This window comes from Nocardioides palaemonis, from assembly GCF_018275325.1.
In the GTDB taxonomy this organism is placed as follows: domain Bacteria; phylum Actinomycetota; class Actinomycetes; order Propionibacteriales; family Nocardioidaceae; genus Nocardioides; species Nocardioides palaemonis.
Genome location: NZ_JAGVQR010000001.1, coordinates 1573250 through 1629644 on the forward strand (window position 1 = coordinate 1573250; position 56395 = coordinate 1629644).

56 protein-coding genes and 1 tRNA gene (1 of these 57 only partly in view) are annotated in these 56395 nt (G+C 71.6%); 46 read left to right on the forward strand and 11 right to left on the reverse strand.

Annotated features, from left to right (window positions below; all coding sequences use genetic code 11):
- Window positions 1-96 precede the first annotated feature (96 nt).
- The 4 genes from KDN32_RS07695 (at window position 97) to KDN32_RS07710 (ending at window position 7150) form a co-directional block, all read left to right on the forward strand.
- On the forward strand, window positions 97-1062 hold the full coding sequence (locus tag KDN32_RS07695) for a DUF2332 domain-containing protein (protein WP_211731435.1): 966 nt from the start codon (window positions 97-99) through the stop codon (window positions 1060-1062).
- A gap of 162 nt (window positions 1063-1224) precedes the next feature.
- Window positions 1225-4785, forward strand: a complete 3561-nt coding sequence (dnaE, locus tag KDN32_RS07700; protein ID WP_211731436.1) for a DNA polymerase III subunit alpha — start codon at window positions 1225-1227, stop codon at window positions 4783-4785.
- Entirely contained in the window at window positions 4782-5345 is a 564-nt protein-coding gene (locus tag KDN32_RS07705; protein ID WP_211731437.1) for a hypothetical protein, read from the forward strand. The genes dnaE and KDN32_RS07705 overlap by 4 nt, the downstream gene beginning before the upstream one ends.
- 65 nt (window positions 5346-5410) lie before the next feature.
- The gene (locus KDN32_RS07710; RefSeq protein WP_211731438.1) at window positions 5411-7150 is read left to right on the forward strand and encodes a DUF3352 domain-containing protein; all 1740 of its coding nucleotides are present in this window, start codon (window positions 5411-5413) and stop codon (window positions 7148-7150) included.
- A 12-nt stretch (window positions 7151-7162) separates the two neighbouring features.
- Here KDN32_RS07710 and ybaK read toward each other — a convergent pair whose 3' ends face one another.
- Both ybaK and KDN32_RS07720 read right to left on the reverse strand, forming a co-directional pair.
- The gene (gene ybaK / locus KDN32_RS07715) at window positions 7163-7651 is read right to left on the reverse strand and encodes a Cys-tRNA(Pro) deacylase (protein WP_211731439.1); all 489 of its coding nucleotides are present in this window, start codon (window positions 7649-7651) and stop codon (window positions 7163-7165) included.
- A 128-nt stretch (window positions 7652-7779) separates the two neighbouring features.
- Entirely contained in the window at window positions 7780-8445 is a 666-nt protein-coding gene (locus KDN32_RS07720) for an LON peptidase substrate-binding domain-containing protein (protein WP_211731440.1), read from the reverse strand.
- An 83-nt stretch (window positions 8446-8528) separates the two neighbouring features.
- Between KDN32_RS07720 and hisD the strand changes: the two genes are divergently transcribed.
- Genes hisD through hisH form a run of 4 tightly spaced genes read left to right on the forward strand, consistent with a single transcriptional unit; the run spans window position 8529 to window position 12212 of the window.
- Window positions 8529-9836 (forward strand): histidinol dehydrogenase, encoded by a 1308-nt coding sequence (hisD, locus tag KDN32_RS07725; RefSeq protein ID WP_307853997.1) that lies wholly within the window; start codon window positions 8529-8531, stop codon window positions 9834-9836.
- Entirely contained in the window at window positions 9833-10942 is a 1110-nt protein-coding gene (locus KDN32_RS07730) for a histidinol-phosphate transaminase (RefSeq protein WP_211731442.1), read from the forward strand. The genes hisD and KDN32_RS07730 overlap by 4 nt, the downstream gene beginning before the upstream one ends.
- A complete protein-coding gene (gene hisB / locus KDN32_RS07735) occupies window positions 10939-11547 on the forward strand; it encodes an imidazoleglycerol-phosphate dehydratase HisB (protein ID WP_211731443.1) in 609 nt (202 codons plus the stop codon). The genes KDN32_RS07730 and hisB overlap by 4 nt, the downstream gene beginning before the upstream one ends.
- A complete protein-coding gene (gene hisH / locus KDN32_RS07740) occupies window positions 11544-12212 on the forward strand; it encodes an imidazole glycerol phosphate synthase subunit HisH (RefSeq protein ID WP_372446485.1) in 669 nt (222 codons plus the stop codon). The genes hisB and hisH overlap by 4 nt, the downstream gene beginning before the upstream one ends.
- Here the strand turns inward: hisH and KDN32_RS07745 are convergent.
- Window positions 12209-12382, reverse strand: a complete 174-nt coding sequence (locus KDN32_RS07745) for a hypothetical protein (RefSeq protein ID WP_211731444.1) — start codon at window positions 12380-12382, stop codon at window positions 12209-12211. The genes hisH and KDN32_RS07745 overlap by 4 nt on opposite strands.
- A gap of 22 nt (window positions 12383-12404) precedes the next feature.
- On the opposite strand from KDN32_RS07745, the gene KDN32_RS07750 reads away from it, so the two are divergent.
- The gene (locus tag KDN32_RS07750; RefSeq protein WP_211731445.1) at window positions 12405-13037 is read left to right on the forward strand and encodes a hemerythrin domain-containing protein; all 633 of its coding nucleotides are present in this window, start codon (window positions 12405-12407) and stop codon (window positions 13035-13037) included.
- Here KDN32_RS07750 and KDN32_RS07755 read toward each other — a convergent pair.
- Entirely contained in the window at window positions 13034-13534 is a 501-nt protein-coding gene (locus KDN32_RS07755) for a hypothetical protein (RefSeq protein WP_211731446.1), read from the reverse strand. The two genes, KDN32_RS07750 and KDN32_RS07755, sit on opposite strands and share 4 nt — an antisense overlap.
- A gap of 229 nt (window positions 13535-13763) precedes the next feature.
- On the opposite strand from KDN32_RS07755, the gene KDN32_RS07760 reads away from it, so the two are divergent.
- The 9 genes from KDN32_RS07760 (at window position 13764) to KDN32_RS07800 (ending at window position 23819) form a co-directional block, all read left to right on the forward strand.
- Window positions 13764-15470, forward strand: coding sequence for an alkaline phosphatase family protein (locus KDN32_RS07760; RefSeq protein WP_211731447.1), 1707 nt, complete (start codon window positions 13764-13766; stop codon window positions 15468-15470).
- A gap of 148 nt (window positions 15471-15618) precedes the next feature.
- Complete coding sequence (priA, locus tag KDN32_RS07765; RefSeq protein WP_211731448.1) at window positions 15619-16365, forward strand: bifunctional 1-(5-phosphoribosyl)-5-((5-phosphoribosylamino)methylideneamino)imidazole-4-carboxamide isomerase/phosphoribosylanthranilate isomerase PriA; 747 nt, start codon at window positions 15619-15621, stop codon at window positions 16363-16365.
- A gap of 2 nt (window positions 16366-16367) precedes the next feature.
- Complete coding sequence (locus tag KDN32_RS07770; protein ID WP_211731449.1) at window positions 16368-16814, forward strand: NUDIX domain-containing protein; 447 nt, start codon at window positions 16368-16370, stop codon at window positions 16812-16814.
- Window positions 16811-17581 (forward strand): imidazole glycerol phosphate synthase subunit HisF, encoded by a 771-nt coding sequence (gene hisF / locus KDN32_RS07775; protein ID WP_211731450.1) that lies wholly within the window; start codon window positions 16811-16813, stop codon window positions 17579-17581. Before KDN32_RS07770 ends, hisF begins: the two co-directional genes overlap by 4 nt.
- A gap of 27 nt (window positions 17582-17608) precedes the next feature.
- Window positions 17609-18493, forward strand: a complete 885-nt coding sequence (locus KDN32_RS07780) for an ABC transporter substrate-binding protein (RefSeq protein WP_211731451.1) — start codon at window positions 17609-17611, stop codon at window positions 18491-18493.
- Window positions 18493-19356, forward strand: coding sequence for an amino acid ABC transporter permease (locus tag KDN32_RS07785; protein ID WP_211731452.1), 864 nt, complete (start codon window positions 18493-18495; stop codon window positions 19354-19356). Before KDN32_RS07780 ends, KDN32_RS07785 begins: the two co-directional genes overlap by 1 nt.
- A 14-nt stretch (window positions 19357-19370) precedes the next feature.
- Window positions 19371-20087, forward strand: coding sequence for an amino acid ABC transporter ATP-binding protein (locus tag KDN32_RS07790; protein ID WP_283093375.1), 717 nt, complete (start codon window positions 19371-19373; stop codon window positions 20085-20087).
- A 127-nt stretch (window positions 20088-20214) separates the two neighbouring features.
- Window positions 20215-22011 (forward strand): ABC transporter ATP-binding protein, encoded by a 1797-nt coding sequence (locus KDN32_RS07795; RefSeq protein ID WP_307853831.1) that lies wholly within the window; start codon window positions 20215-20217, stop codon window positions 22009-22011.
- On the forward strand, window positions 22008-23819 hold the full coding sequence (locus KDN32_RS07800) for an ABC transporter ATP-binding protein (RefSeq protein ID WP_211731453.1): 1812 nt from the start codon (window positions 22008-22010) through the stop codon (window positions 23817-23819). Before KDN32_RS07795 ends, KDN32_RS07800 begins: the two co-directional genes overlap by 4 nt.
- Before the next feature lie 89 nt (window positions 23820-23908).
- Here KDN32_RS07800 and KDN32_RS07805 read toward each other — a convergent pair whose 3' ends face one another.
- A complete protein-coding gene (locus tag KDN32_RS07805; protein ID WP_211731454.1) occupies window positions 23909-24316 on the reverse strand; it encodes an SsgA family sporulation/cell division regulator in 408 nt (135 codons plus the stop codon).
- A gap of 183 nt (window positions 24317-24499) precedes the next feature.
- Between KDN32_RS07805 and KDN32_RS07810 the strand changes: the two genes are divergently transcribed.
- The 7 genes from KDN32_RS07810 (at window position 24500) to KDN32_RS07840 (ending at window position 28917) form a co-directional block, all read left to right on the forward strand.
- Entirely contained in the window at window positions 24500-25009 is a 510-nt protein-coding gene (locus tag KDN32_RS07810) for a PGPGW domain-containing protein (RefSeq protein WP_211731455.1), read from the forward strand.
- Window positions 25010-25080: 71 nt separating this feature from the next.
- Window positions 25081-25152 (forward strand) — tRNA-Val (locus tag KDN32_RS07815).
- A gap of 215 nt (window positions 25153-25367) precedes the next feature.
- On the forward strand, window positions 25368-26015 hold the full coding sequence (locus KDN32_RS07820; RefSeq protein WP_307853832.1) for an ArsR/SmtB family transcription factor: 648 nt from the start codon (window positions 25368-25370) through the stop codon (window positions 26013-26015).
- Window positions 26012-26488 (forward strand): hypothetical protein, encoded by a 477-nt coding sequence (locus tag KDN32_RS07825; RefSeq protein ID WP_211731457.1) that lies wholly within the window; start codon window positions 26012-26014, stop codon window positions 26486-26488. Before KDN32_RS07820 ends, KDN32_RS07825 begins: the two co-directional genes overlap by 4 nt.
- Window positions 26472-27200, forward strand: a complete 729-nt coding sequence (locus KDN32_RS07830) for a DsbA family protein (protein WP_211731458.1) — start codon at window positions 26472-26474, stop codon at window positions 27198-27200. Before KDN32_RS07825 ends, KDN32_RS07830 begins: the two co-directional genes overlap by 17 nt.
- Window positions 27197-28069 (forward strand): cytochrome c biogenesis CcdA family protein, encoded by an 873-nt coding sequence (locus KDN32_RS07835; protein WP_211731459.1) that lies wholly within the window; start codon window positions 27197-27199, stop codon window positions 28067-28069. The genes KDN32_RS07830 and KDN32_RS07835 overlap by 4 nt, the downstream gene beginning before the upstream one ends.
- 272 nt (window positions 28070-28341) lie before the next feature.
- On the forward strand, window positions 28342-28917 hold the full coding sequence (locus tag KDN32_RS07840) for a rhodanese-like domain-containing protein (protein ID WP_211731460.1): 576 nt from the start codon (window positions 28342-28344) through the stop codon (window positions 28915-28917).
- A 220-nt stretch (window positions 28918-29137) separates the two neighbouring features.
- On the opposite strand, the gene ctaD is transcribed toward KDN32_RS07840, so the two are convergent.
- The 4 genes from ctaD to KDN32_RS07860 form a co-directional block, all read right to left on the reverse strand.
- Window positions 29138-30898: an aa3-type cytochrome oxidase subunit I gene (ctaD, locus tag KDN32_RS07845; RefSeq protein ID WP_211731461.1), complete on the reverse strand. Its 1761-nt coding sequence runs from the start codon at window positions 30896-30898 to the stop codon at window positions 29138-29140.
- A gap of 62 nt (window positions 30899-30960) precedes the next feature.
- Entirely contained in the window at window positions 30961-32196 is a 1236-nt protein-coding gene (locus KDN32_RS07850) for a TSUP family transporter (protein WP_211731462.1), read from the reverse strand.
- Window positions 32193-32537: a rhodanese-like domain-containing protein gene (locus KDN32_RS07855; RefSeq protein WP_211731463.1), complete on the reverse strand. Its 345-nt coding sequence runs from the start codon at window positions 32535-32537 to the stop codon at window positions 32193-32195. The genes KDN32_RS07850 and KDN32_RS07855 overlap by 4 nt, the downstream gene beginning before the upstream one ends.
- Window positions 32534-33427 (reverse strand): GntR family transcriptional regulator, encoded by an 894-nt coding sequence (locus KDN32_RS07860; protein ID WP_249216381.1) that lies wholly within the window; start codon window positions 33425-33427, stop codon window positions 32534-32536. Before KDN32_RS07860 ends, KDN32_RS07855 begins: the two co-directional genes overlap by 4 nt.
- A 39-nt stretch (window positions 33428-33466) precedes the next feature.
- Here KDN32_RS07860 and KDN32_RS07865 point away from each other — a divergent pair, with 39 nt between their 5' ends.
- From KDN32_RS07865 to KDN32_RS07890, 6 genes are all read left to right on the forward strand, one after another.
- Window positions 33467-34819 (forward strand): MBL fold metallo-hydrolase, encoded by a 1353-nt coding sequence (locus KDN32_RS07865; RefSeq protein ID WP_211731464.1) that lies wholly within the window; start codon window positions 33467-33469, stop codon window positions 34817-34819.
- 67 nt (window positions 34820-34886) lie between these two features.
- The gene (locus KDN32_RS07870; RefSeq protein WP_211731465.1) at window positions 34887-36089 is read left to right on the forward strand and encodes an NAD(P)/FAD-dependent oxidoreductase; all 1203 of its coding nucleotides are present in this window, start codon (window positions 34887-34889) and stop codon (window positions 36087-36089) included.
- A gap of 247 nt (window positions 36090-36336) precedes the next feature.
- Window positions 36337-36945, forward strand: a complete 609-nt coding sequence (locus tag KDN32_RS07875) for an HAD-IA family hydrolase (RefSeq protein WP_211731466.1) — start codon at window positions 36337-36339, stop codon at window positions 36943-36945.
- A gap of 84 nt (window positions 36946-37029) precedes the next feature.
- A complete protein-coding gene (gene thrS / locus KDN32_RS07880; RefSeq protein ID WP_211731467.1) occupies window positions 37030-39015 on the forward strand; it encodes a threonine--tRNA ligase in 1986 nt (661 codons plus the stop codon).
- Between the two features lie 17 nt (window positions 39016-39032).
- Window positions 39033-40202: a MalY/PatB family protein gene (locus KDN32_RS07885; RefSeq protein WP_211731468.1), complete on the forward strand. Its 1170-nt coding sequence runs from the start codon at window positions 39033-39035 to the stop codon at window positions 40200-40202.
- A 16-nt stretch (window positions 40203-40218) separates the two neighbouring features.
- A complete protein-coding gene (locus KDN32_RS07890; RefSeq protein WP_211731469.1) occupies window positions 40219-41085 on the forward strand; it encodes an LLM class F420-dependent oxidoreductase in 867 nt (288 codons plus the stop codon).
- 19 nt (window positions 41086-41104) lie between these two features.
- Here KDN32_RS07890 and KDN32_RS07895 read toward each other — a convergent pair whose 3' ends face one another.
- A complete protein-coding gene (locus tag KDN32_RS07895; RefSeq protein WP_211731470.1) occupies window positions 41105-41581 on the reverse strand; it encodes a GNAT family N-acetyltransferase in 477 nt (158 codons plus the stop codon).
- A 22-nt stretch (window positions 41582-41603) separates the two neighbouring features.
- On the opposite strand from KDN32_RS07895, the gene KDN32_RS07900 reads away from it, so the two are divergent.
- The 12 genes from KDN32_RS07900 to KDN32_RS07955 all read left to right on the forward strand — a co-directional run bounded on the left by KDN32_RS07900 (window position 41604) and on the right by KDN32_RS07955 (window position 51592).
- On the forward strand, window positions 41604-42119 hold the full coding sequence (locus KDN32_RS07900) for an HIT family protein (protein WP_211731471.1): 516 nt from the start codon (window positions 41604-41606) through the stop codon (window positions 42117-42119).
- The gene (locus tag KDN32_RS07905; RefSeq protein ID WP_211731472.1) at window positions 42116-42889 is read left to right on the forward strand and encodes an inositol monophosphatase family protein; all 774 of its coding nucleotides are present in this window, start codon (window positions 42116-42118) and stop codon (window positions 42887-42889) included. The genes KDN32_RS07900 and KDN32_RS07905 overlap by 4 nt, the downstream gene beginning before the upstream one ends.
- 9 nt (window positions 42890-42898) lie before the next feature.
- Complete coding sequence (pgsA, locus tag KDN32_RS07910; RefSeq protein WP_211731473.1) at window positions 42899-43522, forward strand: phosphatidylinositol phosphate synthase; 624 nt, start codon at window positions 42899-42901, stop codon at window positions 43520-43522.
- A gap of 42 nt (window positions 43523-43564) precedes the next feature.
- Complete coding sequence (gene pdxS / locus KDN32_RS07915; protein ID WP_211731474.1) at window positions 43565-44485, forward strand: pyridoxal 5'-phosphate synthase lyase subunit PdxS; 921 nt, start codon at window positions 43565-43567, stop codon at window positions 44483-44485.
- Window positions 44479-45081 (forward strand): pyridoxal 5'-phosphate synthase glutaminase subunit PdxT, encoded by a 603-nt coding sequence (pdxT, locus tag KDN32_RS07920; RefSeq protein ID WP_211731475.1) that lies wholly within the window; start codon window positions 44479-44481, stop codon window positions 45079-45081. Before pdxS ends, pdxT begins: the two co-directional genes overlap by 7 nt.
- A 36-nt stretch (window positions 45082-45117) precedes the next feature.
- Window positions 45118-45891 carry a YebC/PmpR family DNA-binding transcriptional regulator gene (locus KDN32_RS07925; RefSeq protein WP_211731476.1) on the forward strand — a complete coding sequence of 258 codons (774 nt, stop codon included), beginning with the start codon at window positions 45118-45120 and terminating at the stop codon, window positions 45889-45891.
- Between the two features lie 164 nt (window positions 45892-46055).
- On the forward strand, window positions 46056-46643 hold the full coding sequence (gene ruvC / locus KDN32_RS07930; RefSeq protein WP_211731477.1) for a crossover junction endodeoxyribonuclease RuvC: 588 nt from the start codon (window positions 46056-46058) through the stop codon (window positions 46641-46643).
- Window positions 46640-47239 (forward strand): Holliday junction branch migration protein RuvA, encoded by a 600-nt coding sequence (gene ruvA, locus KDN32_RS07935; protein WP_211731478.1) that lies wholly within the window; start codon window positions 46640-46642, stop codon window positions 47237-47239. Before ruvC ends, ruvA begins: the two co-directional genes overlap by 4 nt.
- A 58-nt stretch (window positions 47240-47297) precedes the next feature.
- Window positions 47298-48329 carry a Holliday junction branch migration DNA helicase RuvB gene (gene ruvB / locus KDN32_RS07940; protein WP_211732432.1) on the forward strand — a complete coding sequence of 344 codons (1032 nt, stop codon included), beginning with the start codon at window positions 47298-47300 and terminating at the stop codon, window positions 48327-48329.
- An 80-nt stretch (window positions 48330-48409) separates the two neighbouring features.
- Window positions 48410-48703 (forward strand): preprotein translocase subunit YajC, encoded by a 294-nt coding sequence (gene yajC / locus KDN32_RS07945; RefSeq protein ID WP_211731479.1) that lies wholly within the window; start codon window positions 48410-48412, stop codon window positions 48701-48703.
- Window positions 48696-49244: an adenine phosphoribosyltransferase gene (locus tag KDN32_RS07950; protein ID WP_211731480.1), complete on the forward strand. Its 549-nt coding sequence runs from the start codon at window positions 48696-48698 to the stop codon at window positions 49242-49244. Before yajC ends, KDN32_RS07950 begins: the two co-directional genes overlap by 8 nt.
- Before the next feature lie 59 nt (window positions 49245-49303).
- Window positions 49304-51592, forward strand: a complete 2289-nt coding sequence (locus KDN32_RS07955; protein WP_249216382.1) for a RelA/SpoT family protein — start codon at window positions 49304-49306, stop codon at window positions 51590-51592.
- 184 nt (window positions 51593-51776) lie between these two features.
- On the opposite strand, the gene KDN32_RS07960 is transcribed toward KDN32_RS07955, so the two are convergent.
- Window positions 51777-53039 carry a DUF349 domain-containing protein gene (locus KDN32_RS07960; protein WP_211731481.1) on the reverse strand — a complete coding sequence of 421 codons (1263 nt, stop codon included), beginning with the start codon at window positions 53037-53039 and terminating at the stop codon, window positions 51777-51779.
- A gap of 109 nt (window positions 53040-53148) precedes the next feature.
- On the opposite strand from KDN32_RS07960, the gene KDN32_RS07965 reads away from it, so the two are divergent.
- The 3 genes in view from KDN32_RS07965 to aspS are tightly spaced (each overlapping or abutting the next) and all read left to right on the forward strand, a layout consistent with a single transcriptional unit that may run on beyond the window.
- On the forward strand, window positions 53149-53841 hold the full coding sequence (locus KDN32_RS07965; RefSeq protein WP_211731482.1) for an MBL fold metallo-hydrolase: 693 nt from the start codon (window positions 53149-53151) through the stop codon (window positions 53839-53841).
- Entirely contained in the window at window positions 53838-55241 is a 1404-nt protein-coding gene (gene hisS, locus KDN32_RS07970) for a histidine--tRNA ligase (RefSeq protein WP_211731483.1), read from the forward strand. Before KDN32_RS07965 ends, hisS begins: the two co-directional genes overlap by 4 nt.
- Window positions 55238-56395, forward strand: partial view of an aspartate--tRNA ligase gene (aspS, locus tag KDN32_RS07975; protein WP_211731484.1) — the 5' portion only. It continues 645 nt past the right edge of the window; 1158 of the gene's 1803 nt are visible here — the first part of the coding sequence; the start codon lies at window positions 55238-55240; its stop codon lies off the right edge, out of view. The genes hisS and aspS overlap by 4 nt, the downstream gene beginning before the upstream one ends.

Genomic DNA, 56395 nt, shown 5'->3' on the forward strand with positions numbered 1-56395 from the left:
ACTTGTCGGCCCGTGCACGGCCTGACATGTTCAGCGATCCCCGGTCAGCCGGGGATCGCTGAACGACACGACGGCCCGGTCCGGCACGATGGCCGCATGCTGCTGCACGACGACGTGAGCGAGGAGTACCGGGACTTCGCCACCTACGCGGCCGGCGACTCGCCGTGCTTCGAGGAGTGGGCGCTCGGTGTGGTCGAGGACGCGGAGGTGCTGGCCTGGCTGGGCACGCTGCCGCCGGTGAAGCGGCAGCCCAACCTCGTCTTCGCCGCCGCGCGCTGGCACGGTGCGCCCGCGCCGGGCCCGTACGCCGGGCTGCGCCGCGTGCTCGTGGAGCAGGAGGCCGAGGTCCGCAGCACGGTGATGGGCCGCGCCACCCAGACCAACGAGGTCGGCCGCCTCGCGACCCTCACCCCGGTGCTGGCGCTGGTGGAGGGCCCGCTGGCGCTGGTCGAGGTCGGCGCCAGCGCCGGGCTCTGCCAGTTCCCGGACCGCTACGACTACGACTGGGCGCCGGTCGGTTCGCTGCGGGGGAGCGGCGGGCCGCTGCTCACCGCCAGCGCCACCGGGCCGGTGCCGGTCCCGCAGCGGCACCCGGAGGTGGCGTGGCGCGGCGGCGTCGACCTCAACCCGCTCGACGTCACGGACCCCGACGCCATGGCGTGGCTGGAGAACCTGGTGTGGCCCGAGCAGGACGTACGCCGCGAGCGGCTGCGCGCCGCGATCGACGTCGCCCGGCGCGAGCCCCCGCGGCTGCGCCGCGGCGACCTGTTCGACCACCTCCCCGGCCTGCTGGACGAGGCCGCACCCCACGGGACGCCCGTGGTGTTCCACTCGGCCGTGATCGCCTACCTCGAGGAGCCCGACCGCCGGCGCTTCCACGACCTGATGACCGGGCTGGTGGCCGAGGGCCGCTGCCGGTGGGTGAGCAACGAGGGTCCGCGGGTGCTGCCGGGGGTCACCGGGGGCCGCGCGGTGCCCACCGGGCGCTTCGTGACGGCGCTCGACGGCGTGCCGCTCGCGTGGAGCCACGGTCACGGGCACTCCCTCGCGTGGGTCGGCTGAGGTCCCGGCGTGCCCTGTCGGTGGGGCCCGGCAGACTGACGTAGGCTGGCGTCCTTCCCCTCTGAGTGCCTCGCCGGGCTCCCGGTGCGGTGCTGCTGACTCGTCAGCCTCCTGTCCTCGTGACACCGTCAGCGACCCCCGAAAGGTGCGGAAGTCTCCTCCATGTCGGCCGGCTCCACCGTCAACTCAGCGGGCAACTTCGTGCACCTGCACGTGCACACCGAGTACTCCATGCTCGACGGGGCCTCGCTCCTCGACGGGCTCTTCACCCGCACCAGCGAGCTCGGCATGCCGGCGATCGCGATGACCGACCACGGCAACCTGCACGGCGCCTACGACTTCTACAGCAAGGCCAAGAAGCACGGCGTCAAGCCCATCATCGGCATCGAGGCCTACCTCACCCCCGGCACGCCGCGCGGCGAGCGCAAGCGGATCCGCTGGGGCAAGGGCGACGCGGCCGAGGAGGGCGGCAAGGACGTCGCCGGCGGCGGGGCCTACACCCACATGACGATGTGGGCCGAGACGACCGAGGGCATGCACAACCTGTTCCGCCTCGCGAGCCTGGCGAGCATCGAGGGCTACTACTACAAGCCGCGCATGGACCGCGAGCTGCTCCAGCAGTACTCGAAGGGCATCATCGCCAGCACCGGCTGCCTGTCCGGGGAGATCCAGACCCGGCTGACCCTCGGCCAGTACGACGAGGCGCTGCGGGCGGCCGGCGAGTTCCAGGACATCTTCGGCAAGGACAACTTCTACCTCGAGCTGATGGACCACGGCATCGCCGCCGAGCGGGCCACCCGCGAGGACCTGGTCCGGATCGCCAAGACCCTCGGCCTGCCGACGATCGTCACCAACGACACCCACTACACCAACCCGGAGGACGCCGACGGCCAGGACGCGCTCATCTGCGTCGCCTCCGGCAAGCGGCTCGCCGACACCAACCGCCTGAAGTTCGACGGCGGCGGCTACTACATCAAGTCCGCCGCCGAGATGCGCGAGCTCTGGTCGGAGTTCCCCGACGGCTGCGACAACACCCTCGAGATCGCCGAGCGGTGCAACGTCGAGTTCACCGAGTCGACCGGCGGCTACATGGCCCGCGCCGACGTCCCGGCGGGGGAGACCGAGGAGTCCTGGTTCCGCAAGGAGGTCTGGCGCGGCATCGAGGCCCGCTACCCCGGCGACCGGCTGACCCAGGAGGTCAAGGACCGCGTCGAGATGGAGCTCGCGGTCATCTCGCAGAAGGGCTACTGCGGCTACTACCTCGTGGTCGCCGACTTCATCCAGTGGTCCAAGCGCAACGGCATCCGCGTCGGGCCGGGCCGCGGCTCGGGTGCGGGCTCGATCGCGGCGTACGCGCTGAGCATCACCGACCTCTGCCCCCTCGAGCACGGCCTGTTCTTCGAGCGGTTCCTCAACCCCGAGCGTCCCTCGATGCCCGACTTCGACATCGACTTCGACGACGCCCGCCGCGGCGAGGTGATCAAGTACGTCACCGAGAAGTACGGCACCGAGCGGGTCGCGCAGATCGCGACCTTCGGCCGGCTCAAGGCCAAGGCGGCGATCAAGGACGCCGCGCGCGTGCTCGACCACGGCTTCGCGATCTCCGACCGGATCACCAAGGCGCTCCCCGCCGACGTGATGGGCAAGGGCGTCGCGCTCAAGGACATCTTCAACACCGACCACAAGCGCTACGGCGAGGGCGGCGAGTTCCGCGCCCTGCACGACTCCGACCCCGACGTGCGCACGATCTTCCACACCGCGCTCGGCCTCGAGGGCCAGATCCGCAACTGGGGCGTGCACGCGGCCGGCGTCATCATGTCGAGCGAGCCGATCATCGACGTGGTCCCGATCATGGCCCGCCCGCAGGACGGCGCGATCATCACCCAGTTCGACTACCCGATGTGCGAGTCGCTCGGCCTGGTCAAGATGGACTTCCTCGGCCTGTCCAACCTCCGCATCCTCGAGGACGCGCTGGCCAACATCACGATCAACCGCGACCTCGAGGTCGTCCTCGAGGACCTGCCCTTCGACGACCGGCCCACCTACGAGCTGATGGGCCGCGGCGACACGCTCGGCGTCTTCCAGCTCGACGGCTCGGGCATGCGCGCGCTGCTGCGCTCGATGCAGCCCGACGTCTTCGCCGACATCACCGCCGTCTCCGCGCTCTACCGCCCCGGCCCGATGGGCGCGGACTCCCACAACAAGTACGCCCGCCGCAAGAACGGGCGCGAGGCGATCGAGCCGATCCACCCGGCGCTGGCCGAGGCGCTGGAGCCGGTGCTGGGCGAGACCTACGGCCTGATCGTCTACCAGGAGCAGGTGATGGCGATCGCCCAGGTCCTGGCCGGCTTCACCCTGGGCGCCGCCGACAACCTCCGCCGCGCGATGGGCAAGAAGAAGAAGGAGGAGCTCGACAAGCAGTACGCCGGCTTCCAGGCCGGCATGCTCGAGCGCGGCTTCCCCCAGCAGGCGATCGACAAGCTGTGGGAGATCCTCCTCCCGTTCTCCGACTACGCCTTCAACAAGTCGCACTCCGCCGCCTACGGCGTCATCACCTACTGGACCGCCTACCTCAAGGCCAACTACCCGACTGAATACATGGCTGCCCTCCTGACGTCCGTCAAGGACGACAAGGACAAGATGGCGATCTACCTCAACGAGTGCCGCCGGATGAAGATCCAGGTGCTGCCGCCCGACGTCAACGAGTCGCAGGCCAACTTCACCCCGGTCGGCCAGGACATCCGCTTCGGCCTCACCGCCGTGCGCAACGTCGGCCACAACGTCGTCGCCGGCATCGTGGCCGCGCGCGAGGAGAAGGGCCGCTACACCGACTTCAACGACTTCATGGAGAAGGTCCCGGCGCTCGTGTGCAACAAGCGCGTCGTCGAGTCGCTGATCAAGGCCGGTGCCTTCGACGACATGAAGCACCGCCGTCGCGCCCTCGTGGCCGTCCACGAGACGGCCGTCGACCAGTTCGTCGACCTGAAGAAGAACGAGGCGATCGGCCAGGACTCGCTGTTCGGCGGCCTCAGCGAGGACGAGGGCGGCTTCGGGGTGAGCGTCACCATCCCCGACATCGACGACTGGGACAAGATGACCCTGCTCGGCCACGAGCGGGAGATGCTGGGCCTCTACGTCTCCGACCACCCGCTGCTCGGCCTCGAGCACGTCCTGTCCCAGGGCACCGACTGCACCATCGGCCAGCTCATGCTCGACGAGGACCGGGCCCACGGCTCGATGCTCACCGTCAGCGGCCTGATCACCTCGGTGAGCCGCAAGATCACCAAGCGGGGCGACCCGTGGGCGACGATCACCCTCGAGGACCTCGACGGGGCCATCGAGGTGCTGCTGTTCCCGAGCGCCTACACGCTCGCCTCGACGCTGCTGGTCGAGGACCAGATCGTCCGGATCAAGGGCAGCCTCTCGCGCGACAAGGACCAGCCCGAGCTCCGCGGCCAGGAGGTCACGGCGCCCGACCTCACGCAGGGCCCGGCCGGGCCGGTGGTGATCAGCCTGCCCTCGACCCGGTGCACGCCGCCCGTCGTCGCCCAGCTGCGCGACGTCCTCGGCACCCACCCCGGCATGACCGAGGTCCAGCTGCGCCTGCTCACCCGCGCCTCGACCAAGGTGCTCCGGCTCGACGACAACCTGCGGGTGACCCCGAGCCCGGCGCTGTTCGCCGACCTCAAGCAGCTGCTCGGTCCCGGGTGCCTGGCCGGATGAGCGCGAGCCCCGTCGAGCCCACCGTCGACCCGACCGCCCGACGAGGGCCGGTCCGGCGCCTGGTCGCGGTCGTGGTCGCGTTCCTCGTCGCCGGCGCAGTGGCGGGGGTGGTGTGGGAGCGGCTGTGGGACGCGCCCGACGGCCTGACCTACCAGGGTGCCTGGTACCTCGAGCCGGCCGGGCCGGACGTCGCGTTCCAGGGCATCTGGCTCTTCGTCCTGATCGCCTTCCCGCTCGGCCTGGTCCTCGCCGCGGTCGCTGGGCTCTGGCGCGACCACGAGACCGCGACCGTGGTCACCGTGCTGCTCGCCGCCTGCCTCGCCGCCGTCGTGATGTACGCCGTCGGCAGCGGGCTCGGGCCCGCCGACCCGCAGGTGCTGGCGGCCGGGAGCCCCGACTACACGCCCCTGCCCGGGGACCTCGGCCTCACCGCCCCCGACGACGGTGCGACCCCGTGGCGCTCCAGCGCGCTGCTCGCGCTCCCGGCCGGTGCGATGGCCGGTCTGGTCGGGACGTACCTGTTGGCCGGTAGAGGATTCAGCAGGCGCGTCCGCGGGTAGGCTCAGCCCCGACGTATTGGGGCGGTCCCGACTGGTCGGGACCCCGTGAGTGGGGGCAGCAGCAGATGAGCATGACACCGGGTGGTCCGGAGTTCCTCGACACCTCCGGACCGGCTGACGCCGCTCCGGACAACGACAACCGCAAGCGCCTGGTCGTCCTGGGCGCCCTCGGCGCCGGCGCGCTGGTGGTGGCCGGTGGCGCCTGGGCCGCGACCAGCTTCTTCGCGACCGGCGCGCAGCCGGCCGAGGCGCTGCCCGGCTCGACCATCGCCTACGCCAGCGTCGACCTCGACCCGAGCGGCGGGCAGAAGATCGAGGCGATCAAGACGCTGCGCAAGTTCCCCGGCTTCACCGACCAGGTCGACCTCAAGAGCGACGAGGACCTGCGCGAGCGGCTGTTCGAGGAGATCACCTCCTCCGGCGGCTGCGAGGGCCTCAGCTACGCCGACGACGTGAAGCCGTGGCTCGGCTCCCGCGCCGCGATGGCGGCCGTCGAGATCGGTGAGGACCAGCCCGCGCCCGTCGCCGTCGTGCAGGTGACCGACGCCGGCAAGGCTGAGGAGGGCGTGCAGAAGCTCATCGACACCTGCGGTGGTGGCGAGGGCTCCGACAGCGACCCGGGGAGCGATGTCGGCGGCTGGGTCGTCGACGGCGACTGGCTCGTGATGGCCGAGACGAAGGAGACCGCCCAGAAGGTCGTCGACGACGCCGGCGAGGGCAGCCTCGCCGACGACGACGCGTTCGGGAAGTGGACCGGCGAGGCCGGCGACGACGGCTTCATGCAGTTCTACGTCGCCAAGGGCGCTGCCCAGTACCTCGGTGACGCCGCCGGGATGGGATCCTCGCTCGGTGGGCCGCTGCTCGGCGACCTGAGCGGGTCCTCGTCCAGCGACATGTCCGGCGGCTTCGACCAGGAGTGCCTCGACGCGGCCACCACGGCCGAGGAGCTGGACGCCTGCTTCACCGAGTCGTCCGACGACTCCTCCGACACCGGCTCCGAGGAGGTCCCGCCGGAGCTCCAGCAGATGATCGACGACTTCGACGGCATGGCCGCCACCGTCCGCTTCGACGACGGCTCAGTCGAGGTCGAGTACGCCGTGTCGAACTACCAGCCCGACATGACCAAGTACCTCGACTCCGACGAGGGCGTCTCCCTCGTCGACGGCCTCCCGGACGACACCGTCGCCGCACTGGGCTTCTCGCTCGAGAAGGGCTGGGCGCAGGCGTTCGTCGACTACCTCAAGTCCACGCTGCCCGAGGACTCCTCCTCGATCGACGACGGCATCGCCCAGATGGAGAGCGAGACCGGGCTGTCGTTCCCCGAGGACCTCGAGACGCTCCTCGGCGAGGGCGTCACCATCTCCGTCGGCAGCGGCATCGACCCCGACGCGATCGCCAACGGCGGCCCCGGCGAGCTCCCGGTCGGCATCACCGTCAAGGGCGACGCCGGCGACATCCAGGCGGTCCTCGACAAGATCAAGGCGCAGGTGCCGGCGGAGGCCGCGGAGTTCATGGAGGTCACCGAGGGCGACGGCTACGCCGTCATCGCCCTGAAGGACGACTACCGCTCCGCCCTGGAGTCCGGCGGCGACCTCGGCGGCAGCGACGACTACTCCGACGTCGTCGACGGCGACGCCCAGTCGGTGATGTTCGTCAACTTCGACGCCGACGACAACTGGCTGGCCCGGATGACCGAGGACATGCCCGAGGTCAGCGAGAACCTCGAGCCGCTGTCGTCGTTCGGCATCAGCAGCTGGATCGACGGTGACGTCGTGCACGGCCAGCTGAAGCTGACCACCGACTGACGTCGCGACGTCTCAGCGCCCGATGGTGGCGGTCACCGCTCCGGTGGCCGCCACCACGTCGTCCGGGGCAACCTCGAGGTCGAGGCCGCGCCGGCCCCCGGAGACGAAGATGGTCGGGTGCTGCAGCGCCGAGGCGTCGAGCACGGTGCGCAGCGCCCGCTTCTGGCCGAACGGCGAGATCCCGCCCGCGACGTAGCCGGTGCTCCGCTCGGCCGCCGCGACGTCGGCCATCACGGCCTTCGAGCCGCCCAGCGCCCGGGCGAGCGCCTTGAGGTCGAGGTGTCCCGCGACCGGGACGATGCCCACCACGAGCGAGCCGTCGAGCGAGGCCAGCAGCGTCTTGTACACCCGCGCCGGGTCGAGGCCGAGCGCCTCCGCGGCCTCCGCCCCGTAGGAGGTCGCGCGGGGGTCGTGGACGTAGGAGTGCACCTCGTACGCGATGCCCGCGGCGGTCAGGGCCACGGTGGCGGGGGTGCCGCCGGGCGGCCGTCGTTTTGTCACGGCATGTTTCTAGCAGCCCGTTGGGTGGATCTCGACGCGCTCGTGCGGCTTCGTCCCTCAGCCGCGTCGCTTGCTCGATCTGGCCGCGCCCACGCGCCGCGCTCGTGCCTCGCGCGCCGCTGCGCGTCTCAATTCGGCGACCACGCGGTGCGGGCCACCTGGGTCGCGGGCAGCGACGGGATGACGTTGATGGCGCGGAGCTCGTCGGTGAGGAGTCGGGTGACCAGCCGCAGCCGCTCGGTGGCGTCGTGCGCCTCGAGCAGCGACTGCCGCTCGGCCATCGGCAGCGGTGCCAGCGCCGAGAGCGTCCAGGCCAGGTAGTCGGGATCGCGGGGGAGGGTGCCGCTGAAGGGGTCGCCCTGCAGCTCGGTCATCGCCGCCCGGAAGGCGGTGAAGGTGGCCCGGGCGCGCTCCAGCACGTCCTCGGGCACCTCGACGCGCGGCTCGACGAGCACCGCCGCGACGCCTTGCGGGAACTCCTCGCCGCGCTGCATCTCCTCGAGCTGGAGCCGGTCGCGCGCGACCGCGACGATGTCGAACGTGCCGTCGTCGTTGCGGTCCACCTCGGTGAGCTGCAGCACGCACCCGACCCGGTAGACCGACTGCGCGCCGTGGTCGCCCACCTCGTAGCCCTCGCGGATCGCGACGGTGCCGAACACCCGGTCGGCCGGGTCCTCGACGGTCATCAGGTGGCGGACGAGCATCCGGTAGCGGTCCTCGAACACGTGGAGGGGCACGCTCATGCCCGGGAACACGACGGTGCTCAGCGGGAACATCGGCAGCGTGTCGCTCACGTCCCCAACCTAGCCGCCCGTGTCCACCCCGCACCGCCGACTTCGGGCCGACCCGCCGCGGAACCTAGAATCGGGGCATGTCCCTGATCCGCCGCATCGACCTGAGGGGCGCCGACCGGGCGTCCGTCGACTACCGCGCGAGCGTGCCCCGCGCCGAGTTCGACGTCGAGGCCGCGACGCATCAGGTGCAGCCGATCATCGACGCCGTCCGCACCCGCGGTGTCGAGGCGATCGTGGAGCTGTCGGCGCGCTTCGACGGCGTCGACCGCGACGACATCACGGTCCCGCGCGAGGCGCTCGAGACCGCCCTGGCCGAGCTCGACCCCGACGTGCGCGCCGCGCTGGAGGAGTCCGTGCGCCGCCTGCGCGCCACCTGCGAGGCCGAGCTCGAGCACGACGTGACGACCGAGGTGGCTCCGGGCGCCGTCGTGACCCACCGCAAGGTGCCCATCGACCGCGTCGGCCTCTACGTCCCCGGCGGCCTCGCGCCCCTGGTCAGCAGCGTCGTGATGAATGTCGTGCCCGCCCAGGTCGCAGGCGTCCGGTCGATCGCGCTGGCCAGCCCGCCGCAGAAGAACCGCGAGGGCCTGCCCGAGCCGACGATCCTCGCCGCGTGCGCGCTGCTGGGCGTCGACGAGGTCTACGCCGTCGGCGGCGCCCAGGCGATCGCGATGTTCGCCCACGGCGCCGGCCCGTGCCGGCCGGTCGACCTGGTCACCGGCCCCGGCAACATCTACGTCGCGGCCGCCAAGCGCCTGGTGCGCGGGGTGGTCGGCATCGACTCCGAGGCCGGGACCACCGAGATCGCGATCCTCGCCGACGACTCCGCGGACCCCGCCTTCGTCGCCGCCGACCTGATCAGCCAGGCCGAGCACGACCCGATGGCCGCCTCGGTGCTGGTGACCGACTCCGTCGCCCTGGCCGACGCCGTCGACGTCGAGCTCGACAAGCAGGTCTTCGCGACCCGCCACACCGAGCGGATCAGCACCGCGCTCGGCGGCTCGCAGTCGGCGATCGTGCTGGTCGACGACGTCGACCAGGGCGTGCAGGTGGTCGACGCCTACGCCGCCGAGCACCTCGAGATCCAGACGCGTGACGCCGCGGCCGTCGCCGCGCGGATCCGCAACGCCGGCGCGGTCTTCGTCGGACCGTGGGCCCCGGTGTCGCTGGGCGACTACGCCGCCGGCTCCAACCACGTCCTGCCGACCGCGGGCTGCGCCTGCCACTCCAGCGGGCTGTCGGTGCGCGCGTTCACCCGGTCGATGCACGTCGTCGACTACTCGCAGGCCGCGCTCGCCGGGGTCGCCGACCACGTGGTCACCCTCGCCGAGGCCGAGGACCTGCCCGGTCACGGCCAGGCGGTCTCCGTGCGCTTCGAGTCCGGGCGATGAGCGCCGCGTTCCCACCCCTGCGCGAGGAGCTGCAGGGGATCGAGCCCTACGGTGCGCCCCAGCTCGACCTGCCGGTCCAGCTCAACGTCAACGAGAACCCCTACGGCCCGTCGCCGGAGGCCGCCGCCGACATCGCGCGCGCCGTCGGCGAGGCCGCGGCGTCGCTCAACCGCTACCCCGACCGCGAGTTCACCGCGCTGCGCGAAGGACTGGCGGCCTACCTCAACACCTCGGGCGGGTCGGGGATCACCGCCGACATGGTGTGGGCCGCCAACGGCTCCAACGAGGTGATGCTCCAGCTGCTGCAGGCCTTCGGCGGTCCCGGCCGGTGCGCGCTGTCGTTCGCGCCGACGTACTCGATGTATCCCGAGTACGCCCGGGACGCGGTCACCGAGTGGGTCACCGGCCACCGCGCCGAGGACTTCTCCCTCGACCTCGACGCCGCGCGGGCGCTGGTCCTCGAGCGGCGGCCCGCGGTCGTCCTGCTGCCCAGCCCCAACAACCCCACCGGCACGGCGCTGCCGCCCGAGGCCGTCACGATGCTCTGCGAGGCGGCGGCCTCCTACGAGCCCGGCGGCATCGTGGTGGTCGACGAGGCCTACGGCGAGTTCCGCCGGGCCGGCACCCCGAGCGCACTCGAGCTGCTGCCTGCCCACCGCAACCTCGTGGTCAGCCGCACCATGAGCAAGGCGTTCGCGCTGGCCGGCGCGCGCGTCGGCTACCTCGCGGCCGACCCGGCGATCTGCGACGCGATCCGCGTCGTACGCCTGCCCTACCACCTCTCGGCCGTGACCCAGGCGACCGCGCTCGCCGCGCTGCGCCACGCCCCCGAGCTGCTCGGCCGCGTCGAGGAGCTGCGGGCCGAGCGGGACCGGACCGTCGCGTGGCTGCGCGAGCAGGGCCACGACGTCGCGGACTCCGACGCCAACTTCGCGCTCTTCGGCCGGTTCGCCGACCGCCACGCGGTCTGGCAGGGGCTGGTCGACCGCGGCGTGCTGATCCGCGAGACCGGCCCCGACGGCTGGCTGCGGGTGTCGATCGGCACCGCCGAGGAGATGGCAGCATTCAGGACCGCACTGACCGACGTGACCGAGGAGAACGCATGAGCCGCACGGCGAGGATCGAGCGCACCACCCAGGAGTCGAGCGTCCTGGTCGAGGTGGACCTCGACGGCACCGGCCGTTCCGAGGTGTCGACGGGTGTCGGGTTCTACGACCACATGCTCACCGCGTTCGCGCGCCACTCGCTGGTCGACCTCACGGTGCGCACCACCGGCGACGTCCACATCGACGCCCACCATTCGGTCGAGGACACCGCGATCGTGCTCGGGCAGGCGCTGCGTCAGGCCCTCGGCGACAAGGTGGGCATCCGCCGCTTCGGCGACGCCACCGTGCCGCTCGACGAGGCGCTCGTGCAGGCCGTCGTCGACGTGTCGGGTCGGCCCTACTGCGTGCACACCGGCGAGCCCGACGGCCAGATCTACGCGCTCATCGGCGGCTCGGGGGTGCCCTACGCGGGGTCGCTGACCCAGCACGTCTTCGAGTCCATCGCCCACCACGCCCACTTCGGCCTGCACGTGCGGGTGCTCGCCGGCCGCGACCCGCACCACGTCGTCGAGACGCAGTTCAAGGCGTTCGCCCGGGCGTTGCGTGACGCCGTGGCGATCGACCAGCGCGAGCAGGGCGTGCCGTCGACCAAGGGCACCCTGTGACAGCGCTGGTCGAGGAGGGACGAAGTCCCGTCACGAGACCCCACGTCGTCGTCCTCGACTACGGCTCGGGCAACCTGCGCTCCGCCGTCCGAGCGGTCGAGCGCGCGGGCGCCGAGGTGACGCTGACCGGTGACTTCGACACCGCGCTCGCCGCCGACGGCCTGCTCGTGCCGGGCGTCGGCGCCTACGCCGCCTGCATGGCGGGCCTGCGCGCGATCAAGGGTGAGCGGATCATCGGGCGCCGCCTCGCCGGCGGCCGCCCTGTGCTCGGCATCTGCGTGGGCATGCAGATCCTCTTCGCGGGCGGTGTCGAGCACGACGTGGAGACCGACGGCTGCGACGAGTGGCCGGGCCTGGTGACCCGGCTGCAGGCCGACGTCGTCCCGCACATGGGCTGGAACACCGTCGAGGCGCCCGCAGGCACCCGGCTGTTCGCCGGGGTCGAGGAGGAGCGGTTCTACTTCGTCCACTCCTACGCCGCCCGCACGTGGGACCTCGTCACCAACGACCGCACGGCCGCGCCCCTGGTGACCTGGGCCGAGCACGGCGGTGACCGCTTCGTCGCCGCTGTCGAGAACGGTCCGCTGACCGCGACGCAGTTCCACCCCGAGAAGTCGGGCGACGCCGGCGCGGCCCTGCTGCGCAACTGGGTCGGGTCGCTCTAGCGGCGGTGGCTGACGCGCGGCCCGAGCGGACCGTCGGGCGAGTCGGCGTCGCGCGCTCCCCACGTGTCCCCGCGCAGGCTCCCGCGCTCGTCGCGCTCGGTCAGCGTCCCGCACGGCTCGGGGTCGGCGCGGGATCGAACCTCGCCGATCTGGGGGTCGCGGACCTGCACGGCCCGGGGTTACCGTCCCGGGATGGGGGAGACGCTGAGCATGAACCAGGTGATCCACGCGGCCGTCCGCCGCGACGTCAGCCGCACCGAGCAGGCGCTGCGGGCCCTGCGGGAGGGGGACGGAGACCGCGCCCGCGAGGTCCGCACCGCCTGGCAGAACCTGGTGCACGAGCTCACGCACCACCACGAGGCCGAGGACTCCATCGCGTGGCCCTTCCTCGCCTCCCGCGGCTTCGACAGCCAGCTGCTCGCACAGATGGAGGACGAGCACGTCGCCATGAAGCAGGCGCTGGCCGCCTCGTCCGCCGCGATCGACGCCGTGGTCGCGACGCCGACGACCGCCACGGCGCGGGCGGCCGCCGACGAGGTGGCCGCCGCACGCGAGGTGATCGACGGACACCTCGCCCACGAGGAGGCCGACGTCGAGGGGATCATGGGCGACCTCGAGGACGACCCCGAGTGGAAGAAGGCGGCGTCCCGGATGCGCCCGGCGTCGATCGTCGACGCGGCCAACGCGCTGGCGTGGATGCAGGACGGGGCGGGGGAGCGGGAGCGGGCCTCGCTGCGGGCGACGATCCCCGGCCCGGTCGTCACGGTCCTGACGCTGCTGCTCGCGCGGCGCTACCGCCGCGAGGTCGCGCCCGTCTGGCGCTAGCGTGCGGCGTCGCCCTCCGCGAGCGCCTTCAGCGTGAGCAGCTGCTTGCGGGCCATCACCAGGTCGCCGAGCGCCAGCGCCGGCGTGACCACCCGGCCGGTGCGTGCCACGACCTTGAGCAGCAGCCGGCAGGTGTCGCCCTCCGCCACCACGGCGTACGACATGTGCGCCCCCATGATCCGCGCGGTCAGCTCGCGACCGGGCTCGACGGCGACGACCCGGCCCTGGTCGCGACCGAGGGCCCGGGTGAACGGGTCACCGACCTCGGGCTCCGGCAGCTCGCGCAGGCCGCGCGGCGAGCGCCGCCCGAGGTTGTCGACGAGGTCGTAGGAGTACGGCGCGAGCCGCACCATCCGCATCCGCGCCCACACCGTCGGCGCGTCGGCGGACACGGTGACGCCCCGCCACGCCTGCAACGTCGGCGCGGGCTCGAAGGCGTCGCAGCCGTAGGTCCGCGCGACCTCCGCCTCCGTCACGCCCCACCGGTCCCCGATCACGACCCCGACGCTAGCGCGGCCGAGGGTGGCGGCAGACGACAGACGTCCGTCGAGGGTGGCGGCACACGGCATCCGATCTGCCGCCATCATTGTCGTGTGCCGCCACAGTGGCGCGGCAGGTGTCGTGTGCCGCCACCCTCCCCAGACGAGGGGATTGCCGGTGGTCGGCCGCGGGTCTACGTTCGGCTCACGGTCCGCGGCAGCGTCGCCGCGCCGGGAGGGAGTCGTCATGGCTCAGCGCCGCGTCCGTCTGCTCGCCGCCGCCACCGCCGCCGCGGTCGCGCTCACCGTCGCCGGCACCCAGTCGGGCGCCGAGGCCGGGGGACGCGGGGGCCACGGCCCCCAGCCCGCCGCGCGGCCGACGAAGGTGGTGGTGATCGTCGTCGACGCGTTGAGCAGGGAGATCGTCGACCGCTACGACATGCGCAACGTCGAGGCATTGATGAAGGACGGCGTGGACACGCCGAACGGCTTCCTCGGGCACACCGGGTCGGTCACGGTCGTCACCCACAACGTGATCACCACCGGAGCGTCGCCGAAGCACATGGGCTGGACGACCGAGGGCTACCGCGACGTCGACGGCCTCCTCGGCGCCCCCGGCGGGCTCTACCTCACCAGCAACTTCGGACTCGCCCAGATGGCGCCGCTGCAGCAGGCAGCCGGCTACCCGCACCTGTCGGACTACCTCGACGACACGGGCAAGGTGTTCACCGTCAGTCCCAAGGGGTACGCCGCGTGGGGCCTGAGCGGTCCGGGCTCGACCAACACCTCGACGATCACCTTCGGGAGCGGCCCCACCTGCCCCAACCCCGACGGCACCACGACGCGCTACCGCCAGCCGACCGGCTGGAACGTCCCGGCGTACTTCTCCACCGCGTGCGGCTCGCGCTGGCTCGTGCGCCGCGACACCATCTACGACACCGGCCAGCTCCCGGCGCAGCTCTACCCCGCGACCGACAACCGCTACGTCGTCGGCGCCGACCCCGCCCAGCAGGGCGGCGACGTCTGGGCCACGGACGCGGTGCTCGAGGTGATGGCGCAGGAGGGCGACGCCTGGAGCGGCATCTTCGTCACCCTCCCGGGCGTCGACAAGGCCGCCCACATGTGGGACGGCGTCAACGACCCCGAGGGCGCCACGCCGGGCTACGACCCGATGACGCACATGCGCTATGCCACCCGCACCGCCGACGCACAGGTCGGCCGGATCATGCAGGCCCTCGAGGACAGCGGGCAGCTCGACGACACCCTCGTGGTGCTCACCGCCGACCACGGCTCGGTCGCGGCCGCTCCGGGGCACTTCCACGGTGACGTCCAGCCGGAGAACGACTACGGATACTTCAACTGGTACTACGGCTCGCCGGCCAACGACGTGCCCTACCTCCGTCCCCAGCAGGCGCTGCTCCCGCTGATCGAGGGCACCGACGACGGCACCGGCGCCACCAACGTCGGCTTCTCCTACAGCGACTCCTCGCTCAACGTGTGGCTCAAGGACCAGTCCGCGGCCAAGGTCGCCGAGGCCGCCGCCCTCATGCGCGACCTGCCCGACGTGACCGCGGTCTGGCGGCGCGACGGTGACCACTACGACCGGGTCACGCCGGTGCGCTGGGACCGGATGCACGGGTCCGAGAAGCGGTGGTTCGCCACCCGGGCGCAGGAGCTCGTCGACACCCAGGCCGCGGACTACGGCCCCGACCTGATCGCGACGCTGCCGGACAACACGACGTACTCGGTGCTCGGCGACCACGGCGGCATCCAGCGTGCCGCCCAGCAGGTCCCGATCGTGTTCGCCGGCGCCAACACCTCGCAGCAGGACCTGCGGGCCCCGGTCCGCTCCATCGACATCATGCCGACGATCCTGCGCGCGCTGGGCATCTCGCCGACCCACACGATGGACGGGACGGCCTACGCGCTGCCGACCCGCAGGCACCGCCGCTGAGCCGCCGCCGGAGTGCGGCCGCTGTGGTCCGCGGGGTGGACCAGGCGGGCCGCACTGATCCCGCAGCGGTCCGATGCTGGCCGTGACCGCCGTCTCGACGCACGACGGCGGCTCGGAGGCCGGGGCCGACGGATCCTAGGATCGACCCATGCCCAGCACCCCCGAGCAGCCCTACCTCGAGCTCCTGCCCGCCGTCGACATCAAGGGCGGCCAGGCCGTCCAGCTGGTGCAGGGCGTGGACGGGTCGGAGAAGCGCTTCGGCGACCCGGTCGAGGCCGCGCTGCGCTGGCAGGAGGCCGGCGCGGAGTGGATCCACCTCGTCGACCTCGACGCGGCGTTCGGTCACGGCCACAACCGCGAGCTCCAGGCCCGCATCGTCGGCGCCCTCGACATCCAGGTCGAGATGAGCGGCGGCATCCGCGACGACGAGTCGCTGGAGGCCGCGATGGCCACCGGCTGCCGCCGGGTCAACATCGGGACGGCCGCCCTCGAGCAGCCCGAGTGGTGTGCGAAGGCGATCGCGACCTACGGCGACCGGGTGGCCGTCGGGCTCGACGTGCGCGGCACGACCCTCGCGGCCCGCGGCTGGACCCGCGACGGGGGCGACCTCTACGAGACCCTCGCCCGCCTCGACTCCGAGGGCTGCGCGCGCTACGTCGTCACCGACGTCAACAAGGACGGCATGCTCCAGGGCCCCAACCTCCAGCTCCTGCGCGACGTCTGCGCCGCGACCGACAAGCCCGTGGTCGCCAGCGGCGGCGTCACCACGCTCGACGACATCGAGGCGCTGATGACCCTCGTCGGCGAGGGCGTCGAGGGCGCGATCGCCGGCACCGCGCTCTACGAGGGCCGCTTCACCCTCGAGGACGCGCTCGCCCTGACCCGGGGGCGCTGACGATGCACTTCACCGAGTACGACCTGCGCAACGCGGCGTACGCCTGGATCGTCGACGACCGCGACCGGGTGCTGCTGACCTGGTGGAACGGCGAGGGCCGGTTCGACCCCGCCTGGTCGCTGCCCGGCGGCGGCATCGACTTCGACGAGGCGATCCGCGACGGGCTGGTCCGCGAGGTGCACGAGGAGACCGGCTACGAGATCGAGGTCGGCGACTTCATCACCGACCACTTCTTCACCCGCCGCCGTGAGGGCCAGAAGCCGTTCCGGGCGCAGCGCTTCGTCTTCCACGCCCGCATCGTCGGCGGCGAGCTCGGCACCCTCGAGGTCGGCGGCTCCACCGACTACGCCGAGTGGGTGCCGCTCGACGAGGTCCTCGCGCAGCCGGCGCGGGCCGAGATCGTCGACGTCGCGCTCGCCGCCCACCGGGGGGAGGGGCACGACGCATGAGCCTCGCGATCCGTGTCATCCCGTGCCTCGACGTCGACGGCGGCCGGGTGGTCAAGGGCGTCAACTTCACCGAGCTGCGCGACGCCGGCGACCCCGTCGAGCTGGCCCGGCTCTACGACGCGGAGGGCGCCGACGAGCTGACCTTCCTCGACATCTCCGCCTCCCACGAGGGCCGAGCCACCACCATGGAGGTGGTCAGCCGCTGCGCCGAGGAGGTCTTCATCCCGCTCACGGTCGGCGGCGGCGTGAGCAGCGTCGCGGACGTCGACCGGCTGCTGCGAGCGGGCGCCGACAAGGTCGCGGTCAACACCGCGGCCATCCACCGGCCCGAGCTGGTGGCCGAGATCGCCGACCGCTTCGGCAACCAGGTGCTGGTCCTCAGCGTCGACGCCCGCCGCACCACCGGCGAGCAGCGCACCGACAGCGGCTTCGAGGTCACCACCCACGGCGGTCGCACGAGCGCCGGCCTGGACGCGATCGCCTGGGCGGTGCGCGCCGCCGAGCTGGGTGCGGGGGAGATCCTGCTCAACGCGATGGACGCCGACGGCACCACCGACGGCTTCGACCTCGAGCTGATCCGGGCCGTACGCCGTGAGGTGTCGATCCCGGTGATCGCCAGCGGGGGAGCGGGGGCAGTCGAGCACTTCGCCCCGGCCGTGGAGGCCGGCGCCGACGCCGTGCTCGCCGCGACCGTCTTCCACTTCGGCACGCTCAGCATCGGGGAGGTCAAGACCGGTCTGTCCACGGCCGGTCATCCCGTCCGCTGACGGGCGGCGGGCACGTAGGATCCAGCCATGCTGAAGACGCCCCGCCTCGCCGTCGCCGCGCTCGCGACCGCCACGCTCGCGCTCACCGCCTGCGCGCCCACCGACGAGACGGACACCGCCTCCGACCCCTCCGCGGACACCTCGGAGACGTCGGCGGCGGACGAGTGCACGCCTGATGCGATGGACACCCTCACGGACGGGACGCTCACCATCGCCACCGACGACCCGGCCTACGAGCCGTGGTTCGTCGACAACGACCCCACCAACGGCGAGGGCTACGAGTCCGCGGTCGCCTACGCGATCGCCGAGCAGCTCGGCTACACCCAGGACCAGGTGACCTGGGTGAAGGTCCCCTTCAACAAGGTCGTCCAGCCGGGTCCCAAGGAGTTCGACCTCGACCTCAACCAGGTCTCGATCACCGAGGCCCGGCGCAAGGCCGTCGACTTCTCCTCCGGCTACTACGACGTCGTGCAGACCGTGGTCACCAACACGGGCAGCGCGATCGACGGCATCACCAGCGTCGCCGACCTCGCCGACGCCAAGCTCGGTGCGCAGGTCGGCACCACGAGCTACACCGCGATCACCGACCAGATCCAGCCGTCTGAGGACCCCGCGGTCTTCGACACCAACGACCAGGCCGTCCAGGCGCTGAAGAACGGGCAGATCGACGGCATCGTCGTCGACCTGCCCACCGCCTACTACATGGCCGCCGCCCAGCTCGACGACGGCGTGATCGTCGGCCAGCTCCCGCTGCCGGAGGGCGAGCCGGAGCAGTTCGGAGCGGTCCTCGGCAAGGACAGCCCGCTCACCGGGTGCGTCTCGCAGGCCGTCGACGCGCTGCGCGAGGACGGCGTGCTCGACCAGATCGGCCAGGAGTGGCTGGCCCAGCAGGGCGCCCCCGAGCTGTCCTGATGGCCGGCCAGGTGGACACCGCCTGGGAGCCCTCGCAGGTCCAGCGCGAGCGTGACGCCTGGCGTCGGCGGCGCACCGTCCGCAGCGCCGTCGTCGCGGCGCTCAGCACCGTGCTGGTCCTCGGCGCGCTCGCGGTCGTCGTGGTCAGCTCGCCCGGCTGGCAGCGGGTCCAGGAGACCTACTTCGACTGGGACAAGGCCGTCGACTCGTTCCCGGCGGTCCTGGAGGGGCTCTGGCTCAACATCCGCGTGATGGCGATCTGCGCCGTGCTGATCGTCGCGCTCAGCCTGGCCATCGCCGTGATGCGGACGATCCGCGGTCCGGTCGCCTTCCCGCTGCGGCTCGTCGGGACGGCGTACGTCGACGTCTTCCGCGGCCTGCCGCTGCTGCTGGTGATCTTCCTGCTCGGATTCGGCGGGCCCGCGCTGAGCCTGGAGGGGCTGCCCACCTCGGCGCTCTTCTGGGGCTGCACGGCGCTGGTCCTGTCCTACTCGGCCTACGTCGCCGAGGTGTTCCGCGCCGGCATCGAGTCGGTCCACCCGAGCCAGCGGCTCGCCGGCCGTTCGCTCGGCCTGTCCTACGGCCAGACGCTGCGCCACGTCGTGCTGCCGCAGGCGTGGCGCCGGGTGCTGCCCCCGCTGATGAACGACCTGGTCTCGCTGCAGAAGGACTCCGGCCTGATCGCGGTGCTGGGCGTCATCGACGCGATCCGCGCCGCCCAGATCGAGACCGCCAAGGACTTCAACTACACGCCGTACGTCGTGGCGGGCTTCCTGTTCTGCTGCCTGACCATCCCGATGGCGCGCCTCACCGACCGCTACGCCCGCAAGAAGGGCTACCACGGGGCCGGAGGCCACCTGTGAACGATCTGCTGACGTTGAGCGGGGTCCGGAAGTCCTTCGGCGACCACGTGGTGCTGCGCGAGGTCGACCTCAGCGTCGAGCCCGGCCAGTGCGTGGTCCTCATCGGCGCCTCGGGCTCCGGCAAGTCGACCCTCCTGCGCTGCATCAACCTCCTCGAGGTCGTCGACGACGGCACCATCACCTTCGAGGGTCGCGACATCACCGACCCGCGCGTCGACGGCGACGAGGTCCGCTCGCGCATGGGGATGGTCTTCCAGGCCTACAACCTCTTCCCGCACCTCGACGTGATCGGCAACGTCACCCTCGCCCTGCGGCTCGTGCACGGCGTCGGGAGCGACGAGGCGCGCAGCCGCGGGCTCGCGATGCTGGAGCGCGTCGGTCTGGCCGAGAAGGCCACCGCCCGCCCGGACGACCTGTCCGGGGGCCAGCAGCAGCGGGTGGCCATCGCCCGTGCCCTGGTCGCCAACCCGCGACTGATGCTGCTCGACGAGGTGACCTCGGCGCTCGACCCCGAGCTCGTCGGGGAGGTGCTCGACCTGCTCACCGAGCTCAAGCGCGAGGGCGTCACGATGGTGCTCAACACCCACGAGATGGGCTTCGCCCGAGACGTCGCCGACCAGGTCTGCTTCCTGCACGACGGCGTCGTCCACGAGCGTGGCACGCCCGAGCAGGTCCTCGGCGACCCCCGGCAGGAGCGCACCCGCGCGTTCCTGTCCCGGATCCGCGCCTGACACCTCGCCCACCCCCCAAGAATTCGCGGGCTGTCGGTGGGTGGGAATAGCCTGAGCCGGCTGGTTGGTTGCGCACGGCAACCGACAGGTCGAGACGGACGAGACGACGAGGGGGCGGGCGACACCGGTGGGCGAGGACGCGGAGCTGAGGGGCACCACCACACTCGACGGCTTCCGCGTTCTGCGGGTCGGCATCCGGCGCGAGCCGTGGGTCTTCACCGTGGCCACGCTCGGTGCCGTGCTCTTCGGGGTGCTCACCGTCGCGGACGCCTGGGTGCTCGGCTGGTCGACCCAGCACGTCCTGATCCCGGCGTTCGACGACGGCGAGATCGGCACCGACCTGCTCGTGTGGGTCGTCGCGCTGTTCCTCGCGGTCGCCATCCTGCGCGCGATCGGGATCGTCGCGCGGCGCCTCGGCGGCGGGATCATGTACTACCGGATGCAGTCCCACACCCGTCGCGGCGTGACCCGGCAGTACCTCGCGCTCCCGATGGAGTGGCACCAGCGCCACCCGACCGGCCAGCTGCTCTCCAACGCCTATTCCGACGTCGAGGCCGCGTGGTCGCCGATCATGCCGCTGCCGATGGCGCTCGGGACGCTCGTGATGATGGTCATCGCCGTCGTCCAGATGTTCCTCGCCGACGTCGTGATGGCCGTCGTCGGGCTGCTCGTCTTCCCCGCAGTGGTGGCCGCCAACCTGCTCTACCAGCGCTACTCGTCGCCGCTGATGACGCGTGCGCAGGGCCTGCGCGCCGAGGTCAGCGAGATCGCCCACGAGTCGTTCGACGGGGCAATGGTGGTCAAGACCCTCGGCCGCGAGGTCGAGGAGACCGACCGGTTCGGCGTGAAGGTCCGCGAGCTGCGCGACGTCAACATCCGCGCCGGCCGGATCCGTGCGGTCTTCGACCCCGCGCTGGCCAGCCTGCCGAGCCTCGGCGTGCTGGTGGTGCTGGCGGTCGGGGTGTCCCGGGTGACCAGCGGTGCCACCCAGCCCGGTGACGTCGTCACCGTGGCCTACCTCCTCACCATCGTCTCGTTCCCGATCCGCGCGATCGGCTGGCTGCTCGGTGAGTTCCCCCGCTCCGTCGTCGGCTACCGCCGGGCCAAGGCCGTCCTCGACGCCCGCGGCTCGATGGCCTGGGGCGACCTCGAGCTCCCCGCGGCCGAGGGCGGTGCGCTGCTCGAGGTCTCGAACCTGCACTACTCCTACGACGAAGCCGCCCCGCTGCTGCGCGGCGTCGACTTCGACGTACGCCCTGGGCGCACCGTCGCGCTCGTCGGCGCCACCGCGTCCGGCAAGAGCACCCTGACCAGCCTGATGACCCGCCTGGTCGACCCCGATGCCGGCGAGATCCGCATCGACGGCATCGACCTCAAGGGCCTGCGCAAGGGCGAGCTCCCGCGCGACGTGGCGCTGGTCCCGCAGACGGCGTTCATGTTCGACGACACCGTGCGCGGCAACGTCACGCTCGGCGCCGACGTCGCCGACCACGAGGTGTGGGCCGCGCTGCGCACCGCCCAGGCCGACGGCTTCGTCGCGGCGCTGCCCGACGGCCTCGACACCCGCCTCGGCGAGCGCGGCACGTCGCTGTCGGGCGGCCAGCGCCAGCGGCTGTCGCTGGCCCGCGCGCTCGTACGACGCCCCCGGTTGCTGATCCTCGACGACGCGACCTCCGCGGTCGACCCCGAGGTCGAGGCGCGCATCCTCGCCTCGCTGCGCGAGGAGCGGGCCGGCGAGCCGGCCTCGCTGGTCGTGGTCGCCTATCGCAAGGCGACGATCTCGCTCGCCGACGAGGTGGTCCACCTCGACGGCGGCCGGATCGTCGGCCGCGGCACCCACGCCGACCTGCTCACCTCCAGCCCGGCCTACGCCCAGCTGGTCAACGCCTACGAGACCGACGCTGCCGAGGGGACCCGCGCATGAGCACCACGACCGCCCCCGGCACCCGGATGGACACCGGCGAGGACATCGGCGCCCTCGCCACCATCCGGCTCGGCATGCAGTACTCGCCCGAGCTCCGCGACGGCCTCGGCGCCACCATGGCGCTCGCGGTGCTGGCCTCCTGCGGCCAGATCGTCGTGCCGATCGCGGTGCAGCAGACCCTCGACAAGGGCCTCGGCGCCCCCGGCGGCCCTCGCCTCGACTACGTCGCGTGGATGGGCGTGGCCGCCGCGCTCGCGATCCTCGTCACCAGCGTGGCGTCCTACCTCATGACCAGCCGGCTGTTCACCACCTCCGAGAACGGCCTGGCCACGCTGCGCACCAAGGCGTTCCGCCACGTCCACGACCTGCCGCTGCTCACCCAGAACACCGAGCGCCGCGGTGCCCTCGTCTCGCGCGTCACCACCGACGTCGACCAGGTCAGCCAGTTCCTCGTCTTCGGCGGCCTGATCTTCGTCGTCAGCATCGGCCAGATGCTGGTCGCGACGGTGCTGATGGTCGTCTACAGCTGGCAGCTCGCGCTCGTGGTGTGGCTGTGCTTCGCGCCGCTCTTCCTCTCGATCCGCTGGTTCCAGAAGAAGCTGTCGGCCGCCTACACCGTGGTCCGCCACCAGGTCGGCGTGCTGCTCGGTGCGATCTCCGAGCCGGTGGTCGGCGCCGCCGTGGTCCGCTCCTACGGCGTCGAGGACCGCACCCAGGCGCGCATCGACACCGCGATCCAGGACTGGCAGGACGCCTACACCCACGCCCAGACCTACACCGTCACCTCGTTCTCGCTCGGCGGCATCTCGGCCGGGCTCGCCAACGCCGGCGTCATCGTGATCGGCATCCTGCTCGGCTTCGCCGGCGACATGACCCCCGGCAAGGTCCTCGCCTTCGCCTTCCTCGTCTCGCTCTTCGTAGGGCCGGTCCAGATGGGCACCCAGATCCTCACCGACGCCCAGAACGCGATCGCGAGCTGGCGGCGGGTGATCGGCATCCTGGAGACCCCGGCCGACCTCGTCGACCCCGGCCCGGAGGGCGAGCAGCTGCCGCGCGGTCCGATCGACGTGCGCTTCGCCGACGTCACCTTCAGCTACCCCGGCGGCCCGCCGGTGCTGCGCGACGTCGACCTCGCCATCGCCGCCGGCACCCGCGTCGCCATCGTCGGCGAGACCGGCTCGGGCAAGTCCACCTTCGCCAAGCTGCTCACCCGCCTGATGGACCCCTCCGAGGGCACGGTGCTCCTCGACGGCGTCGACGTGCGTCGCATCGACTCCCGGTCGCTGCGCCGCAGCGTGGTGCTGGTGCCGCAGGAGGGCTTCCTCTTCGACGACTCGATCGCCGCCAACGTGCGTTACGGCCGCCTCGGTGCCACGGAGGAGGAGATCCGCGCCTCGGCCCGTGAGCTCGGCATCGACGAGTGGCTGGCCGGTCTGCCGCGCGGCCTGGCCACCGGCGTCGGCCAGCGCGGCGAGTCGCTCTCCGCGGGGGAGCGCCAGCTCGTGGCACTGCTGCGCGCGCACCTCGCCGATCCCGACCTGCTGGTCCTCGACGAGGCGACCAGCGCGGTCGATCCCGCGCTGGAGATGCAGATCGGGCGGGCGCTCGAGCGGCTGATGCAGTCGCGCACCTCGGTGACGATCGCCCACCGGCTCTCGACCGCGGAGGCGGCCGACGAGGTGGTCGTGGTCGACCAGGGGCGGATCGTCCAGCGCGGGCCGCACGCCGTGCTGGTCGCCGAGGAGGGCGGCGTCTACGCCGGGCTCCACGCGAGCTGGGTCGCCCAGCACTCCCGTCCGGCGTCCTGAGCGGACCTACCTCTCCGGGCGCGGGATCAGGCCCGCGTCAAGACCCGCGTCAAGACCCGGGTCAAGGCCCGGTCAGGGTTCGGGGCAGGTCAGGAGGCGAGGAGCTGGGAGAGCAGCTGGTCGACGTCGCAGTGGGCCGACTCCTGGCCGGGGGCCACGAGGGCGGTCGTGCGCGCCAGGAAGGCGTCGACGTCGACGGCGCGCGCCAGGAGGACCAGGTGCCCGTCGGGCGAGCTGAGCTCGATCCCGACCATCGGCTGGCCGGTGAAGCTCACGTCGGGGGACACGTGGACGTCGCCGTCGCCGGTCGGCGTGTGCGAGCCGCGCATCAGCAGGTCGCGGCCGAAGGTCCACACCAGGTCGCCGTCGCTGGTGACGAAGGTCATCGTGACCGCGAAGGGGTCGGCGCTGCTGTAGCCCAGCACGCTGTCGATCTCGTGCCGGATGCCGCGCTCGTCCACGCACTCGACCGTGAGGTCGACGGCAACGTCGGTCATCGTGTGGCGGCCACCGGACATGTTCATCAAGTCTCCCTGGAGATTCCTTGCTGGTGTGATCATGAGACGGCATGACGGGGTCTTGATGATGCGAAACGGCAAAAAATGATCCGCTGCGGTCCAGACCGGACTACGTGCGTCGCTCGGTGACCGGCTTGGGAGCCCCCGGCTAGGGTTCGTGGCATGACGGGCACGGCCAAGCGCATCGCGCTGGAGACGCTGGGATGGGTCCTCCTGCTGCTCGGTGTCGCGGCGATCTTCCTCCCCGGCCCCGGCCTCCTCGGGATCTTCGCCGGGCTCGCCCTGCTCTCCCAGCAGTACGAGTGGGCCGAGCGCCGCGTCGAGCCGGCGCGCATCCGCGCGCTCCAGGGTGCGGCCGAGGGCGTCGAGACCTGGCCGCGGATCGTCGCGTCGGTGCTCGGTGCGGTCGTGCTCGCGGCCTGCGGCGTGCTCTGGATCATGGACCCGGCCGCGCCCGGCTGGTGGCCCCTGTCGGAGACGTGGTGGCTGCCCGGCGGGCTCTGGACCGGCGTGACCCAGGTCGGCTCGGCGTTCATCGCCGTGGGCCTGATCGTCTACAGCTACCGCCGCTTCCACGGCAAGCCCGAGGCGGTCGAGCAGCTCAAGCGCGACCGCGAGGCGCTCGACGCCGAGAAGGCGGACCGGAAGCAGACGCAGGGCGCCTCGCACTGACGGTGCACCGACCCGGTCGCGGACCCGATTGTCGGTTCGTGGGACGGGTGGGATAACGTTCTGCCGAGCTCGGGCGATTGGCGCAGTGGTAGCGCGCTTCGTTCACACCGAAGAGGTCACTGGTTCGAACCCAGTATCGCCCACCGAGACCAGCACCGCCCCTGACCTGCGAGGACCGCAGGTCAGGGGCGGTTCGCATGTCGGCGGCTCGGCACGCATCGTGGATGTCCGAGCGTCGGCCGACGTCGGGGTGGCCCCGCGCCGGACGCTGCGTGGTGTTGCGTGGTCTGATCGACCGATCTACGTTATTCCAAAGAACTTTGGAGGAACGATGAGCGCGGATGACCGTAGGACGCGGGTGTTCGAGGAGCTTGCGGTCGTGGGCAAGGCCTTCGGCAGTGCCAAGCGGCTCGAGCTCGTCGAGCTGCTGGCCCAGGGGGAGCGGACGGTGGAGGCGCTGGCCCGCGCGGCGGACATGGGCGTCAGCACCGCCTCGGCCCACCTGCAGGTGCTCAAGCTCGCCAACCTCGTGCAGACGCGTCGGGAGGGGACGAAGGTCCACTACCGCCTCGCCGGGGACGATGTCGCCCACCTCTACGCCGCGATGCGCACCGTGGCCCGGGAGCGATCCGCGGACGTGAGTCATGCCCTCGACGCGTACCTGAACCTTCCGGGCACGGAGGAGGTCGGCGTCGTCACCCGGTCCGAGCTCGAGCCGCTGCTCGCCTCGGGCGAGATCACGCTCCTCGACGTCCGCCCGCCGGAAGAGTTCAGTGCCGGCCACATCCCAGGTGCACGCAGCGCACCGCTGGGGGCGCTCGCCGGCGACGCCGACGCGCTGCGGGCCGCGCGGCCGATCGTGGCGTACTGCCGTGGAAGCTTCTGCGTGATGGCGCACGACGCCGTGCGTCTGCTGGGCGCCGCCGGGATCGAGGCGCGCCGACTCGAGGACGGCATGCTGGAGTGGCGGACCGCTGGCCTCCCCGTCGCGGTCGGTGCGTCGTGAGTGCGGCGACGGTCTTGCTGGCCTGGCCGGTGCGGCGCTGGCTGGTCGCGCTGGCTGCCACCGTGGCGTTCGTGCTGATCGTGGCTGTGCCGACCGACCTGATCGACACGCCGGTCTTCGGGCGGGAGATACCGCCGACCTGGTGGGCGTGGCCGTCGCTCCTGGTGTCCTCGGCCCTGGGCGGCATGCTCACTGCCACCTACGTCCGGGCGCCGTCGCAGCCCGATCGCTCGTCGAGTAGACGCGGTGGCTGGATCGGCGGCCTGCTGACCTACTTCGCGGTCGGATGCCCGGTGTGCAACAAGCTCGTGCTCGTCGCCCTCGGAAGCGCAGGAGCCATCACCTGGTTCGAGCCGGTGCAACCCGTCCTGCAGGGCGTCGCCGTCCTGATCCTGCTCTGGGCGCTGCGCAGCCGGCTGCTCGGAGAGCTGTCCTGCCCTACCCCCGTGTCTGGAGATGTCGCCCGTGCCTGAGGTCCGCAAGAGTCCCGTCCTTCCGCTCGTCGTGGCGGCGTTGGCGGCGATCGCGCTGCTGGTCGTGGTCGTGCGGGGGAGCGGCAGTGAGGGGGACGACGCGGCTGCTGTCCTGAACGCGCCGGCGACCGAGTCCGCGGCCCCCGACGAGGCCGCCGAGCAGCTGGCACGACGCAATCCCGACGACCCGATGGCTCTCGGCGACGTCGACGCGCCCGTCGTGATGGTCGCCTACTCGGAGTTCCAGTGCCCGTTCTGCGGCAAGTTCGCCCGCGACACCGAGCCCCGACTGGTGGAGAAGTACGTCGACAGTGGCGTCCTGCGCATCGAGTGGCGCGACTTCCCCTACCTCGGCACGGAGTCGTGGGTGGCCGCGCGCGGTGGTCGCGCCGCGGCCGCCCAGGACCGCTTCTGGGAGTTCGAGGAGGCCATGTACGCCGATCAGCTCCCCCCCAACAGCGGTGATCTCGACGCGGACTACCTCACCTCGATCGCCGAGGACATCGGCCTCGACGTGGCGGAGTTCCGTGAACATCTCGCCGACGTCTCCGCCGGTGAGGCGCTGGTGAAGGAGGACTTCGCCGAGGGTCAGGCGATCGGAGTGACCGGCACCCCGGCCTTCGTGATCAACGGAGTGCCCGTGATCGGCGCACAGCCGATCGAGGTCTTCGAGCAGACGATCGAGCAGGCCGCCGAGGACGCCGGGTCGTGAGCGGGGTCGGCGTGCTGGCGGCGTTCGCCGCCGGGATCCTGGCGCTGCTCTCCCCGTGCAGTGCGCTGCTGCTGCCGTCGTTCTTCGCCTATGCCTTCGCCAGCCCTCGAGCGCTGATCGCCCGCACGTCGGTGTTCTACCTCGGGCTGCTGCTCACACTGGTACCGCTGGGCACAGGGGCGGGCGCGGCCTCGTCCCTCTTCTACGGCCACCGAGCGCTGCTGGTCGCGATCGCAGGCTGGACGATCATCGGGCTCGGAGTGGTGCAGCTGCTGGGCCGAGGCTTCGCGGTGCCCGGCGCCCCGCGGCTGCAGGCGTGGGTGGCCTCGCGCGGGGGGGACGGGTGGCTCTCGACGCTGCTGCTCGGTGCGGTGTACGGCCTCGCCGGATTCTGCTCCGGGCCGGTGCTCGGCGCCATCCTGACCGTGGCCGCGACGCAAGAGAGCCCGTGGCACGGAGGGGCGCTGCTGGCCGTCTATGCCCTCGGCATGGCAGCGCCGCTCCTCGCCCTCGCCTTCTTCTGGGACAGGTTCGAGCTCGGTGGGCGGCGCTGGCTGCGCGGCCGGACGCTGTCCCTGGGGCGCCTGCGGGTGCACACCACCTCGCTGGTCGCAGGGTGCCTCTTCATCGCGGTGGGTGCGGTGTTCCTGCGCTACGACGGCACCGCGGGCCTCACCGGCTCACTCGGGTGGGGGGACCTGACGGACGTGGAGTACGACGCCCAGCGCGCCGTGACCGAGTGGGCAGCGCACGTGCCGGCCTGGGTGATCCCGCTGGCAGTGACGCTCGTTGCCCTCCTCGTCGCCTGGCGCCGGCGGGGGAGCACCACCGACCCGGCGGCCGAGGGCGAACAAGTCGACGCGCACTGACACTCCTCGGATCCACCGGCGGGCCGGTCGCCGCCCGCGGACGGCACCACGGCGGGGGTCCCGACTTGAATACCGCGTAAAAGTACGTACATTAGGTGGGGAGCGCCGAGCTCGCCCACGAGGGTGGCTCGCTCGCGTCGTGCGACCTCGCCCACCGGCTCCCGAGTCAGCCTGGGTGCGAGCTGCAGTCGTGCGCCGAACCCCATCACGCAGGCGTCGGTCTCGCTGACCGCTCGCTCACCGTGCCCTGTACCACGAAAGGTCCCCCCTCGATGACCCCCACGTCCGCTCGCCCCGTCTCCGTCTCCGAGGCGCAGGCCCTCATGCTCGAGAGCAACACCCTGGTGCTCGACGTCCGGAGCCCGGGCGAGTTCGAGACCGCCCACATCGACGGCGCGGTCAACATCCCGGTCGACCGGCTCGATCCGCACCTGCGCGAGATCGTCCACAACGCAGGAGGGTCGTTGGTCCTGGTGTGTCAGAGCGGCGGCCGGGCGGAGCAGGCTGCGGGCAAGCTGAGCAGCCACGGCAAGGAGGACGTCGTGCTCCTCGACGGCGGCATGAACGCCTGGCAGCAGGCGGGAGCCCCGGTCCGTCGTGGTGACACGCAGCGCTGGGCGCTCGAGCGCCAGGTCCGGTTGGTGGCGGGCACGATCGTCCTCGCCTCGGTCGCGATGAGCGCGTGGTTCCCGCGCACCAAGTGGATCGGAGCCGGGGTCGGCGGCGGTCTGGTGTTCGCCGCAGCCAGCAACTCCTGTGTGATGGGCACCGTGCTGGGCAAGCTGCCCTACAACCAGGGGCCGGCGTGCGACATCGACGAGGCTCTCACCCGCCTCAGCGTGCGATGAACGGGTGAGTCGGCCCGGTGTGACAGCGAGCCGACGATCGGTCGTCAGTGCCTCCCGACGACGCTGAGCATCAGCACCGCGGCGAAGACGAGCGCCACCAGGGGGACGACGTACACGGCCCGGGGGACGTGAGGGACGATGCGTATCTCTCGCAGCGGCCGTGCGGGTCGTCCCAGCCTGCTGAGCCTTCGTCTGGCCAGCACCTCGGAGGGGGCGGGCTTCACCTGTCAGGTCCGTCCGTGCCGTCTCCCTCGACGCGCTCGCGGAGCATCTCCTCACGACCGTGCACGTCGGGCGCGTCGGCGACGTCGCCGTTGCGCTCGGCCTCGTGCTGCTCGAGCTCGACGAGCGCGACCTCGGGGTGGTGCAGGTCGAAGGCCGGCGACTCCGAGCGGATGCGAGGCAGGGTGTGGAAGTTGTGGCGCGGCGGCGGGCAGCTGGTCGCCCACTCCAGCGAGCGGCCCCAGCCCCACGGGTCGTCCACCTCGACCTTGGGGCCCTTGGCGGAGACGTAGACGTTGTAGAGGAACGGCAGCATCGAGGCGCCGAGCAGGAACGACCCGACCGTGGAGATCTGGTTGAGCGTGGTGAACCCGTCACCGGGCAGGTAGTCGGCGTAGCGACGGGGCATGCCCTCGACACCGAGCCAGTGCTGCACGAGGAACGTGGTGTGGAAGCCGATGAACAGGATCCAGAAGTGGACCTTGCCGAGACGCTCGTCGAGCATCTTGCCGGTCATCTTCGGCCACCAGAAGTAGAACCCGGCGAACATCGCGAACACGACCGTGCCGAAGACGGTGTAGTGGAAGTGGGCCACCACGAAGTAGGAGTCGGACACGTGGAAGTCCAGCGGCGGGCTGGCCAGGATGACACCGGTCAGGCCGCCGAAGAGGAACGTCGTGAGGAAGCCGATCGACCACAGCATCGGGGTGTCGAAGGACAGCGAGCCGCCCCACATCGTCCCGATCCAGTTGAAGAACTTCACCCCGGTCGGCACCGCGATCAGGAACGTCATGCCGGAGAAGAACGGCAGGTCGACCGCACCGGTGACGAACATGTGGTGCGCCCACACCGCCACCGACAGCATCGCGATGCCCAGCGTCGCGGCCACCAGGCCGACGTAGCCGAAGATCGGCTTGCGGCTGAAGACCGGGAGGATCTCGGAGACGATGCCGAAGAACGGCAGCGCGATGATGTAGACCTCCGGGTGGCCGAAGAACCAGAACAGGTGCTGCCACAGGATCGGCCCGCCGTGCGACGGGTCGAACACGTGCGCCCCGAGGATCCGGTCAGCCTCCAGCGAGAGCAGGGCGCCCGCGAGGATCGGGAACACCATGATCACCAGCAAGCTCGTGATGAGGGTGTTCCACACGAAGATCGGCATCCGGAACATCGTCATGCCCGGCGCCCGCATGCAGATGATGGTGGTGATGAAGTTGACGCCACCCAGGATCGAGCCCAGACCGGCCATCCACAGGCCCATGATCCACAGGTCACCGCCCACACCCGGGCTGCGGACGGCGTCGGAGAGCGGCGTGTAGGCGAACCAGCCGAAGTCGGCCGCGCCCTGCGGGGTCAGGAAGCCAGACCCGGCGATCAGGCCACCGAACAGGAACAGCCAGTAGCTGAACATGTTCAGGCGCGGGAACGCCACGTCGGGCGCACCGATCTGCAGCGGCAAGATCACGTTGCTGAAGCCGAAGAACAGCGGCGTCGCGAACAGCAGCAGCATGATCGTGCCGTGCATCGTGAACAGCTGGTTGTAGAGCTGGTCGTTGACGACCTGCATGCCCGGGTAGGCCAGCTCGGCACGGATCAGCATGGCCATCAACCCGGCGGCCAGGAACCAGCCGAACGAGGTGACCAGGTACATCTTGCCGATCAGCTTGTGGTCGGTGGTGGTGAGAAGACGCACCACCTGCTGGCCGAGGGCGTGCGGCCCGGCCTGCGCAGCGGTGGGCCTGACGTTCGTGGCAGTCATGGCAAACCTCGTTGGATGTGGCGTCAGCGGATCTGGAGAGAAGGAGGCTGAGCTGGGCGGGACTAGCGACCCCCGTCGACCTCGGCCGGAGTCTCAGGGACCGTCGGAAGCCCAGCCTGCGCGAGCGCGTCGTAGCCGCCTCCGTTGCGCAGGTGGTCGAAGCCCAGCTTCGTCATGTGCTCGATGGCTGCTGCTGCACGGCGTCCGGAGGCGCAGTACACGACGTAGGTCGCTGTCGGGTCGAGGTTGCTGAGCTGCGCGTCGAAGTCCGCTGCGGCGATGTCGAGGTTGCGTGCCCCGTCGAGGTGTCCGGCGTCGTACTCGGCGGGAGTGCGAACGTCCAGGGTGACCGCGCCCTCGACGATCGCGCGCCGGACGGCCGCAGGGCTGGCGACAGCGGTGCTCGAGGTCGGGCTGGTGGCCGTGGAGCTGTCACCGAGGAGACCCTCGAGGCTCTGCCACGCCGTGTAGCCCGCGACCAGGACGAGCAACGCGGCAAAGCCGATCTTGAGCCGCCGCGCCGGGAGGCGATCGGCCATCGTCTTGCCGACCAGCGTCGCGACCATGGCGGCGACGGTGAACGGAATGATGACGTCCCAGTCGAAGCGCGCGGTGCCGCCAGCGCGGGCCACCAGCGAGGTCGCGGAGTTGAGAGCGACGATCATCAGGGATGTGCCGACGGCCTGCTGCATCGGCAGGCGCAGCACGAGCACGAGGGCAGGCACGACGACGAACCCGCCGCCGACCCCGAAGAATCCCGTGAGCAGACCGACGGTGAGGGCCACCGCGACGACCGCGGTGGGGGAGTAGCGAGCCGGGGCGACAGGCTCGGCGGTCCGCTCGAGCACCCTCAGCCGTCCGGTTCCCCCGGACGGGTCCTTGACGACGGCCGCCGGGCGCGGGCCCTCGGGCCTGTCGGAGCCCGGGGTGGTCCTGGTGCCGCGTTGGTCACCGATCATGGCGGCTGCTGCGACGAGCATCAGGACCGAGAAACCGAGGAGCAGCAGGTGCTGGTCCACGCGGTGGTTGAGATAGCTGCCGAGCCAGGTGGCTGGCAACCCGACGATGCCGAAGGTGAGGCCCATGGCCCACCGCACCCGGTTGCTGGATAGGTACGACGCCATGCCGACGGCGGCGGTGAGACCGACGATCACGAGACTACTGGTGGTGGCGTCCTGCGCCGGTTGGCCGATGAGGTAGACGAGCGCTGGGACGGTGAGGATGGCGCCGCCGCCGCCGAGGCCCCCCAGGACCGCCCCGATCAGCAGTCCCAGCGCGATGGTCAGGGCCAGCGTCATGCCACGGTCCCGGGACGGCCGTCATCGGTCACGAGCGGGAGGCCTCGCTCGGCCCATGCGGTCATCCCACCCGCGAGGTTGACGACGTCGTGACCCGCGGCGGAGAGGATCACCGCTGCCTTCGACGACCTGTTGCCCGATCGGCAGACGGCGACGATGGTCGTGTCCGGCAGTGCTGCCGGGTCGAGCGCCCCGAGTGGCATGTGCACGGCTTCCCCGGCATGGCCGGCAGTCCATTCGTCCAGCTCGCGCACGTCAAGGAGCAGGGCGCCGTCTGCGACCAGGGCCGCTGCCTGTGGCGGGTCGATGTCGTGCACCGGGGCGCCGTCGCGGGCAGTCATCGGGACCTCCAGGTCACGGGGTGGGAACGGTCGGAGACAGCGATCGAGACGCGGTCGGGTCGGGACAGGTCTGTCAGCAGGCTGAAGCGGTCGCCGCGGACGACGGTCTGGCGCCACTCGACGGGTTGGCCCCGGAGCTCGCCCGTCCGATCGATGGCCAAGGCCGCGCTGCCTTCGGGGATCTCGAGCAGGACCCGCTCGACGGCGGTCGGGAGAACTGCGCGTACCTCCTCGCGCCCGCCGGTCAGGCGGATGCCGCAGAGCCGGTCGAGCTCGGCGTACAGGGAGGTCTCGGTGAGGTCGGCCTCGAGCAGCGGTGCGGCGATCCGGGCAGGCAGCCAGGCACGGTCCATGGCCAGCGGCTCGTCATCGGCGAGGCGAATGCGTTCGAGATAGATGAGCGGCGTGGACTCCTCGAGCCCGAGCCGGACGGCGACGGTGCCGTCGGCTCGCGCATCCAGGGTGCGTACGACGCTGCGTTGGTGGCGACCGGCTTGCTCGACCGACGCGAACAGGCTGTACAGCGTGCCCTGCGGTTGGGCGATCTCCTTGTCCGCGACCCGCGGCGGGCGGCCGCGAGACGCCTCCACGAGACCGGACTCGCGCAGGCGTCGGAGCGCTTCGCGAACTGTGTGGCGACTGACCGCGTACTCCGCGACCAGGGCCATCTCGCCCGGGAAGGACGTGGCGAACTCGCCGAGGCGCAGGCGTCGTTCGATGTCCTCCTGCACCTGTGCCCACAGCGGCATGGGGCTCGCCCGATCCACGGGGACCGAGCGGGACCCGCGCATGCGGTGGTCGTGGTGATGGTCCGTGTGGTCGTCCATGAGGGACTCCTGCCGGATTGACGATGGGTCTTGATCGATGGAGGGATCAACGCGTACGGTCATAAATGTACGTACATCCGTAACAGTCCGCAAGGAGGACGCATGCTCCACGTCGAGGTGCTCGACACCAGTGACCTGGGTGACCGCAGCTACGTGGCTCACGACGGGTCCACCGCGGTCGTGGTCGACCCGCAACGCGACATCGACCGGGTGGAGGCGGTGCTGCTGGAGCGCGGGTTGCGGTGCGTCGCGGTGCTGGAGACCCACATGCACAACGACTACGTCAGCGGTGGTCTCGAGCTGGCGCGTCGTGCGGATGCCGACTACGTGGTCAACGCCGAGGACCCGGTCCACTTCGAGCGGGAGTCCGTGCGCGACGGCGACGTCCTCACGTTCGGGCAGATGAGGGTGACGGTGATCAGCACACCGGGCCACACCGTCACCCACCTCGCCTACTTCGTCGAGGACTCCGAGGGCATCGACCCGGCGGCAGTCTTCACGGGCGGTTCACTGCTGTACGGATCGGTGGGGCGGACCGACCTGGTCGACGTCGAGCGGACCGACGAGCTGACCCGGGCACAGTTCCACTCCGCGCGTCGACTCTCCGAGCTGCCCGACGACGCCCGCGTCTTCCCGACCCACGGGTTCGGCAGCTTCTGCTCCTCCGGCTCGGCCGCGGGCGGCGACTCCTCGACGATCGCCGAGGAACGTCAGCGCAACGACGCCCTCACCGCCGCCGACGAGGACACGTTCGTCGCGACGCTGATCTCGAACCTGACGGCGTACCCGGCCTACTACGCCCACATGGGCGCACGGAACCTCCAGGGGCCGGGGCCGATCGACCTGAGCCTGCCCGAGCTCGTCGACGCGGAGCAGCTGCGCAAGCGCCTCGAGGCCGAGGAGTGGGTCGTCGACCTCCGCACCCGGACCGCCTACGCCGCCGAACACCTCGTGGGCAGCATCGGGATCGAGCTCGGGGACCAGTTCTCCACCTACCTGGGCTGGCTGATCGAGTGGGGCGCGCCGCTGACCCTGGTCGGCGAGAGCGCTGACCAGGTCGCCACGGCCCAGCGTCAGCTCGTCCGGATCGGGATCGATCGTCCCGACGCGGCGGCGATCGGGTCGCCCTCCGACCTGAGCACCGGGCCCGACAGCGTGGGCTCCTATCCCGTCGTCGGCTTCGACGACCTCGTGGCGGCCGACCGCAGTCGCCTCACGGTCCTGGACACCAGGCGCGACGACGAGCGCGCAGCCGGCGCCATCCCGGGCTCGGTCCACATCCCGCTGCACGCGCTGCTCACGCGTCTGGACGAGGTCCCGGCTGGTCCGCTGTGGATCCACTGCGCCAGCGGGTTCCGCGCCTCCATCGCAGCGAGCCTGCTGGCCCGGGCCGGGCGCGACGTGACCCTCATCGACGACCACTTCAGCCGGACCGAGGGTCTCGGACTCAGCTGAAGCACTCGACCGTGGGCATCACGTTCCACGGTCTCGCCGCCACGACACTCAACGAGGAGTACCCACCATGGTCCGCGATCGACACTTCAAGGTCCTTGTCATCGGCGCCGGCAGCGCCGGCATCAGCGTCGCGGCCCGGCTGCGACGCCAGGGCGTCGACGACGTCGGCATCCTCGACCCGTCCGAGACCCACTACTACCAGCCGTTGTGGACGCTCGTCGGGGCCGGCTGCGCGCCGGAGAAGGCAGCGCACCGTCCGATGGCCGGCCTGATCCCGCAGGGCGTCACGTGGGTCCGCGAGGCCGCGACCGACATCGACCCCGACGCCAACACCGTCACCACGACGGAGGGCAGCACGCTGTCCTACGACTACCTCGTCGTGTGTCCCGGGATCCAGCTCGACTGGGACAAGATCCCCGGCATGGCCGAGGCGCTCACCACGGACGCCGTCTCCAGCAACTACCGGTTCGACCTCACCGCCAGGACCTGGTCGAGGATCCAGGCGATGCGGTCCGGCACCGCCGTCTTCACCATGCCAGCCGCGCCGATCAAGTGCGCCGGGGCGCCCCAGAAGATCGCCTACCTGGCCGCCGACTACTGGCGCCAGCAGGGAACGCTCGAGGACATCCGGATCGTGCTCGTCCTCCCCACGCCGGGCATGTTCGGAGTTCCTGTCTTCGCCCAGGAGCTCGAGCGCGTGGTGGAGAAGTACGGCATCGAGGTCCACAAGAACAGCGAGGCCGTCGAGATCGATCCCGCCAACCAGCAGGTGGTCGTGGCCGATCACGCCAACGACACCAAGCAGTCCATCGGCTACGACTTCATGCACGTCGTACCCCCGCAGTCAGCGCCGGACTGGCTCAAGGCCACCCCGCTCTCGGACCCGGACAACGCAGGCGGCTACGTCGGGGTGGACAAGAACACCATGCAGCACACGCGCTACCCGAACGTGTTCTCGCTCGGCGACGCCGGTTCGACCCCGAACTCCAAGACCGGTGCTGCGATCCGGAAGCAGGCGCCCGTCGTCGTAGCCAACCTGGTGGCGGCGATGGCCGGCAAGCCGCTGCCCGCGTCCTACGGCGGCTATGCCTCGTGTCCGCTGACCACCGCACGAGACAAGATGCTCCTCGCCGAGTTCGACTACACCATGGAGCCCGCGCCGAGCATCCCCGTCATCGACACCACCAAGGAGCGCCGCGACATGTGGTACCTCAAGCGGTACGGGTTGCCGGCGCTGTACTGGAACCTCATGCTCAAGGGCCGAGCCTGACCCGGCTCTGAGGTCGATCAGAACGGTACGCGGGAGTCATTGGCCGTGGCGAGCCAGCCCCAGCACGTGCGCCATCCCGGACGCTCGGCGACGACGTCTTGCTCTGGGGACGGTGTCGGCGACACGACATGCGGCGTGAGCGCTGCGGCGTCGGGCATGCCCCCATGACATCTCACCGCTGGGGCGTGCCGTCGGCGATCTCGCGTGGTGGACGAACGTGTCCCCGACCTCGAGGCACGATGGCGTCATGACGATCAAGGCCGTGGTCCTCGACATCGGGAGCGTGCTCGAGGTCATCGACGACGACGTGTTCCCCGGCCCCGCCGAGCAGCGCCTCGGCCTCGCGACCGGCAGCATCGCCGGCGGGCTCGCCGGCCTGCCGGGGGACGCCATGACCGGGCAGGTCACGGAGGCCGCGATCCGCGCGGAGTGGCAGCGGACCCTCGGGCTCACCGACGCCCAGGTCGACGAGCTCGTCGAGGACTACTGGCGGTGGTACGTCGGCACCCTCGACGAGGAGCTGTACGCCTGGTTCGTCGCGCAGCGCCGGCACCGGATGACCGCGATACTCTCCAACTCGGGGCCGGGCGCCCGCGAGCGTGAGCGGCCCTACGGCTTCGAGGACGTCACCGACCTCATCGTCTACAGCCACGAGGTCGGCCTGGCCAAGCCGGACCCGGCGGTCTACGAGCTGACCACCGGGCGCCTCGGCGTCGAGCCCGGCGAGGTGCTGTTCCTCGACGACGTCGCTGTCAACGTCGCGGCCGCGGCGGCGCACGGCTGGCACGCGGTGCTCCACGTCGACACCACCACGTCGATCCGCGAGCTGGACCGGGTGATCCGCGAGCACGCCTGAGCGCTGCGGTAAACCGGGGTGAGCCCCGCCGGGCCCGGCCGATAGCATCGCCGGGACATCCGTCCCGTCCCCAGAGGAGCTCTCGTGTCCGACATCCAGGTCGTCCGCATCCACGCCGATCAGCGTGCGGAGACCACGGTCACGACGGGCACCAGGGCGTGGGAGCTGTTCCGCGACGACGCCGACGTCGTCGCCGCGCGCGTCGCGGGCCAGCTCAAGGACCTGTCCTACGAGCTCGCCGCCGGCGACGAGGTCGAGGCCGTGACCATCGACAGCGTCGACGGGCGCGACATCCTGCGCCACTCCACCGCCCACGTGATGGCGCAGGCCGTCCAGCAGATCTGGCCCGAGGCCAAGCTCGGCATCGGCCCGCCGATCGAGAACGGCTTCTACTACGACTTCGACGTCGAGACCCCGTTCGTGCCCGAGGACCTCGTGAAGATCGAGTCCGCGATGCGCAAGATCATCAAGGAGAACCAGCGCTTCGAGCGCCGGGTCACCACCGACGCCGACGCGCTCGACGAGCTGAAGGACGAGCCCTACAAGATCGAGCTGATCGGACTCAAGGGCGGCGCCGGCGCGGCCGACACCGAGGGCGCGAGCGTCGAGGTCGGTGCCGGCGAGCTGACCATCTACGACAACATCGGCCGCAGCGGCGAGGCCAAGTGGTCCGACCTGTGCCGCGGCCCGCACTTGCCGACCACCAAGCGGATCCCGGCGTTCAAGCTCATGCGCAGCGCCGCGGCGTACTGGCGCGGCGACGAGAAGAACAAGCAGCTCCAGCGCATCTACGGCACCGCGTGGGAGTCGAAGGAGGCGCTCGAGGCGCACCTCGAGCGGATCGCCGAGGCCGAGAAGCGCGACCACCGCAAGCTCGGCCGCGACCTCGACCTGTTCTCGTTCCCCGACGAGATCGGCTCCGGCCTGCCGGTCTTCCACCCGCGCGGTGGCGTCATCAAGCGCGAGATGGAGGACTACGTCCGCCGCCGGCACATCGAGGAGGGCTTCGACTACGTCGGCACCCCCCACATCTCCAAGGAAGGGACCTTCCACCTCTCGGGACACCTGCCCTACTACAAGGACACGATGTTCCCGCCGATGGAGTTCGAGGGCGCGGACTACTACCTCAAGGCCATGAACTGCCCGATGCACAACCTGATCTACCGCTCGCGCGGTCGGTCCTACCGCGAGCTGCCGCTGCGGCTCTTCGAGTTCGGGCACGTCTACCGCTACGAGAAGTCCGGCGTCATCCATGGCCTCACCCGCGTGCGCGGCTTCGCCCAGGACGACTCCCACTCCTACGTCACCGAGGAGCAGGCGCCCGGCGAGATCAAGCACCTGCTCGACTTCGTCCTCGGGCTGCTGCGTGACTTCGGGCTCGACGACTTCTACCTCGAGCTCTCGACCCGCGACGACTCCAAGCCCGACAAGTTCGTCGGCTCGGAGGAGCAGTGGACCAACGCCACCGAGGTGCTGCGCGTCGCGTGCGAGGAGTCCGGCCTCGAGCTCGTCCCCGACCCGGGCGGCGCCGCGTTCTACGGCCCGAAGGTGTCGGTGCAGGCCAAGGACGCCATCGGCCGCACCTGGCAGATGTCGACCATCCAGTACGACTTCAACCAGCCGCAGGGCTTCGACCTGACCTACCAGGCCGCCGACGGCACCCGGAAGCAGCCGGTGATGATCCACTCGGCGAAGTTCGGGTCGATCGAGCGCTTCCTCGGCGTGCTCGTCGAGCACTACGCGGGCGCCTTCCCGCCCTGGCTCGCGCCGGTGCAGGTGCAGGCGATCCCCGTTGCCGACTTCGCCGCCGACTACCTGCACGACGTCGCGCGCCGGATGAAGGCCCAGGGCCTGCGGGTCGAGGTCGACGACTCCGACGACCGGATGCAGAAGAAGATCCGCAACGCGCAGCTGCAGAAGGTGCCGTTCATGGTCATCGCCGGCAACGACGACATCGAGGCGGGCGCGGTGTCCTTCCGCTACCGCGACGGTCGCCAGGACAACGGCGTGCCGATCGACGAGGCGATCCAGCGGGTCGCCGACGCGGTGGCGGCGCGCGAGCAGGTCTGAGCGTGTCGGTGGTCGAGGTGCGAGCGCAGCGAGCCGCGAGACCCCGCCGACCGGTCGTCGACCTCACCGACGAGGAGGCGCGCCGGGCGCTGCCGCTGAAGTGGGGGACCGTCCCCGACGACGTGATCCCGGCGTGGGTCGCCGAGATGGACTACGCGGTCGACCCGGTGGTGATGGACGCGGTCCGGGGCGCAATCGCCGACGGCGTCACCGGCTACCCCCTCGAGCGCGACCCCGCGCTCGGCGAGGCCTACGCCGGGTGGGCGTCACGCCACTTCGGCTGGGCGCCCGAGCCCGAGGCCGTACGCCCGGTCGTCGACGTGACGGCTGGCGTCCGGCTGGCCATCGACGTGCTGAGCGGGCCGCGGGGAGTGGTGTTCCCGACGCCCGGCTACAACGCCCAGCACGGTCTCGCCGGCATCACCGGGCGGCTCGAGCACCTCCTCGAGGTCCCGGCCTCCGCCGACCGGGCCGAGATCGACCTCGACCGGCTCGACCGGCTGTTCCGCGACGGGGCTCAGACGCTGCTGCTCACCCAGCCGCACAACCCGTGGGGCCGGGCGTTCACGCGCGCCGAGCTCGAGGGCGTCCGCGACGTCGTGCTGCGCCACGGCGCCCGCGTGGTCAGCGACGAGATCCACGCGCCGCTCGTGCTGCCCGGCGCCGAGCACGTCTCCTACCTCGCGATCGACGGCACCCACGACCACGCGGTCGCGGTGGTCGCCGCCTCCAAGGCGTTCAACACCGCCGGCCTGAAGTGCGCGCAGCTCGTCGTGCCCGACCCCGCCGCCCGGAGGCTCCTCGACGCCGAACCCATGTCGCGCAACGACTCGTGGTCGCCCCTCGGCGTCGTCGCCGCCCGTGCTGCCTACGACGACGGAGACCCGTGGCTCGCCTCCCTCGTCGAGCGCCTCGACCAGCAGCGCAGCCTGCTCGGCGAGCTGCTGGCGACCCACCTGCCAGAGGTGCGGATGCGCCCGCTCGAGGCGACGTACCTCGCCTGGCTCGACGCGTCGGCGTACGGGCACGACGACGCCGCGGCCGTCGCGCTCGAGCGCGGGAGGGTGAAGGTGTCCGACGGCGCGTCCTACGCCCCCGGCTCCACCGGCCACGTCCGGCTCAACATCGCCACCTCGCCGGAGCGCCTGACCCGCATCGTCGAGCGCCTCGCCACGGCCTGGACCTGAGCGCTAGCGTCGAGGCATGCAGCTCGGCGTCCACTACGCGAACTTCACCCACCCCGACTGGCAGGCCCGGCTCACGGAGCGGCTCACCGAGACCGCGCGGGTGGCCGACCAGGGCGGCATCGCCCAGCTCACCGTCATGGACCACTGGTTCCAGATGGAGCAGCTCGGCGGCCCCGAGCAGCCCATGCTCGAGGGCTACACGACCCTGGGCTACCTCGCCGCCGTGACGGAGCGGCTGCGCCTCGGCCTGCTCGTCACCGGCGTGACCTACCGCCACCCGGGGCTGCTCGCCAAGACCGTCACGACGCTCGACGTGCTCTCCGGCGGCCGGGCGATGCTGGGGATCGGCGCTGCCTGGTACGACCGTGAGCACGCGGGGCTCGGCGTGCCGTTCCCGCCGCTGAAGGTGCGCTACGAGTGGCTCGAGGAGACGCTCCAGGTCGCCCGCCGGATGTTCGCCGGCGACCGGACGCCCTACGAGGGCACGCACGTGCGGCTCGAGGAGCCGGTCAACGTCCCGCCGCCGGTGCGGGGACGGATCCCGATCCTCATCGGCGGGGGCGGGGAGAAGAAGACCCTGCGCCTGGTCGCGCAGTACGCCGATGCGTGCAACCTGTTCGGCGGGCCGCCCGAGGAGGTCCGGCACAAGCTCGAGGTGCTGCGCGGCCACTGCGACGACGTCGGCACCGACTACGACGCGATCGAGAAGACCATCATCGTGGGCGGCGACCCGGTCAGTGGCACCGACGACTACCTGGCCACGGCCGAGGCCTACGCCGCGCTCGGCGTCGACATGGTGGTCAGCGGGCCCGCCGGCGACGACCCGGTCGCGTGGACGACTGCGGTCGCCGAGCGGGTGGTCCCGCGGCTGGCGTCGCTGTAGCGAGGTCGCGTCCGCGCCGTCACAGCGCGCGGACGTACCTCCGGCACGGCGACACGTAGGTCTCGCCGCCGGCCGTGACCTCGTAGGGCAGGTCGCCCTCGTCGGTCCAGCCGTGCTTCTCGTAGAACCGGCGCGCCCGCGCGTTGCCGGCGACGACGGCCAGCCACGCGGCGTCGTGCCCGGCCGCCGCGACCCGCGCACACGCCTCGGCCAGCAGGTCGGCCGCCACGCCGGTGCCGCGTGCTGCGCGGGAGACGAAGACCTGCTCCACCTCGTCGCCCACCACCATCACGAACCCGAGGAGCGTGCCGTCGCCGGCGACCGCGACCACCGTGTCGCCGACCCGCGGCGGCGTGCGCTCGTGGAACGCCGCGAGGGTGCGGGCCGCGGTGAGCCCGTCCGGCACGTGCCCGGCGTGCCCGTCGTGCCACCCCTCGTGCCACAGGTCCGCCACCGGCGCCATGTCAGCGGGCTCGGCCGGTCGGATCGACGTCATGACCCCACCCTAGGATCGCGCCATGAGCGAGGAGACCCGCGGCGCCGGTCCCGACGGACTCGAGCGGATCTGGACGCCCCACCGGATGGCGTACGTCCGCAACGCCGTCGACGACGAGGGCTGCCCGTTCTGCGCCATCCCGTCACACCCCGACGAGGAGTCGCTGGTGGTCGCGCGGGGGGAGACGACGTACGCGGTGCTCAACCTGCACCCCTACAACCCCGGCCACCTGATGGTGCTGCCCTACCGCCACGTCGCCGACCTGACCGACCTCACCGACGACGAGGCCGGCGAGCTGATGACCATGACGCAGCAGGCGCTGCGGACGATCCGGTCGGTCAGCCGACCGCACTCCTTCAACGTCGGGCTCAACCTCGGGCGCTCGGCCGGCGGGTCGCTCGCCGACCACCTCCACCAGCACGTCGTGCCGCGCTGGACCGGCGACGCGAACTTCATCACCGTCGTGGGCGGCACCAAGACCGTCCCGCAGCTGCTCGAGGACACCCGCCGGCTGCTCGCCGAGGCGTGGCCGGCATGAGCGGGCACCCGCTGGCCGCCGACGCCGCGCTCGCGGCCGACCTGGTGCGCGAGGCCGCGCTGCTCGCCGCCCGGATCCGCTCCGAGGGCCTCGACGTGGAGCGCAAGACCAGCGGGTCGGACATCGTCACGCAGGCCGACACCGCGGCCGAGCGGCTGATCGTCCAGCAGCTCACCGCCGAGCGGCCCGACGACGCGATCGTGGGGGAGGAGGGCACCTCGCGCCCCGGGACCTCGGGCCGCACGTGGGTCATCGACCCCGTCGACGGGACCTACAACTTCTCCCGCGGCAGCGACTGGTGGTGCAGCGCGATCGCGCTGCGCGACGAGGACGACGTCCTGCTCGGCGCGGTGCACCACGCCGCCTCCCTGCGCACCTGGGTCGGCGGACCCGACCTGCCCAGCACGTGTGACGGCGTCCTCCTCGACCCGCTGCCGCAGACCGCCCGCGAGGCGCGGTGCGCGGTGACCTACCTCCACCCGCCGTTCTACAGCGGCGAGGTGGGCGTCGCGTTCGCCCGTGCGCTCGGGCAGGTCGGCACGCTGCGGATGCTCGGCTCCGGGACGATGGACTGCATGGCCATCGCCTCCGGCCAGTGGGACGTGCTGTTCCAGCACTCCGTCGCCGACTGGGACCGGCTGCCCGGCGCCGCGATCGTGCGCGGGGCGGGCGGGGAGTCGGTCGTGGTGCCGGCGGCCGGCGTCGACTGGACCGTGACCGGCGCGTCCGCGGCGGTGGCGGACGTCCGGGGAGCGCTGGCCGGCGGGTAGCCTGCCGCCGTGCTCGATCGGTTCAAGCAGTTCTGGCAGGGCGTGATGCTCGCGCCGTTCATCAACCTGTTCATCCGCCTCGGGGTGAGCCCCGACGTGGTGACGCTGGTCGGCACCCTCGGCGTCAGCTTCGGCGCGCTGTTCTTCTTCTCCCAGGGCTGGGTGTGGCAGGGCGTCCTGTTCATCACCGCCTTCGTCTTCAGCGACCTCGTCGACGGCGCGATGGCACGCAAGATCGGGCGCAAGGACGACTTCGGAGCCTTCCTCGACTCCACCCTCGACCGGGTCGCCGACGGTGCCCTGTTCGGCGGGCTGGCGCTCTACTTCGCCTGGCACACCGACAGCAGGCTCTACGTCGTCCTGTGCCTGGTGATCCTGGTGATGGGCGCGGTGACGTCGTACGCCCGGGCGAAGGCCGACCACCTCGGCTACGACGCCAAGGTCGGCATCGCCGAGCGTCCCGACCGGCTGGTCGGCATGCTCGTGCCGGCCTTCTTCGCCGACGTCCTCGACCTGCCCTGGCTGCTGTGGATCGCGCTGTGGGCGCTCGCCGTCGCGGCCACGGTGACCGTCGCCCAGCGGATCTGGGTGGTCCGGCGCCAGGCCCTCGCCCGGGCGGCCGCCCAGGCCTAGGCCGATTCATCCCTCCGGCTGGGCCAGCACTACCATCCAGCCATGGCTGAGCAGACCCCCCAGACTTCGGTCGAGACCCCCATCGAGCACGGCACCAGCCGCGTCAAGCGCGGCATGGCCGAGATGCTCAAGGGCGGCGTCATCATGGACGTCGTCACCCCCGACCAGGCCAAGATCGCCGAGGACGCCGGCGCCGTCGCCGTGATGGCCCTCGAGCGCGTGCCGGCCGACATCCGCGCCCAGGGCGGCGTGTCCCGGATGAGCGACCCGGACATGATCGACGGCATCATCGAGGCCGTCTCGATCCCGGTCATGGCGAAGGCGCGCATCGGCCACTTCGCCGAGGCGCAGGTCCTCCAGTCGCTCGGCGTCGACTACATCGACGAGTCCGAGGTGCTCACCCCGGCCGACTACACCAACCACATCGACAAGTGGAACTTCACCGTCCCCTTCGTCTGCGGTGCGACCAACCTCGGCGAGGCGCTGCGCCGCATCACCGAGGGCGCGGCGATGATCCGCTCCAAGGGCGAGGCCGGCACCGGTGACGTCTCCAACGCGGTCATGCACATGCGCACGATCGGCGGCGAGCTGCGCCGGCTCAGCAGCCTCTCGGAGGACGAGCTCTACGTCGCGGCCAAGGAGCTGCAGGCCCCCTACGAGCTGGTCAAGGAGGTCGCGGCCGCGGGCAAGCTCCCGGTCGTCCTCTTCACCGCCGGCGGCATCGCCACCCCGGCCGACGCGGCGATGATGATGCAGCTCGGCGCCGAGGGCGTGTTCGTGGGCTCCGGCATCTTCAAGTCCGGCAACCCGGCCCAGCGCGCCGAGGCGATCGTCAAGGCGACGACCTTCCACGACGACCCCGACGTCGTCGCGAAGGTCTCACGCGGCCTCGGCGAGGCGATGGTCGGCCTCAACGTCGACGAGATCCCGCAGCCGCACCGCCTCTCCGAGCGCGGTTGGTGACCCAGCCGACGATCGGCGTCCTCGCCCTCCAGGGCGACGTGCGCGAGCACCTGGCGGCCCTCCGGTCGCTGGGTGCCGAGCCGATCACGGTCCGTCGCCCCGCGGAGCTGGCGGCGTGCGACGGCCTCGTCGTGCCGGGCGGGGAGTCGACCACCATGATCAAGCTCGCGCGGATCTTCGACCTGCTCGAGCCGCTGCGCGCGGCCGTGCGCGGCGGCATGCCGGCGTTCGGCACGTGCGCCGGGATGATCATGCTGGCCGACCGGATCGAGGACGGCGCCACCGGCCAGGAGACCATCGGCGGACTGCACATCACGGTGCGGCGCAACGCCTTCGGTCGGCAGGTCGACTCCTTCGAGGAGGACCTGCACCTCGACGGGCTCGACGCCCCGGTGCGGGCGGTCTTCATCCGCGCGCCGTGGGTCGAGGCGGTCGACGACGACGTCGAGGTGCTGGCTCGGGTCGAGTCCGGGCCCGCCGCGGGTAGGATCGTGGCGGTCCGTCAAGGCCCCCTGATGGCGACCTCGTTCCACCCGGAGGTCGGCAGCGACGACCGGGTCCACGGCATGTTCGTGGACCTGGTGCGCTCGGCCTGACGACGTACACGAACCACGACAGAGACAGAGGTACTCATGTCCGGCCACTCCAAGTGGGCAACGACCAAGCACAAGAAGGCCGCGATCGACGCCAAGCGCGGCAAGCTCTTCGCCAAGCTGATCAAGAACATCGAGGTCGCGGCGAAGCAGGGCGGGGGAGACCCCGCGGGCAACCCGACCCTCTACGACGCCATCCAGAAGGCGAAGAAGAGCTCGGTCCCCAACAAGAACATCGACTCCGCGGTCAAGCGCGGCTCCGGTGCGGAGTCCGGCGGCGTCGACTACCAGGGCATCTCCTACGAGGTCTACGGCCCGCAGGGCGTGGCCTTCCTCGTCGAGTGCCTCACCGACAACAAGAACCGTGCCGCGATGGAGGTCCGCACCGCGGTCACCCGCAACGGCGGCACGATGGCCGATCCCGGCTCGGTGTCGCGGCTGTTCAACCGCAAGGGCGTCGTCGTCGTCCCGAAGTCCCAGGAGGGACGCGAGGTGACCGAGGACGACGTCCTCGAGGCCACCCTCGACGCGGGTGCCGAGGAGGTCAGCGACCTCGACGAGGCGTTCCAGGTCCAGAGCGAGGCCACCGACGTGGTCGCGGTCCGCACCGCGCTGCAGGAGGCCGGCATCGACTACGACTCCGCCGACGTCGAGTTCGTCGCCAGCCTGGAGATCCCGGTCGACGCCGACGGTGCCGGCAAGGTGATGCGCCTCGTCGACGCCCTCGAGGACCTCGACGACGTGCAGGACGTGTTCACCAACGTCGACATCCCCGCCGACGTGATGGCCGAGCTCGAGGCCGCCGACGCCTGACGTCTCGTACGCGCCTGGGCATAGCCACGACGGTGGAGCGCTGAGCCCGACCTACCGGCCTTGCGCTCCACTGTCGCACCGCCCGCCGGCACCACGTGTCCGGCCCTGTGCGCGTGTCCTGCCCGCGCTCCGCGCAGGCGCGGGATAGCGTGGCGCACGAACACATGTTCGGACGCCGACGGAGAGGGACCAGCGTGCGCGTGCTCGGCATCGACCCCGGCCTGACCCGGTGCGGCGTCGGCGTCGTCGACGGCAGCGTCGGACGACCGCTGTCGATGGTCGACGTCGGCGTCATCCGCACCAGCTCGGGCCTGCCGGTCGCCGAGCGGCTGGTGAGCATCGAGAAGGGCCTCGACGCCTGGATCGAGGAGCACCGACCCGACGCGGTGGCCGTGGAGCGGGTGTTCGCCCGCTCCGACTCCAGCACCATCATGGGCACCGCCCAGGCCAGCGGCATCGCGCTCGTGGTCGCGGCGCGCCGCGGGCTGCCGATCGCGATGCACACCCCCAGCGAGGTGAAGGCCGCGGTCTCGGGCAACGGCCGGGCCGACAAGGCGCAGGTGGGCGCGATGGTCGTCCGCATCCTCCGCCTGCCCGAGATGCCCAAGCCGGCCGACGCCGCCGACGCGCTGGCGCTGGCCATCACCCACGTCTGGCGCGGCTCGGCCAGCAACCGCCTCGAGGCGGCCGTGGCCCAGCAGAAGGCCCAGCTCATGGCACACCAGAAGAAGACACCAGCGAGGACCCGATGATCGCCTTCGTCCGCGGCGAGGTCGCCGCCGTCACGCTCACCAGTGCCGTCCTCGAGGTCGGCGGCGTCGGCCTCGAGCTGATGTGCACCCCCGGCACCCTCGCCACCCTGCGCGTGGGTCGCGAGGCGCGGCTGCCCACCAGCATGGTGGTGCGCGAGGACAGCCTCACGGTCTTCGGCTTCCTCGACGAGGACGAGAAGCAGGTGTTCGAGATCGCCCAGACCGCGTCAGGCGTCGGGCCCAAGGTCGCCCAGGCGATCGTCGCGGTGATGAGCCCCGACGACGTACGCCGGGCGATCGCGGCCGAGGACGTCAAGGCCTTGACCCGCGTGCCCGGGATCGGCCAGAAGGGCGCCCAGCGGATCATCCTCGAGCTCAAGGACCGGATCGGCCCGCCGACCGGCGGCGCGCACGCGGTGGCGGCGCCGCACGCGGGGGAGCCGTGGCGCGCGCAGGTCCAGCAGGGCCTCGTCGGCCTCGGCTGGTCGACCAAGGAGTCGGAGAAGGCGGTCGACGCCGTCGCCGACCAGGCCGGCGCCACCCCCGACGTCGGCGCGCTGCTGCGCGCGGCGCTGCGCACCCTGAGCAAGGCCTGACGTGAACTGGGACGACACCGACCTCGACGACGAGCTCTCCGGAGCCGAGCTCGCCCACCTGCAGCGCCTCACCGACGCGGAGGCCGACGGCGACGAGCGCGCGGTCGAGGCGGCGCTGCGGCCCAAGACCCTCGACGAGGTCGTCGGGCAGGCGCGGGTGCGCGACCAGCTCGGCCTGGTGCTCGAGGCGGCCCGGCGCCGCGGGCGGGCGCCCGACCACGTGCTGCTCTCCGGCCCTCCCGGTCTGGGCAAGACGACGCTCGCGATGATCATCGCCGCCGAGATGGGCACCCCGCTGCGGCTCACCAGCGGCCCCGCCATCACCCACGCCGGCGACCTCGCCGCGATCCTGTCGGGGCTCAACGAGGGCGACGTCCTCTTCGTCGACGAGATCCACCGGATGTCGCGCCCGGCCGAGGAGATGCTCTACATGGCCATGGAGGACTTCCGGGTCGACGTGGTCATCGGCAAGGGCCCGGGCGCCACCGCGATCCCGCTGGAGATCCCGCCCTTCACCCTGGTCGGCGCCACCACGCGCGCCGGCCTGCTGCCCGGGCCGCTGCGCGACCGGTTCGGCTTCACCGCCCACCTCGAGTTCTACGAGCCCGACGAGCTCGACCGGATCGTGCACCGCTCCGCGGGGCTGCTCGGCGTGCACCTCACCTCCGAGGGGTCCGGCGAGATCGCCTCCCGCTCCCGCGGCACCCCGCGCATCGCCAACCGGCTGCTGCGACGGGTGCGCGACTACGCCCAGGTGCGGGCCGACGGCGTCCTCTCGCTGCCGGTCGCGCGGGCCGCGCTCGACCTCTTCGAGGTCGACGAGTCCGGCCTCGACCGGCTCGACCGGGCGGTCCTCGACGTCCTCTGCCGGCGCTTCGGCGGCGGTCCGGTCGGCGTCTCGACGCTCGCGGTCGCCGTCGGTGAGGAGCGCGAGACGGTGGAGGAGGTCGCGGAGCCGTTCCTCGTGCGGATGGGCATGCTCGCCCGTACGCCCCGGGGACGGATCGCCACCCCGGCCGCGTGGCACCACCTCGGTCTGACGCCGCCCGCGCTCCCGACCGTCGACTCCACGCTCTTCGACGACGTGTGAGGCGAGCTGTGAGGCGGCGGGGGAGCGCCACGTAGACTCGCCGCGCTCACGCACCCCCGACCTCCCAGGAGATCCCACCCGTGAACGACCTCGCCGCCCTCCTGCCCCTGGTGGCCATCGTGGCCCTCTTCTGGTTCATGGTGATCCGCCCGCAGCAGCGCCGCCAGCGTGAGGTGGTCTCGCTGCAGAACAGCATCCAGGTCGGCCAGCGCGTGATGATGTCGTCCGGCGTCTTCGGCACCGTCGTCTCGCTCACCGACGACCGCGCCCGCCTCGAGATCGCCCCCGGCACCCAGATCGAGATCGCCCGCGCCGCGATCGCGAAGATCGACGAGCCGGTGATCGGCGAGCCCGGCGAGCCCGGCGATGCCTGACCGGCAGGCCGCCGCGGAGGCGCTGCGGCGCCTCACGGTCGACGTCGCGGACTGGCCCGAGCCTGGCGTGACGTTCAAGGACATCACCCCGGTGCTGGCCGACCACGACGCGTTCTCGGCCGTCATCGCCGCGCTCGCCGCCGCCGGTCGTGACGAGCACGGTGCCGTGGCGGTCGACAAGGTCGTCGGCATGGAGGCGCGCGGCTTCATCCTCGCCGCCCCGGTCGCGCTGGCCCTCGGCGTCGGCTTCGTGCCGGTGCGCAAGGCCGGCAAGCTGCCGCGCGAGACCCACGCCGTCTCCTACACCCTGGAGTACGGCGAGGCGACGCTCGAGCTGCACCGCGACGCGATCGCGCCCGGTGAGCGGGTGCTGCTGGTCGACGACGTGCTCGCCACCGGCGGCACCGTGGCCGCCACCCGGCGGCTCGTCGAGTCCTGCGGAGGAGTCGCCACGGCGGTGTCGGTGCTCATGGAGCTGGGCTTCCTCGACCCGCGCGCCACCACCGGCGACCTCCCGGTCGAGACCCTGCTGACCATCTGACAAGACGGCGGGGGCCGGACCCGCCTCCGCGGCTCGTGACGGCTCACTAGACTGTGCCAATGGCAGAGGAGCAGGCGCCCGCGCAGGAGACGAGGTCGGCCCCGCTGACCGCCCGCGGCATGCGCGCCCGGCTCGCCCGGGTCGGCACCCGGCCGCCGTCGTCCAACCCGGTCCTGGAGCCGCTGTTCCGCGCCGTCCGGGCCAACCACCCCAAGGCCGACCTCGCGCTGATCGAGCGGGCGTACCACGTCGCCGACAAGTGGCACACCGGCCAGATGCGCAAGAGCGGCGACCCCTACATCACCCACCCGCTCGCGGTCACGACGATCCTCGCCGACATCGGCATGACCGAGCCGACCCTCGTCGCGGCCCTGCTCCACGACACGGTCGAGGACACGCCGTACACGCTCGACGCGCTGCGCGCCGACTTCGGCGACGAGGTCGCCCTGCTCGTCGACGGCGTCACCAAGCTCGACAAGGTGCAGTACGGCGACTCGGCGCAGGCCGAGACGATCCGCAAGATGATCGTCGCGATGGCCCGCGACATCCGGGTCCTCGTCATCAAGCTCGCCGACCGGCTCCACAACATGCGGACCCTGCGCTACGTCCCGGCGGCCTCGCAGGAGCGGTCCTCGCGCGAGACCCTCGACATCTACGCCCCGCTGGCCCACCGGCTCGGCATGAACACGCTCAAGTGGGAGCTCGAGGACCTCGCGTTCGCGACCCTCCACCCCAAGATCTACGACGAGATCGTCCGGATGGTCGCCGAGCGGGCGCCGTCGCGCGACCAGTTCCTCGCCGAGGTCGTGGCCGACATCGAGGCCGACCTCAAGTCCGCCAAGATCAACGCGAAGGTCACCGGCCGGCCGAAGCACTACTACTCGATCTACCAGAAGATGATCGTCGGCGGCCGCGACTTCTCCGACATCTACGACCTGGTCGGCATCCGCATCCTCGTCGACGAGGACCGCGACTGCTACAGCGCGCTCGGCGTGATCCACTCCCGCTGGAACCCGGTGCTGGGGCGGTTCAAGGACTACGTCGCGATGCCGAAGTTCAACATGTACCAGTCGCTGCACACGACGGTCATCGGCCCGCAGGGCAAGCCGGTCGAGGTGCAGATCCGCACCTTCTCCCAGCACCGTCGCGCGGAGTACGGCGTGGCCGCGCACTGGAAGTACAAGGAGAACAACAAGGCCGGCGTCGACACCGACAAGCTCGGCGACCAGGACGACATGACCTGGGTGCGCCAGCTGCTCGACTGGCAGAGCGAGGTCGAGGACCCGGGGGAGTTCCTGGAGTCGCTGCGCTTCGAGATGAACCAGGCGCAGGTCTACGTCTTCACGCCCCGCGGCGACGTGATCCCGCTGCCGGCGGGCTCGACGCCGGTCGACTTCGCGTACGCCGTGCACACCGAGGTCGGCCACCACACCATCGGCTCGCGGGTCAACGGCCGGCTGGTGCCGCTGGAGTCCACCCTCGACAACGGTGACGTCGTCGAGGTCTTCACCTCCAAGGCGCCCACCGCCGGCCCCTCGCGCGACTGGCTCAACTTCGTCCAGTCGCCGCGGGCGCGCTCCAAGATCCGCCAGTGGTTCACCAAGGAGCGTCGCGAGGAGGCGATCGAGCGCGGCAAGGACCAGATCGCCAAGCTGATGCGCAAGGAGGGTCTGCCCCTCAACCGCCTGATGACCCACGACGTGCTGGTGCTCGTTGCCGAGCACTTCCACCACGCCGACGTGTCCGCGCTCTACGCCGCGGTCGGCGAGGGCAACCTCAGCGCCCAGGCGGTCGTCCGGCGCGTCATCGACCTGCACGGCGGCGACGAGGGCGCGGCCGAGGACCTCGCCGAGGGCGTCACCATCACGGGCCGCTCCCGGGCGACCAAGCCCGGCCCGACCGACGCCGGCGTGATCGTGCGCGGCGTCGACGACCTGTGGGTCAAGCTCGCCAAGTGCTGCACGCCCGTCCCGCCCGACCCGATCCTCGGCTTCGTCACCAAGGGCGGCGGGGTCTCGGTGCACCGCAAGGACTGCACCAACGCCGCGAGCCTGCTCACCCAGCCCGAGCGGGTGCTGGAGGTCGAGTGGGCGCCCACCTCGCAGACGACGTTCCTGGTCAACATCCAGGTCGAGGCGCTCGACCGCGCGCGGCTGCTCTCCGACATCACGATGGCGCTCTCCGACGCCCACGTGAACATCCTCAGCGCGACGCTCTCCACCACCCGCGACCGGGTGGCCAAGAGCCGGTTCTCCTTCGAGATGGCCGACGCGGCCCACCTCGACGGCGTGCTCCGCGCCGTGCGCGCCGTGCCGGGCGTCTTCGACGCCTACCGCGTCACCGCCTGACGCCGAGTCGGCGCCAAAGTCGAGGCACAGCGCGCCGAGTCGGCGCAAGTGTCGCGACGAAAGGCGCCGAGTCGGCGCAAATGCTCCGGAACTTCAGGACATTCGCGCCGACTCGGCGGTGGTCAGGCGGACATTCGCGCCGACTCGGCGGTGGTCAGGCGGACATTCGCGCCGACTCGGCGACTCAGCCGAAGTCGGCGGCGGCCTTGCGCGCCATGTCGAGGAACGCCTGCTTGTTGGCGAGCTCGGACTCGAGGTCCTTGACCCGGCGGTCGTCACCGGCGGCCTGCGCCTTGTCGAGCCGGGCCTGGGTCTCGGCGATGCCGGCCTCGAGCTTGGAGACCATGTCGTCGGCGCGGGCGGACTTCTCCGGGTCGCTGCGGCTCCACTGCTCGTCCTCGACGGCACGGATCGCCTGCTCGACCTTGCGCATCCGGCCCTCGAGCTCCTTCATCCGGTCGCGCGGGACCTTGCCGGCGGCGTCCCAGCGGTCGGCGAGGTCGCGGAAGGCCTTCTTCGCAGCCTCGAGGTCCGTCACCGGGACGAGTGCCTCGGCCTCGACGAGGATGGCGTCCTTGACCTCGGCGTTGGCGCTGAACTCCTCGTCGAGGGCGGCGTTGGCGGCGTCGCGGGCACCGAAGAACGTGTCCTGCGCGCCGCGGAAGCGCTGCCAGAGCTGGTCGTCGACCTCGCGCGGGGCGGGCCCGGCGGCCTTCCACTCGCGCATCAGGTCGCGGTAGCGGCCCGCGGTCGGTCCCCACTCGGTGGAGGAGGAGAGCGCCTCGGCCTCGGTCGCCAGGCGCTCCTTGATGACCCGCGCGGCGTCGCGTCGCTCGTGCTCCTCGGCGAAGTGCGCCTTGCGGTGCCGGGTGTAGGTCGTGCGGGCGGTGGAGAACCGGCGCCACAGCGCGTCGTCGGTGGCCCGGTCGAGCCGGGGGAGCTCCTTCCAGGTGGACAGGAGGTCGCGCAGCCGGTTGGCGCCGTTGCGCCAGTCGGTGCCGGCGGCGAGCCGCTCGGCCTCGGCGACGAGCTGCTCCTTCTGGGCCTTGGCCTCCGCGCTCTTCTGGGCGCGCTCCTCCTTGCGGGCGGCGCGCTGGGCGGCGACGACCGGGGCGAGCGCGTCGAGGCGCGCGGCCAGCGACACGAGGTCGCCGACGGCGTGCGCGTCGACGACCTGCTCGCGCAGGGACTTGATCGAGGACCCGGCCTCCTCGGGCGCCAGCCGACCGGACGCGACGCGCTGCTCGAGGAGGTGGACCTTGCCCTCCAGCTCGTCGAAGCGCTTGGTGAAGAACTCCAGGGCCTCGGCCGGCGTGCCGGCCTCGTAGGACCCGACGGATCGCTCGCCATCGGCGGTACGGACATAGACGGTGCCGTCCTCGGCCACCCGGCCCCAGGCGTTGCCGCCGGGCGTCGAGGCGTCGTCGGACTGCTGGTCGGCGCTCATGGTCGCCCATCGTAGTCATGCCCCGGACCGGCCTCGGTAGGCTTCCGTCCGGCGGGCACCACCCGTCCGCCCGATCTGCCGCCCCCGAGCCCTGCAAGGACTGACGCCTGTGTTCATCGCTGGTTTCCCCGCCGGCCCCTGGGGGACCAACTGCTACGTCGTGGCGACGGGACCCGGCGCGGAGTGCGTCGTCATCGACCCCGGCAAGGACTCCGCAGCGGGTGTCGACCAGGTGGTGCGCGAGCACCGGCTCAAGCCGGTCAGCGTGCTGGTGACCCACGGCCACGTCGACCACATGTGGTGCGTGGCGCCGGTTGCCGGGACGTACGACGCGACGGCGTGGATCCACCCGGCCGACCGGCACCTGCTGTCCGACCCGATGGCGGGGATGAGCCGGGAGACCACCCAGATGCTGCTCGGCGGCGACTACTCGTGGGCCGAGCCCGACGACGTGCGCGAGCTGTCCGACCTCGCCGAGCTCGAACTGGCGGGCCTGCGCTTCGTGGTCGACCACACGCCCGGGCACACGGAGGGGTCGGTCACCTTCCGCTCGCCCTACGCCCAGCAGGACGTCTCCGAGGTGATGTTCTCCGGGGACCTGCTCTTCGCCGGGTCGATCGGGCGCACCGACCTCCCGGGCGGCGACCACGCCACGATGCTGCGCAGCCTGACCGACAAGGTGCTGCCCCTGGCCGACGACGTCGTCGTGCTGCCCGGCCACGGCGAGCAGACGTCGATCGGCCGCGAGCGGGCCACCAACCCGTACCTCCAGGACCTCGCTCCCAGACAGGACCTCCGATGAGCAAGATCGCCCCGCTGAGCGGGTTCCCCGAGCTGCTGCCGGCGCAGCGCGCCGTCGAGCGCGAGGTGATCGCCTCGCTGTCGCGCACCTTCGAGCTGCACGGCTTCGCCAACATCGAGACGCGGGTCGTGGAGCCGGTCGAGCGCCTCGCCAAGGGCGGCGAGGTCGACAAGGAGATCTACGTCCTGCAGCGGATCAACGCCGAGCCCGGCGCGAAGGCCGACCTCGGGCTGCACTTCGACCTCACCGTGCCGTTCGCGCGCTACGTCCTCGAGCACGCGGGGCACCTCGAGTTCCCGTTCCGTCGCTTCCAGGTCCAGCCGGCGTGGCGCGGCGAGCGGCCGCAGGAGGGCCGCTACCGCCAGTTCACCCAGGCCGACGTCGACGTCGTCGGCCGCGACGAGCTGCCGTTCCACCACGACGTGGAGGTGATGGCGGTGATGGTCGACGCGTTGTCCCGCCTCCCGATCCCGCGGGTGTCCTTCCAGTTCAACAACCGCAAGCTGATCCAGGGCTTCTACCGCGGCCTCGGGATCGACGACGTGACCGACGCGATCCGGGTGATCGACAAGCTCGACAAGCTCCCGGCCGACGAGGTCGCGCGGATGCTGGTCGAGCGCGTCGGCACCACGCCCGAGCAGGCGCAGCGCTGCCTCGACCTCGCCACGATCCGGGTCTCCGACACCTCGTTCGTGGAGACGGTGCGCGGCCTCGGCGTCACCGACGACCTGCTCGAGGAGGGACTCGCCGAGCTCGCCGCCGTGGTGGAGGGCTGCCGTGCAGTTGCCGACGGGCGGGTGGACGTGGAGGCCAACCTGCGCATCGCCCGCGGCCTCGACTACTACACCGGCACCGTCGTCGAGATCTTCATGGAGGGCTACGAGCGGCTGAAGTCGGTCGGCGGCGGAGGGCGCTACGACGCGCTCGCCAGCGACGGCCGGACGACCTACCCCGGTGTCGGCGTCTCGTTCGGCGTCTCGCGCACGCTGGTGCCGCTGATCGCCGACGGCGTGCTCGCCGGCAGCCGACCGGTGCCCAGCGCCGTCCTCGTCGCGCTCAACACCGAGGACGAGCGGGCCACGAGCGCCGCCGTCGCCTCGGCCCTCCGCGCCCGCGACGTCGCCTGCGAGGTCGCCCCCGCCCCCGCGAAGTTCGGCAAGCAGATCCGCTTCGCCGAGCGGCGCGGCATCCCGTACGTCTGGTTCGTCCAGGCCGACGCCGGCACGGGCGAGGTCCGGCACCAGGTCAAGGACATCCGCTCCGGTGATCAGGTCGACGCCGACCCTGCCACGTGGAGCCCTCCGGAGGTCGACCTCCGGCCCACCGTCATCAGCACCGTCAGTGAAGGTTTCGAGGCTCGCTCCGCTCGCACCTCAACCACCAAGGAGAACGAGAAGTGATTCGCACCCATGACGCCGGCGCCCTGCGCGCCGACCACGTCGGCCAGACCGTCACGCTCGCCGGGTGGGTGGCGCGACGGCGCGACCACGGCGGCGTCGCGTTCCTGGACCTCCGCGAGGCCAGCGGCGTCGTGCAGGTCGTCGTGCGCGACGAGGACGTCGCCCACAGCCTGCGCAGCGAGTACTGCCTGAAGGTCACCGGCGAGGTCGTCGCCCGCAAGGCCGGCAACGAGAACCCCAACCTCGCGACCGGTGACATCGAGGTCGTGGCCACCGACGTCGAGGTGCTCTCGGAGTCGGCGCCGCTGCCGTTCCCGATCGACGACCACGTGGAGGTGGGGGAGGAAGCGCGCCTCAAGCACCGCTACCTCGACCTGCGCCGCTCGGGCCCCAACGCCGCCCTGCGCCTGCGCAGCAAGATCAACAAGGCCGCGCGCGACGTCCTCGACGAGCGCGGCTTCGTCGAGGTGGAGACCCCCACTCTGACCCGGTCGACCCCCGAGGGTGCCCGCGACTTCCTGGTGCCGGCGCGCCTCGCGCCCGGCAGCTGGTACGCCCTCCCGCAGAGCCCGCAGCTGTTCAAGCAGCTGCTGATGGTCGGCGGCATGGAGCGCTACTTCCAGATCGCACGCTGCTACCGCGACGAGGACTTCCGCGCCGACCGACAGCCGGAGTTCACCCAGCTCGACATCGAGATGAGCTTCGTGGACCAGGAGGACGTCATCGAGCTGATGGAGGACGTCCTCGAGGCGATGTGGGCGCAGGCCGGCCACACCATCGAGCGCCCGCTGCCCCGGATGACCTACGCCGAGGCGATGCAGAAGTACGGCTCGGACAAGCCCGACCTGCGGATGGGCCTCGAGCTGGTCGAGTGCACCGACTACTTCAAGGACACCACGTTCCGGGTCTTCTCCCCTGAGAACGCCGACTACGTCGGTGCGGTCGTGATGCCCGGCGGCGGCAGCCAGCCGCGCCGGCAGTTCGACGCCTGGCAGGACTGGGCCAGGCAGCGCGGCGCGAAGGGCCTGGCCTACGTCACGATCGCCGAGGACGGCGAGCTCGGCGGCCCGGTCGCGAAGAACCTCACCGACGCCGAGCGCGAGGGCCTGGCCGCACACGTCGGCGCCGCACCCGGCGACTGCATCTTCTTCGCC

Coding starts and splice junctions, on each gene's coding strand:
- KDN32_RS07695 (WP_211731435.1), top strand. CDS start 97: ATGCTGCTGCACGACGACGTGAGCGAGGAGTACCGGGACTTCGCCACC.
- dnaE (WP_211731436.1), top strand. CDS start 1,225: ATGTCGGCCGGCTCCACCGTCAACTCAGCGGGCAACTTCGTGCACCTG.
- KDN32_RS07705 (WP_211731437.1), top strand. CDS start 4,782: ATGAGCGCGAGCCCCGTCGAGCCCACCGTCGACCCGACCGCCCGACGA.
- KDN32_RS07710 (WP_211731438.1), top strand. CDS start 5,411: ATGAGCATGACACCGGGTGGTCCGGAGTTCCTCGACACCTCCGGACCG.
- KDN32_RS07730 (WP_211731442.1), top strand. CDS start 9,833: ATGAGCGCCGCGTTCCCACCCCTGCGCGAGGAGCTGCAGGGGATCGAG.
- hisB (WP_211731443.1), top strand. CDS start 10,939: ATGAGCCGCACGGCGAGGATCGAGCGCACCACCCAGGAGTCGAGCGTC.
- KDN32_RS07750 (WP_211731445.1), top strand. CDS start 12,405: ATGGGGGAGACGCTGAGCATGAACCAGGTGATCCACGCGGCCGTCCGC.
- KDN32_RS07760 (WP_211731447.1), top strand. CDS start 13,764: ATGGCTCAGCGCCGCGTCCGTCTGCTCGCCGCCGCCACCGCCGCCGCG.
- priA (WP_211731448.1), top strand. CDS start 15,619: ATGCCCAGCACCCCCGAGCAGCCCTACCTCGAGCTCCTGCCCGCCGTC.
- KDN32_RS07770 (WP_211731449.1), top strand. CDS start 16,368: ATGCACTTCACCGAGTACGACCTGCGCAACGCGGCGTACGCCTGGATC.
- hisF (WP_211731450.1), top strand. CDS start 16,811: ATGAGCCTCGCGATCCGTGTCATCCCGTGCCTCGACGTCGACGGCGGC.
- KDN32_RS07780 (WP_211731451.1), top strand. CDS start 17,609: ATGCTGAAGACGCCCCGCCTCGCCGTCGCCGCGCTCGCGACCGCCACG.
- KDN32_RS07785 (WP_211731452.1), top strand. CDS start 18,493: ATGGCCGGCCAGGTGGACACCGCCTGGGAGCCCTCGCAGGTCCAGCGC.
- KDN32_RS07800 (WP_211731453.1), top strand. CDS start 22,008: ATGAGCACCACGACCGCCCCCGGCACCCGGATGGACACCGGCGAGGAC.
- KDN32_RS07805 (WP_211731454.1), bottom strand. CDS start 24,316: ATGACCGACGTTGCCGTCGACCTCACGGTCGAGTGCGTGGACGAGCGC.
- KDN32_RS07810 (WP_211731455.1), top strand. CDS start 24,500: ATGACGGGCACGGCCAAGCGCATCGCGCTGGAGACGCTGGGATGGGTC.
- KDN32_RS07830 (WP_211731458.1), top strand. CDS start 26,472: ATGTCGCCCGTGCCTGAGGTCCGCAAGAGTCCCGTCCTTCCGCTCGTC.
- KDN32_RS07840 (WP_211731460.1), top strand. CDS start 28,342: ATGACCCCCACGTCCGCTCGCCCCGTCTCCGTCTCCGAGGCGCAGGCC.
- ctaD (WP_211731461.1), bottom strand. CDS start 30,898: ATGACTGCCACGAACGTCAGGCCCACCGCTGCGCAGGCCGGGCCGCAC.
- KDN32_RS07850 (WP_211731462.1), bottom strand. CDS start 32,196: ATGACGCTGGCCCTGACCATCGCGCTGGGACTGCTGATCGGGGCGGTC.
- KDN32_RS07855 (WP_211731463.1), bottom strand. CDS start 32,537: ATGACTGCCCGCGACGGCGCCCCGGTGCACGACATCGACCCGCCACAG.
- KDN32_RS07860 (WP_249216381.1), bottom strand. CDS start 33,427: ATGACCGTACGCGTTGATCCCTCCATCGATCAAGACCCATCGTCAATC.
- KDN32_RS07865 (WP_211731464.1), top strand. CDS start 33,467: ATGCTCCACGTCGAGGTGCTCGACACCAGTGACCTGGGTGACCGCAGC.
- KDN32_RS07870 (WP_211731465.1), top strand. CDS start 34,887: ATGGTCCGCGATCGACACTTCAAGGTCCTTGTCATCGGCGCCGGCAGC.
- KDN32_RS07875 (WP_211731466.1), top strand. CDS start 36,337: ATGACGATCAAGGCCGTGGTCCTCGACATCGGGAGCGTGCTCGAGGTC.
- KDN32_RS07890 (WP_211731469.1), top strand. CDS start 40,219: ATGCAGCTCGGCGTCCACTACGCGAACTTCACCCACCCCGACTGGCAG.
- KDN32_RS07895 (WP_211731470.1), bottom strand. CDS start 41,581: ATGACGTCGATCCGACCGGCCGAGCCCGCTGACATGGCGCCGGTGGCG.
- KDN32_RS07900 (WP_211731471.1), top strand. CDS start 41,604: ATGAGCGAGGAGACCCGCGGCGCCGGTCCCGACGGACTCGAGCGGATC.
- KDN32_RS07905 (WP_211731472.1), top strand. CDS start 42,116: ATGAGCGGGCACCCGCTGGCCGCCGACGCCGCGCTCGCGGCCGACCTG.
- pdxS (WP_211731474.1), top strand. CDS start 43,565: ATGGCTGAGCAGACCCCCCAGACTTCGGTCGAGACCCCCATCGAGCAC.
- KDN32_RS07925 (WP_211731476.1), top strand. CDS start 45,118: ATGTCCGGCCACTCCAAGTGGGCAACGACCAAGCACAAGAAGGCCGCG.
- ruvC (WP_211731477.1), top strand. CDS start 46,056: ATGTTCGGACGCCGACGGAGAGGGACCAGCGTGCGCGTGCTCGGCATC.
- ruvA (WP_211731478.1), top strand. CDS start 46,640: ATGATCGCCTTCGTCCGCGGCGAGGTCGCCGCCGTCACGCTCACCAGT.
- KDN32_RS07950 (WP_211731480.1), top strand. CDS start 48,696: ATGCCTGACCGGCAGGCCGCCGCGGAGGCGCTGCGGCGCCTCACGGTC.
- KDN32_RS07955 (WP_249216382.1), top strand. CDS start 49,304: ATGGCAGAGGAGCAGGCGCCCGCGCAGGAGACGAGGTCGGCCCCGCTG.
- KDN32_RS07960 (WP_211731481.1), bottom strand. CDS start 53,039: ATGAGCGCCGACCAGCAGTCCGACGACGCCTCGACGCCCGGCGGCAAC.
- hisS (WP_211731483.1), top strand. CDS start 53,838: ATGAGCAAGATCGCCCCGCTGAGCGGGTTCCCCGAGCTGCTGCCGGCG.